Source organism: Fructobacillus evanidus (assembly GCF_963580165.1).
Classification (GTDB): domain Bacteria; phylum Bacillota; class Bacilli; order Lactobacillales; family Lactobacillaceae; genus Fructobacillus; species Fructobacillus evanidus.
In genome coordinates this window covers 115,343-173,013 of record NZ_CAUZLM010000005.1, presented here as the reverse complement: position 1 = coordinate 173,013, position 57,671 = coordinate 115,343, and the positions used below count along the sequence as shown (strand labels likewise).

49 protein-coding genes and 1 pseudogene (2 of these 50 running past the window's edge) are annotated in these 57,671 nt (G+C 44.9%); 35 read left to right on the top strand and 15 right to left on the bottom strand.

The genetic code is table 11. The features are described from left to right. The 3 genes from AABI08_RS05445 to AABI08_RS05435 all read left to right on the top strand — a co-directional run. Positions 1–717: the 3' portion of an energy-coupling factor transporter transmembrane component T family protein gene (locus AABI08_RS05445; protein ID WP_059393910.1), read on the top strand. Its footprint begins 84 nt before the window's first position; the window shows 717 of its 801 coding nt (coding positions 85–801); its start codon lies off the left edge, out of view; its stop codon occupies positions 715–717. Between the two features lie 27 nt (positions 718–744). Further along, entirely contained in the window at positions 745–1,518 is a 774-nt protein-coding gene (gene truA / locus AABI08_RS05440) for a tRNA pseudouridine(38-40) synthase TruA (protein WP_338343918.1), read from the top strand. Positions 1,519–1,602: 84 nt separating this feature from the next. Then, positions 1,603–2,010 (top strand): pyridoxamine 5'-phosphate oxidase family protein, encoded by a 408-nt coding sequence (locus AABI08_RS05435; protein ID WP_338343919.1) that lies wholly within the window; start codon positions 1,603–1,605, stop codon positions 2,008–2,010. Positions 2,011–2,355: 345 nt separating this feature from the next. Here AABI08_RS05435 and AABI08_RS05430 read toward each other — a convergent pair whose 3' ends face one another. Next, positions 2,356–2,589, bottom strand: coding sequence for a hypothetical protein (locus AABI08_RS05430; RefSeq protein WP_338343920.1), 234 nt, complete (start codon positions 2,587–2,589; stop codon positions 2,356–2,358). Between the two features lie 308 nt (positions 2,590–2,897). Between AABI08_RS05430 and rplM the strand changes: the two genes are divergently transcribed. Together rplM and rpsI are read left to right on the top strand one after the other, a co-directional pair. Next, positions 2,898–3,341 (top strand): 50S ribosomal protein L13, encoded by a 444-nt coding sequence (gene rplM, locus AABI08_RS05425; RefSeq protein WP_059393906.1) that lies wholly within the window; start codon positions 2,898–2,900, stop codon positions 3,339–3,341. Positions 3,342–3,359: 18 nt separating this feature from the next. Next, a complete protein-coding gene (gene rpsI, locus AABI08_RS05420) occupies positions 3,360–3,755 on the top strand; it encodes a 30S ribosomal protein S9 (protein ID WP_059393905.1) in 396 nt (131 codons plus the stop codon). A gap of 116 nt (positions 3,756–3,871) precedes the next feature. On the opposite strand, the gene AABI08_RS05415 is transcribed toward rpsI, so the two are convergent. Beyond that, positions 3,872–4,921, bottom strand: a complete 1,050-nt coding sequence (locus tag AABI08_RS05415; protein WP_338343921.1) for a Fic family protein — start codon at positions 4,919–4,921, stop codon at positions 3,872–3,874. Positions 4,922–5,157: 236 nt separating this feature from the next. Continuing rightward, a complete protein-coding gene (locus tag AABI08_RS05410) occupies positions 5,158–7,125 on the bottom strand; it encodes an ABC transporter ATP-binding protein/permease (RefSeq protein ID WP_338344408.1) in 1,968 nt (655 codons plus the stop codon). 110 nt (positions 7,126–7,235) lie between these two features. Here AABI08_RS05410 and AABI08_RS05405 point away from each other — a divergent pair, with 110 nt between their 5' ends. The 8 genes from AABI08_RS05405 to AABI08_RS05370 all read left to right on the top strand — a co-directional run bounded on the left by AABI08_RS05405 (position 7,236) and on the right by AABI08_RS05370 (position 15,566). Beyond that, positions 7,236–7,835, top strand: coding sequence for a TetR/AcrR family transcriptional regulator (locus AABI08_RS05405; RefSeq protein ID WP_338343923.1), 600 nt, complete (start codon positions 7,236–7,238; stop codon positions 7,833–7,835). Between the two features lie 339 nt (positions 7,836–8,174). Further along, complete coding sequence (locus tag AABI08_RS05400; protein WP_338343924.1) at positions 8,175–9,338, top strand: hypothetical protein; 1,164 nt, start codon at positions 8,175–8,177, stop codon at positions 9,336–9,338. A 21-nt stretch (positions 9,339–9,359) separates the two neighbouring features. Beyond that, entirely contained in the window at positions 9,360–11,030 is a 1,671-nt protein-coding gene (locus tag AABI08_RS05395) for a hypothetical protein (protein ID WP_338343925.1), read from the top strand. A 216-nt stretch (positions 11,031–11,246) separates the two neighbouring features. Continuing rightward, positions 11,247–11,558 (top strand): PadR family transcriptional regulator, encoded by a 312-nt coding sequence (locus AABI08_RS05390; RefSeq protein WP_161795116.1) that lies wholly within the window; start codon positions 11,247–11,249, stop codon positions 11,556–11,558. 1 nt (position 11,559) lies between these two features. Next, positions 11,560–12,117: a DUF1700 domain-containing protein gene (locus AABI08_RS05385; RefSeq protein WP_338343926.1), complete on the top strand. Its 558-nt coding sequence runs from the start codon at positions 11,560–11,562 to the stop codon at positions 12,115–12,117. Between the two features lie 4 nt (positions 12,118–12,121). After that, the gene (locus AABI08_RS05380) at positions 12,122–12,820 is read left to right on the top strand and encodes a DUF4097 family beta strand repeat-containing protein (protein ID WP_338343927.1); all 699 of its coding nucleotides are present in this window, start codon (positions 12,122–12,124) and stop codon (positions 12,818–12,820) included. Positions 12,821–12,832: 12 nt separating this feature from the next. After that, the gene (locus tag AABI08_RS05375; RefSeq protein WP_338343928.1) at positions 12,833–13,582 is read left to right on the top strand and encodes an ABC transporter ATP-binding protein; all 750 of its coding nucleotides are present in this window, start codon (positions 12,833–12,835) and stop codon (positions 13,580–13,582) included. A gap of 1 nt (position 13,583) precedes the next feature. Next, positions 13,584–15,566 (top strand): FtsX-like permease family protein, encoded by a 1,983-nt coding sequence (locus tag AABI08_RS05370; protein WP_338343929.1) that lies wholly within the window; start codon positions 13,584–13,586, stop codon positions 15,564–15,566. A gap of 206 nt (positions 15,567–15,772) precedes the next feature. On the opposite strand, the gene folP is transcribed toward AABI08_RS05370, so the two are convergent. After that, positions 15,773–16,870 carry a dihydropteroate synthase gene (gene folP, locus AABI08_RS05365; protein WP_338343930.1) on the bottom strand — a complete coding sequence of 366 codons (1,098 nt, stop codon included), beginning with the start codon at positions 16,868–16,870 and terminating at the stop codon, positions 15,773–15,775. Positions 16,871–17,013: 143 nt separating this feature from the next. Between folP and folB the strand changes: the two genes are divergently transcribed. The 4 genes from folB (at position 17,014) to AABI08_RS05345 (ending at position 20,078) form a co-directional block, all read left to right on the top strand. Beyond that, on the top strand, positions 17,014–17,394 hold the full coding sequence (gene folB, locus AABI08_RS05360; RefSeq protein WP_059393896.1) for a dihydroneopterin aldolase: 381 nt from the start codon (positions 17,014–17,016) through the stop codon (positions 17,392–17,394). Then, positions 17,391–17,882, top strand: a complete 492-nt coding sequence (gene folK, locus AABI08_RS05355) for a 2-amino-4-hydroxy-6-hydroxymethyldihydropteridine diphosphokinase (RefSeq protein ID WP_338343931.1) — start codon at positions 17,391–17,393, stop codon at positions 17,880–17,882. The genes folB and folK overlap by 4 nt, the downstream gene beginning before the upstream one ends. 15 nt (positions 17,883–17,897) lie before the next feature. After that, positions 17,898–18,464: a GTP cyclohydrolase I FolE gene (gene folE, locus AABI08_RS05350; protein ID WP_338343932.1), complete on the top strand. Its 567-nt coding sequence runs from the start codon at positions 17,898–17,900 to the stop codon at positions 18,462–18,464. Between the two features lie 261 nt (positions 18,465–18,725). Beyond that, entirely contained in the window at positions 18,726–20,078 is a 1,353-nt protein-coding gene (locus AABI08_RS05345) for a bifunctional folylpolyglutamate synthase/dihydrofolate synthase (protein ID WP_338343933.1), read from the top strand. 121 nt (positions 20,079–20,199) lie between these two features. On the opposite strand, the gene AABI08_RS05340 is transcribed toward AABI08_RS05345, so the two are convergent. The 7 genes from AABI08_RS05340 to argF form a co-directional block, all read right to left on the bottom strand. Beyond that, a complete protein-coding gene (locus tag AABI08_RS05340) occupies positions 20,200–21,021 on the bottom strand; it encodes an undecaprenyl-diphosphate phosphatase (protein WP_338343934.1) in 822 nt (273 codons plus the stop codon). Between the two features lie 405 nt (positions 21,022–21,426). Further along, positions 21,427–22,812 (bottom strand): amino acid permease, encoded by a 1,386-nt coding sequence (locus AABI08_RS05335; RefSeq protein WP_338343935.1) that lies wholly within the window; start codon positions 22,810–22,812, stop codon positions 21,427–21,429. A gap of 410 nt (positions 22,813–23,222) precedes the next feature. Beyond that, the gene (locus AABI08_RS05330; protein ID WP_338343936.1) at positions 23,223–24,389 is read right to left on the bottom strand and encodes an acetylornithine transaminase; all 1,167 of its coding nucleotides are present in this window, start codon (positions 24,387–24,389) and stop codon (positions 23,223–23,225) included. Between the two features lie 162 nt (positions 24,390–24,551). Further along, on the bottom strand, positions 24,552–25,286 hold the full coding sequence (gene argB / locus AABI08_RS05325; RefSeq protein WP_338343937.1) for an acetylglutamate kinase: 735 nt from the start codon (positions 25,284–25,286) through the stop codon (positions 24,552–24,554). Between the two features lie 4 nt (positions 25,287–25,290). Then, complete coding sequence (gene argJ, locus AABI08_RS05320; protein WP_338344403.1) at positions 25,291–26,487, bottom strand: bifunctional glutamate N-acetyltransferase/amino-acid acetyltransferase ArgJ; 1,197 nt, start codon at positions 26,485–26,487, stop codon at positions 25,291–25,293. A gap of 160 nt (positions 26,488–26,647) precedes the next feature. Further along, entirely contained in the window at positions 26,648–27,679 is a 1,032-nt protein-coding gene (gene argC / locus AABI08_RS05315) for an N-acetyl-gamma-glutamyl-phosphate reductase (protein ID WP_338343939.1), read from the bottom strand. 78 nt (positions 27,680–27,757) lie between these two features. Next, positions 27,758–28,795, bottom strand: a complete 1,038-nt coding sequence (gene argF / locus AABI08_RS05310) for an ornithine carbamoyltransferase (RefSeq protein ID WP_338343940.1) — start codon at positions 28,793–28,795, stop codon at positions 27,758–27,760. 596 nt (positions 28,796–29,391) lie between these two features. Between argF and AABI08_RS05305 the strand changes: the two genes are divergently transcribed. The 5 genes from AABI08_RS05305 (at position 29,392) to AABI08_RS05285 (ending at position 35,369) form a co-directional block, all read left to right on the top strand. Further along, positions 29,392–29,925 carry an SAV1803-related protein gene (locus AABI08_RS05305; protein WP_338343941.1) on the top strand — a complete coding sequence of 178 codons (534 nt, stop codon included), beginning with the start codon at positions 29,392–29,394 and terminating at the stop codon, positions 29,923–29,925. A 386-nt stretch (positions 29,926–30,311) separates the two neighbouring features. Then, entirely contained in the window at positions 30,312–31,484 is a 1,173-nt protein-coding gene (locus AABI08_RS05300) for a hypothetical protein (RefSeq protein ID WP_338343942.1), read from the top strand. A 43-nt stretch (positions 31,485–31,527) separates the two neighbouring features. Next, positions 31,528–32,703, top strand: coding sequence for a metal-dependent hydrolase family protein (locus AABI08_RS05295; RefSeq protein WP_338343943.1), 1,176 nt, complete (start codon positions 31,528–31,530; stop codon positions 32,701–32,703). A 174-nt stretch (positions 32,704–32,877) separates the two neighbouring features. Next, entirely contained in the window at positions 32,878–34,065 is a 1,188-nt protein-coding gene (locus tag AABI08_RS05290; RefSeq protein ID WP_338343944.1) for an aminotransferase class I/II-fold pyridoxal phosphate-dependent enzyme, read from the top strand. Between the two features lie 89 nt (positions 34,066–34,154). Beyond that, positions 34,155–35,369 carry a PucR family transcriptional regulator gene (locus AABI08_RS05285; RefSeq protein ID WP_338343945.1) on the top strand — a complete coding sequence of 405 codons (1,215 nt, stop codon included), beginning with the start codon at positions 34,155–34,157 and terminating at the stop codon, positions 35,367–35,369. Between the two features lie 177 nt (positions 35,370–35,546). On the opposite strand, the gene AABI08_RS05280 is transcribed toward AABI08_RS05285, so the two are convergent. Next, a complete protein-coding gene (locus AABI08_RS05280) occupies positions 35,547–36,887 on the bottom strand; it encodes a M20/M25/M40 family metallo-hydrolase (protein ID WP_338344399.1) in 1,341 nt (446 codons plus the stop codon). Positions 36,888–36,900: 13 nt separating this feature from the next. Continuing rightward, on the bottom strand, positions 36,901–38,076 hold the full coding sequence (locus tag AABI08_RS05275) for a hypothetical protein (protein ID WP_338343947.1): 1,176 nt from the start codon (positions 38,074–38,076) through the stop codon (positions 36,901–36,903). A 504-nt stretch (positions 38,077–38,580) separates the two neighbouring features. On the opposite strand from AABI08_RS05275, the gene AABI08_RS05270 reads away from it, so the two are divergent. The 11 genes and pseudogenes from AABI08_RS05270 to AABI08_RS05220 form a co-directional block, all read left to right on the top strand. Next, positions 38,581–39,762 (top strand): metal-dependent hydrolase family protein, encoded by a 1,182-nt coding sequence (locus AABI08_RS05270; protein WP_338343948.1) that lies wholly within the window; start codon positions 38,581–38,583, stop codon positions 39,760–39,762. Between the two features lie 157 nt (positions 39,763–39,919). Continuing rightward, positions 39,920–40,618 carry an MrcB family domain-containing protein gene (locus tag AABI08_RS05265; RefSeq protein ID WP_338343949.1) on the top strand — a complete coding sequence of 233 codons (699 nt, stop codon included), beginning with the start codon at positions 39,920–39,922 and terminating at the stop codon, positions 40,616–40,618. Beyond that, the gene (locus tag AABI08_RS05260; protein WP_338343950.1) at positions 40,615–41,109 is read left to right on the top strand and encodes a protein NO VEIN domain-containing protein; all 495 of its coding nucleotides are present in this window, start codon (positions 40,615–40,617) and stop codon (positions 41,107–41,109) included. Before AABI08_RS05265 ends, AABI08_RS05260 begins: the two co-directional genes overlap by 4 nt. Before the next feature lie 47 nt (positions 41,110–41,156). Next, a complete protein-coding gene (locus AABI08_RS05255) occupies positions 41,157–41,987 on the top strand; it encodes a hypothetical protein (RefSeq protein WP_338344397.1) in 831 nt (276 codons plus the stop codon). 90 nt (positions 41,988–42,077) lie between these two features. Beyond that, positions 42,078–43,841, top strand: a complete 1,764-nt coding sequence (locus tag AABI08_RS05250; RefSeq protein WP_338343952.1) for a DUF2075 domain-containing protein — start codon at positions 42,078–42,080, stop codon at positions 43,839–43,841. 299 nt (positions 43,842–44,140) lie between these two features. After that, positions 44,141–44,383, top strand: a complete 243-nt coding sequence (locus tag AABI08_RS05245; RefSeq protein ID WP_338343953.1) for a hypothetical protein — start codon at positions 44,141–44,143, stop codon at positions 44,381–44,383. A gap of 292 nt (positions 44,384–44,675) precedes the next feature. Further along, the gene (locus AABI08_RS05240) at positions 44,676–45,134 is read left to right on the top strand and encodes a DUF805 domain-containing protein (RefSeq protein ID WP_338343954.1); all 459 of its coding nucleotides are present in this window, start codon (positions 44,676–44,678) and stop codon (positions 45,132–45,134) included. A gap of 127 nt (positions 45,135–45,261) precedes the next feature. After that, on the top strand, positions 45,262–45,726 hold the full coding sequence (locus AABI08_RS05235; RefSeq protein WP_338344396.1) for a DUF805 domain-containing protein: 465 nt from the start codon (positions 45,262–45,264) through the stop codon (positions 45,724–45,726). A gap of 171 nt (positions 45,727–45,897) precedes the next feature. Further along, the gene (locus tag AABI08_RS05230; RefSeq protein ID WP_338343956.1) at positions 45,898–46,392 is read left to right on the top strand and encodes a DUF805 domain-containing protein; all 495 of its coding nucleotides are present in this window, start codon (positions 45,898–45,900) and stop codon (positions 46,390–46,392) included. 123 nt (positions 46,393–46,515) lie between these two features. Further along, positions 46,516–47,004, top strand: coding sequence for a DUF805 domain-containing protein (locus AABI08_RS05225; protein WP_338343957.1), 489 nt, complete (start codon positions 46,516–46,518; stop codon positions 47,002–47,004). A gap of 141 nt (positions 47,005–47,145) precedes the next feature. Next, positions 47,146–47,295, top strand: a pseudogene (locus AABI08_RS05220) (plasmid mobilization protein); the annotation flags it as partial. Between the two features lie 84 nt (positions 47,296–47,379). Here AABI08_RS05220 and AABI08_RS05215 read toward each other — a convergent pair. Further along, positions 47,380–47,961 (bottom strand): xanthine phosphoribosyltransferase, encoded by a 582-nt coding sequence (locus AABI08_RS05215; protein ID WP_338343958.1) that lies wholly within the window; start codon positions 47,959–47,961, stop codon positions 47,380–47,382. A gap of 141 nt (positions 47,962–48,102) precedes the next feature. Here AABI08_RS05215 and AABI08_RS05210 point away from each other — a divergent pair, with 141 nt between their 5' ends. Continuing rightward, the gene (locus tag AABI08_RS05210; protein ID WP_338344393.1) at positions 48,103–48,855 is read left to right on the top strand and encodes a CPBP family intramembrane glutamic endopeptidase; all 753 of its coding nucleotides are present in this window, start codon (positions 48,103–48,105) and stop codon (positions 48,853–48,855) included. Positions 48,856–49,116: 261 nt separating this feature from the next. Here AABI08_RS05210 and AABI08_RS05205 read toward each other — a convergent pair whose 3' ends face one another. Continuing rightward, positions 49,117–50,421 (bottom strand): nucleobase:cation symporter-2 family protein, encoded by a 1,305-nt coding sequence (locus AABI08_RS05205; protein WP_338343960.1) that lies wholly within the window; start codon positions 50,419–50,421, stop codon positions 49,117–49,119. Positions 50,422–51,056: 635 nt separating this feature from the next. Between AABI08_RS05205 and AABI08_RS05200 the strand changes: the two genes are divergently transcribed. Next, positions 51,057–57,671: the 5' portion of a DUF1542 domain-containing protein gene (locus AABI08_RS05200; protein WP_338344391.1), read on the top strand. Its footprint extends 6,771 nt past the window's final position; the window shows 6,615 of its 13,386 coding nt (coding positions 1–6,615); the start codon lies at positions 51,057–51,059; its stop codon lies beyond the right edge, outside the window.

Below are 57,671 nucleotides of genomic sequence, written 5' to 3'. Positions count from 1 at the left end.
GTAGTCTATGTCTTTCTCTTAATTTTTGCCAATACCTGGCCGGCCTACGCCCTTGCCACCTTGTTTTTGGCCCTAACACTGGTCTTAACGGGTCAAAGCCTTGGGCTTTACTGGCGGGGGATTAAGCCCGTGATGTGGCTCATTATCTTTACTGTCTGCCTCCAGCTCTTCTTTACTGGTGGCACGCCCGTCTTGTTCCATTGGCAGTTTTTAAAAATTACGTTGCCGGGCTTGATTAACGCCCTCTATGTGGTTTTGCGCTTTGTGCTGATTGTCCTGATGTCAACGGCCCTAACGCTGACGACACCGCCAACGGCCATTGCCAGCGCCATCGAGTCGCTTCTAAAGCCCTTGAAGGCGATTAAGGTACCGGTTGCTGAACTGGCCTTGATGCTTTCAATTGCCTTGCGCTTTGTGCCGTTGCTGATGCTGGAAACGGATAAGGTGATGAAGGCACAAAAGTCGCGGGGGATGTCACTGTCCACCGGTTCACTTATCAAGAGGTCAAAGGCCGTTTTGCCTTTGTTGATTCCGCTCTTTATTGGGGCCTTGCAACGAGCGCTGGACTTAGCCAACGCCATGGAAGTTCGCGGTTTTGAATCTGCGGATAACCGGACACGGTACCGGGTCCTATCTTTTAGCAAACAAGACTTAGTGGCGGCTTTGGGGACTGGACTCTTTGTCCTTCTTTTTATCGGATTACTATGGATCAATTAAACAACATTAGCAGGAAGGGAGCCGCCGATGCCGCGTTATCGTGCGATTGTCGCTTACGACGGGTCTGATTTTTTAGGCTTTCAAGTACAAAGTAAAAATGGGGTGGAACGCCACCGTACTGTTCAAGGGGAATTAATCAAGGCCGTCAACCAGATGGGCAAGAATCCCGCTGAACGAATTAAGGTTGTCGGAGCCTCACGGACCGATACTGGCGTTCACGCCAATGGTCAGGTCGTTCATTTCGACCTGCCTTTTAATATTCCGGGCGAGGGCGTCCGTAAAGGTTTGAATACTATCCTGCCCAGAGATATTTTGATTAAGCAGGTGGACCAGGTGTCAAATGACTTCCACGCTCGTTTTGCCTCCCACCAGAAGCGCTACTACTATCGGGTTTCGACGCAAGACTATGTCGATCCCTTTAAGCGCCGTTATACCGGCCACTTTCATTGGCATTTGGACCCGAAACGCATTGAACAAGCTCTGCCTGATTTGATTGGGGAACATGACTTTGCCACCTTTGCTGCCTCTGGGAATCAGACGGCGACGACCGTTCGGACCATCACCAGAGCCGAAATCGCGGTCAAAGAAGATGAACACGAACTTGTCTTTACTTTCGAGGGGAACGCCTTCCTGTACAACCAGATTCGCATTATGGTTGGCGTTTTGCTGGAAATTGGCACGGGCCGTCGGGCCGTGGATTCGATTCCAGCGTTGATTGCTGCCAAGGACCGTGAGCAAGCGGGTTACACGGCGCCCGCAGCCGGTTTATATTTGGACGAAGTAGCGTATAATAGTTTGTGAGTTAGGATAATTTTTCGCTTTAAAAAATCAGCTGGCGCTTTTGCTGGCTGAGGAAGTGATGGTAGTCGACACACGGAGGTTAACATGACATTATTTGAAGAATATATGCAGGCTGCTCGGGGACTGATTTTTGTGGCAACGGCCAAGGATGAACAGCCAAGCCTGCGCATCATGGGCTTTGCGGCTGATCCAGACCATCCCAACGTCTGGTACCTGGTTTCACAGCCAGATACGGCGAAGATTGCTGATTTGGACCAGAATGAAAAGGTTGCCATCATGACACCTTTGAATGAAAACGGGGCTCGAATCGAATCCAACCAGGTGACCATGGTGCGTTCCAAGAAAACTTGGCAGGATGTGCAATCTTACTTTACCAACCCTGTTTTCTTGAAGAACCATCCGCACCCTGAAGAAGAAGTGTTGTTGGAATTAACCTTTAAGTCTGCCCGTTTGGCTGCCTATGCCGGTACCGAAGTAGTGACTTTTGCTTAATTGAGCGGGTCGATAGCCAATGGCGAAAAGCTAGCTGTGTTAGCAGTCAAGCAGACTAGGCGAGTAATCGTAAATTTTTTACCTTTAAATTGAAACATCAAAAAGCCCCAACCAATGAATCATGGTTGGGGCTCCTTTTTATCAGTGCTGCCAGTAAACTGAAAAAGTTTAATGAGGAGAAGTAGGGTCGTGGCTAGGGCGACGGTTTGCTAGTTGGGGGGTGACGGGGAGAAGAGTATGGGACTCCAATTTGTCTTGGTTAGCAAACCGGGCAGCGTTCGGGTAGCCAGTGTTCTCAATGATTGAATCTGAATTTTTTTGAAAGAAGAGCAATGCTTATTCACATTACTCGGCATGGTTATTTTTTACATTTGCCTGTTTTGTAAGAATGTGTTTCGCATTGTTTTTCGTAATTGGTGTGCTTGGTTGAGCGATTTTAGTGGGTGCTTGCTGCTGCTGCTGTAAGGGGTTAGGCCCAGCTGAAGCAATGGCAGTATTACCACCTAGCACAATCAAGGTCATTAAAACGATAAAAATCCAGAAGGGCTTTGTTTTCCATATATCTCTAAGATGTAGCATACGGATTCCTCCTATATGGGTACTATAACACGACTGTGACTTATTTGTCACATTAAATTAAATACTTTGTAACATAACATTGAACATTAGAATTTTTTGGGCTCTTTTCTGAAGAAAAGGGGCTTGAATAGAACTGATTTTTTTGATGGAAAATCAGCAAGAAAATCGGGAAAATAATTGACAGTGCCGGCCTTAATGGATATAATAGTTGTTGGTATTGTTTACCTCACGATAAGCCCCGGAAACTTATTGTAAAAGTTAGGTAAGGAACGACCTAACATGTAAACAACTAATCAAAGGAGCGCGCCATGCGTACAACATTTTTAGCAAAGCCTAGCGAAATCGAAAAGAAGTGGTACATTATTGATGCCAAGGACGTCGTTTTGGGACGTTTGTCAACAGTAGTTGCTTCTATTTTGCGCGGTAAGAACAAGCCAACTTTCACACCTAACGTTGATATGGGTGACAACGTCATCATCATCAATGCTGGTGAAGTAAAGTTGACTGGTAAGAAGGCAACTGACAAGATTTACTACCATCACTCAAACCACCCAGGTGGATTGAAGGAACGTACTGCCGGTAACTACCGTCAATATGATCCAGAAAAGTTGTTGGAATTGTCAATCAAGGGTATGTTGCCTAAGACATCTTTGGGACGTAAGCAAGGTTTGAACTTGCACGTATACGCTGGAGCAGATCACAACCATGCTGCCCAGAAGCCTGAAGTACTTGACATCAACAAGTTGGTCTAAGAAAGGAGTGCCGATAATATGACTGCAGCAGTACAATATGCCGGAACTGGTCGTCGTAAGAACTCAGTTGCTCGGGTCCGTTTGGTTCCTGGTAACGGTGCCATCACTATGAATGGCAAGTCAATCGAAGACTACATTCCTTTCCCTAACTTGCGTGAAGTTGTTTTGCAACCATTCAACGCTACAGATACATTGGGTAACTATGACGTTTTGGTTAACGTTAATGGTGGTGGTTTCTCTGGTCAAGCCGGAGCCACTCGTCACGGTATCGCCCGTGCCTTGCTCGTTGTTGACCCAGACTTCCGTCCTGCATTGAAGCAAGCTGGTCTTTTGACCCGTGATGCTCGTATGAAGGAACGTAAGAAGCCAGGTTTGAAGAAGGCCCGTAAGGCTTCACAATTCTCAAAGCGTTAATCTTTACATTATCGTTTTACGAGAACATGGAAAAGCACCAACCGATTGCGGTTGGTGCTTTTTTGTCGTGAATGCTAAACAATAACTTTTTGTTGATAAAATTTGGGCGATTATTTTTACCCAAGCAGAATATATTTTGTTGAACGTCCGGCACCAGTCATCTGAATTTTATTTCCTTCCCTTAATTCCAGTAAGGCTCTTTCAATCGTCTTTTTACTGTACGTCGGAATAAGTGAAATCAGTTCGGATTTTGACAGGGGCTTTAATTGATTCTGCAATGTTTGTAGAATGAGCTCTTCTGCAGGGGTTTTATCTTGTTCTGAAAGAGTAATTCGCTCGTTTAATTCACGGTATGCTTGCAGTACGACGCTTAAAAAGTAATTGAGAAACGGCGCATAATCGTTAGTATTTTCATGCCAGCCTGTAGAACTATTTTCCAAAGACTCGTAGTAATCATTCTTTGTTTTTTCAATTAGTGCTTCAATACTGATATATTTGCCCACATCAAATTTTGATTGATACAGGGTTAACAGCATTAATAAGCGCGACATGCGTCCATTGCCATCTCTAAAAGGGTGAATCGAAACAAAATCAAAAATAAAGGCACCGCAAAGGAGAATCGTGGGGAATTTATTTAGTTGTTGTGCTTCATTGTAGTCAGTACAGAGCTCTTCAATCAGTGTGGGGGTCATGTGAGCTGCAGGCGGAGTAAACCTGACTTTGGTTGAACCATCAGCGTATTGCGTGATGATTTGATTATTGATGTCTTTGAAATGACCGCCCCAAGTACTTTCTGTAAAACTAAGCAAGCGTTTGTGTAGGGTTAAAATCGTATTCCCAGAAACCGGAATGTAAGGGTAACTTTCATGGATAAGTTCTAAAACATCCCTGTACCCAGAAATTTCAGCCTCGCTTCGGTTATGCGGTGAGGTTTTCTTTTCAACTAATTGCTTCAGCCGGGTATCACTAGTGTAGATGCCTTCGATTCGATTAGAAGAATCTGTACTTTGAATTTTTGCAACTTCGACTAAACGATCTAAAATGGGTGTTTTTATTTTGTTTAAACCAGTGAGTTTACCACGTAATTCAAAAATCTGATTCATTTTGTTAATCATTTCTGGAGAAATAACAAGGTGATTGAGTGTTTGATAATCAAAATTTTTCAATGTCACTTTCTCCTTTCGATGTCATTTTATGCTTTTTGACATCGAAAATCAATTAATGGGTCGAATAGATTCCGTCATTATGATTGGGCTGATTTGTCATTCATATTAAGAAGCATCGACAAAAAATATAAAACTAGTCTAGGGTTGTAGCCTCAAATTTGCCCATAATAAAACCCCAGAATCTTGCTTTAATTCTGAGGTTCATATTATTTATTAATCAATTCAATGATGAAAGCTTAGTCAGCTGACAATGCATCGATTGGGTTCAACTTAGAAGCTCGACGGGCTGGCAACATAGCGGCCAACAATGAAATCAAGATTGCTAAGACGAATGCTGTCGTCACGTTGCCGGCAGTAATTTGAACGAAGGCGTAATCGGCAGTACCCTTCAAGGCAGCGTTGACACCGGCTTCGGCCAAGAAGGCCAAACCAGTAGCAAAGACTGCTGAAATCAGACCAGTGATCAATGATTCAGTGATGAACAACCATTGGATATCACCCTTTGATTCACCGATGGCACGGAGAATTCCGATTTCCTTAGTCCGGGCAGAAACTGACATGTACATCGTTACGATAATCATCAATGCCGAAACAATCAATGAGATACCGGCGATAGTTGCCAAAACGTTAGTTGCCAAGTTGACGTAAGTCTGGGCTTGGTCAATGATGCTCATAACAGAAGAAGTCTTGTAAAGGCGGTTAGAAGAATTGTCCTTGATTTGGTCAATCTTCTTCGTGGTTGCCTTGACGTTGTCCATATCATCAACCTTCAAGTTCAATGAATTTGGGGCAGTTGATAAGCCAGACTTTTCCATAGCAGCTTGCATGGTCTTTGTGCTGGTAAATCCTTGTGGGATACCTTGGCTGTTGGCCTTTGTCACACCAGCAATCTTAGCAGTGAATGTCACTGGAGTAGCTGACTGTCCGTTTTGGACTTGGTAAGTCATCGTGACTTCCTTGCCAATAGCATCCTTGTAGTTGCTGAAACCAAGACGCTTTGTCACAGTTGTTTCGTCTAAGAGCACTTCATTAGTCTTTGGTGCGTTACCGGCCTCGATTGAGTCGGTTGTGTCTTCTGAAGTCCAGTTTGTCAATGATGTAACGGTTGCTGATTTACCATTATAAGTCGTATTGACGTTGGTAGCGCTATAAGAATTTTCAACCTTTGACACGTGAGAAGTGTCTTTGATTTGCTTAATTTGGTCGGCGGTAAAGGTTTGCTTGCTACCACCGCCAAGTAGGGCGGCAGCGTTTGATTCGCCATCTGTCTCCTTGCTATAACGGGAGACGGTTACCGACTGCGGGTTGGCGACCTTGGCAATCTGGTCACCAATATAGCCGGAAATCCCATTGCCAAGACCTGAGAACAAGACCACGGCAAACAAACCAATGGCCGTTCCTAAGATAATCAATGAGTTGTGCTTGATGTTGTACTTAAAATGCTTAGCAGCAGTTCGGATGCTGGCCATCAAAGGCAATGGGCGGGAACCGAGCATTTCTTTATCGGTCGTTTGAAAGGCGGGCTTGAGACGCTCGTCAGATTCGATTTGGCCATCGGCCAAACGAACAATACGAGTTCCGGCATCGGCAACGGCCTGTGAGTGGGTAACGGTAATGACCAAACGACCTTCCTTGGCGATGTCGTTTAACAATTCCAGTACTTCAATTGTGTTTTCGGCATCCAAGGCACCGGTTGGTTCATCGGCGATGATGACCTTCGGGTCAGAAGCCAAAGCACGGGCGATGGCTACTCGTTGCTTCTGTCCACCAGACAGCTGATTTGGATACTTTTTGATTTGCTTTTCCAAGCCAACCTTTTGCAAAAGTTCCTTGGCTCGGTCTTCACGTTCCTTCTTACCTAACGTCGTCATGTCTAATGAAACTAAGACGTTGTCTAAGACGGACAAGTGGGAAACCAGGTTATAGGATTGGTAAATATAGCCAATCGTTTCCCGACGGTAACGATCCAATTCCTTCTCTTGCTTGTGGTCCAGCAACTTGCCCTTGACCAAAACTTCACCAGAGAAGTTACGGTCCAGCCCACCAATGATGTTCATCAGTGTTGACTTACCGCCACCGGATTCACCCAGGATGGAAACAAAGTCGCCAAGGTCGAAGTTCAAATCGATCCCTTTGAGGACTGGAAATTCTTCCTTCCCGAGGAAATAGGATTTCCTAATGTTCTTTAATTCTAAATATGCCATACGTGTCCTTTCACAATAAGCTTTAATATTGTTAAGTTATATTAAACCTTTTATTGCAAATAAAGTCAACCTATAATAAAATAAATTATCGACTAAGGAGACATAACCCTGTGAAAAGAGAAGAATTAAAACAATTAAACCGGCAGAAAATCTTAGCTGCCGCCACTGACTTGATGACACACCAGGGTATTCGGGCTACCAGTATGAAAGACGTTAGCTCAAAAGCAGATATTTCAATCGTCACTATGTATAAGTATTTTCCGACGAAAGAGGAGCTGACCGAGCAAGTCGTCTTGGATTTTTACCATAAACGATTTAAGCCAATCATCGAGATGGCAGACGGTTCAGATACAACCTTTGCCAAAATTATTAATGCTTTTAAAAAGGAGAAGGAAGAGTGTGAGCGGCTTTTGGGTGAGAATATCTTTTTCGAATTCCAACGAGTAATTAAGCATTCCAAGATTGTTTACGATTACTTATACAATACCCAAATGTCCTTGATAGCGACTTTGATTAAAAAGGGCCGAGCAAGTGGGGAAATTAATACACCTGCTAGTGACGATGTCATGCTGATGGTTGCTTCGTGGGTCTTTACTTACCTGGGAAAGATGGAAGAAAATTTGAGTAAGCAAAAAATTGAAGGACTCCAATTATTTTTGCAGTATGGGGCGTTGGGCCGACCAAAGGATTGGAAAAAACCGTTAGGATGATGGGAAAACAGACGTAGACGCTGTTGAATAAATAAGCAGTTTATTATCGACATTTGATCGGTAATGGGCTGCTTATTTTTTTTACATATTTATAGGGGAAATCAGCTGAAAACATTAGAAAAGATAGGGGAGTATTTTCTGTTTCTTTAATCATGTAAAAAACTTTAAGGGTAATGATTGTTTGGCAAATCAGGCTGATTTTAACGTGGTGATTTCGTTTATAAATAAAATTATGGTTAAAATTTCTTTTTTCTATTCTCATTCTGGATAAATACCCCGTTCTTTGTTATCATAAAAACGTTATTAGAGTGAAGTAATTTATGTAATATGGGAGATATTATGACAAGTAGAACAGAGTGGGAAGAGTACTTTGAATTAATCAATGATCGGCGTCCCAATGAAAACGAAATCGTAGAAGCCTTTCAAAAGGGTGAATTCGAAGATGAAGATTTGAAGCGGATGGCCGAGCAGGTGGCGCGTGAGCAAGCACAGCAGGTCCAACAGCAGGCTCCTGTAAATAATCAGGGTCAAAATGCCGGTCATGCCCAAGAACAGGCTTCTGTGAATAATCAAAATCAAAATGCCGGTTATGCCCAAGAGCAAGCTCCTGTAAATAACCAGAACCAAAATGCCGGTTATGCCCAAGAGCAAGCTCCTGTAAATAACCAGAACCAAAATGCCGGTTATGCTCAGCAACAGGCACCAGTTAACAACGAAAGCGATGACTTCAATCAAGTTGTCAATAATGAAGAAAAATCGAACCCTACATTGAATGATTTTAAAAATCAGGCCAATAACTTCTTTGGTTGGTACTGGGAACGTGCCGTTCACCCAACGAACCATTTGAATGATGAAAAGCCAAACACTGCCTTTTTGTGGTTAAGTTTGGCAATCACGTCTTTTTTGTCGGCCGGTGTTTTTTGGAATGTTCTTCGTCGTGCGGTTGATACCTTTTCAGACTATGCAAAAAACCAATTCAATGCAACAATCGCCAACAAGGTAAGTAGTATTGGTGGCCAGTTCTTGCCAACGGCTTTCTTCGATTTCCTGGTAGCCTTTGTGATTATTTTCTTGGCTGCTTTAGGTGGTTTGGCCATCGTGACCCGTACCAAGGTTGATTTTAAGCACTTGCTGAACCAATACTTGGCTTGGTTCCCAACTGCAAGTTTGTTTGCGGCTGCAAGTTTTATCTATTCATTTGTTGCCTCAGTCCCTTCTATTCAGAATATCTCAAATCCGAATACTTTCTTGTCAAATTTGGCAACGACGGTAGGTGTCTTGTTGGGACTCCTATTCTTGGCTATTGTTGTGAACCAGTACTCAGCTTACTATTTTGTGCAAAAGCACCAGGAAGGTAATGAAAAAATTGACTTGATTTGGTGGCAGTTGTTGCAATTCGTTGTAACCGTCGTTATTTTGGTCATTGCTTATGACGTTGTCGTTAGTCCAATGTTCCAGTCACTGTTCTCAACTATTTCTAGCGCCATTAGTAGCGCATATTGATGAGGATGAGAGGCGATAAAAATGGGACAAAGTGAATGGCGCAATGCCTTTAAAGAAAAGAATGGTCGTGAGCCCAGTTTAGATGAGTTTAAGCAGGCGAAGAAAAATGGCTTTGCCTTGCCCAAGACTGATTTGCCAAATGAGGCCGACCTAAAGGCCTGGATTCGTGGTTTTGAAAGCATCAATCACCGCCGGCCAACAGTTGAAGAAGTCAAGCAGCAAAAAAACTTAGCTGAAAATCCGGTGGACGAAACGGCTACTAACCAGGAACAAACACCTGGAAATCAGCCAAGTCAGCCGGTGCAACCCGTCCAAGTGACGCAGCCGGCCGAACCAATTCAACAGGAGGCGGAACAATTTGACCGCCGCCGTCAGCAAAAGCCAGCCCAGCCGGATGATGCTGGCCAAGAAGGTGGTAACAACCATCGAAATGGCAAGAAGAAGTCATCTAAGAAGCGCAAGTGGGTGATTTTCTTGTTGGCAGTGGCAGCTGTTTTGATTGCTTTGGTCAGCTATGGCTACAACTATTATTCATACGCAAACAGCTTGGACCGGGCAGCAACGGCCTTGAAGACGTATGATAAGGATAAGTATCAAAACATCACTGAGTGGTCAGATTCTCATAAGAAGATGACGACGGCTGATTTGACACCGCTTGCCAACTACATGCAAGACCAAAAGATGAGCAAGAGTGACACCGAAGATTGGATTAAAAAATCAGGTAAGGGTGTGCGCTTCGTTCGCGATGGTCAAACATTGCTGATTTTCCCACACTACACGCTGGAGATGGATCCCGTTGATTTGACGGTTAATACCAACCAATCTGGCTTGTCAATTTCCGTTAACGGTAAGGTTTTGACGGACAAAAGTGATTCAGATTATAGCGAAATGTTGAAGCATCAGGCGCCTGGTTTGTATAACTTTACGGCCCAAGGGAACCTGAATGGTCAGAACGTGAATACCCAGTCGAGCGACTACTATGGTGACAACAGTTCTGATACCGTTGACTTGAACATTAAGACGGTCAGCTTCACGGTCGAAAGTAATATAGATGGTGGGGATGTTTATGTGGCCGGCAATAAGGCGGGTACGATTTCTAACGGTAAGGCAGATATCAAGAACGTCGCCGTGACGAAGGGTGCCAAGGTCTACGTCAAGTCAGGTAGTGGTAGCGATGCTATCACGACATCATCTAAGTCGCTTTCAAGTATCGATGATGGTGATACTGTTGATTTGGATTCCGATAGCATTTTGAGTAATTCGGATGCCGAAGACCAGTTGAACGATATGGCTTCTGCTTTGACCTCTTATGCAAGCAGTGATGACACACCTTCTGGATTGGGTGACATCTTCAATGGTGGTTCAAGCAATAAGTCTTATCAGGACTTTAGCCAAATGATTCACCGTAATCGTTATGCCGCTTCGCGGAATGCCAATACCATCAACTTTGGTGATATTTCGGTTGACCAGGTCAGCGCTAAGTCCAAGAAGAATGCTGATGTGACCTTCGAAATCAAGGAAGACTTTAACTATACTTCCGATACTGATCCAGATAAGCATACTTCTGGAACGAAGACACAACGCTTCCAGTTGATTGCTCACATGGTTTATAACAGTTCTAAGGGAAAGTGGTTAGTTGATAGTATTGATCCAAATCAGAAGAAGCTTTCTGATGACGATAATGTTAACTAAAAGTTTTTAAGATTTGCTACCTTGACCGATTGGGGTGTGGACAAATCAGACTGGTAAATACTGCTATTAAGGCAACTTGGTGGCTAACAGATTTTACCGGCGATAAACAAATTGAAAAGCAGGTGCTAATCGAGTTTTGGATTAGCACCTGCTTTTTTTGTTATACCTATTTGACAAACTATATTATATGACATATAGTATTAGATGTTAAGGAGTATGATGATGAAAATAAAGATTCCGAATCTGGTTCTTGAGGCGGTTGTTTTACAGACATTGTCCGAAGAAGAACTTTACGGCTACGTAATCACAAAAAAAATACAGGAAGTCATTCCGATTTCTGATTCAACAACCTATCCCATCTTACGACGGCTTGAACAAAAAGGCTTTGTCACCACCCGGTCGGCAATCTTTGATGAACGAACCCGCAAATACTATCAGTTAACGAAAGAGGGAGAGGCGCAACTGGCTGACGCTAAGAAAGAGTGGCAGACCTTTGTTGAGCAGGTGAACGGCATTTTGGGAGAGTAACATGAACTATTTAGAAAAATTAGCAGCAGCACTTAAAGGATTACCAACAAAAGAAAAAGACGATATCTTAGAGTATTATCGTGAATACCTTGAGGATGGTGGATTGTCCGATGCAGAGGCAATCGAAAGTCTGGGCACACCGGAAGAGTTAGCAACAAAAATTAAAACGGACTATTATACCGAAAACGGCGAACAGGTGCCGCCCTATGGGCCACAACACACGACGGCGTATCGGGTTCTGATTTTAGCTTTGATCATCATCTCGCTACCATTAACCTTGCCATTCTTTGGTGGCATCTTCTTTTCACTCTTTATGCTCATCTTCGTCTTCTCGATTTTGATGCTATTGGCCACGGCCGCTGGAGTCGCCTTCTTTATTTACGGCCTCTTTGCGTTGTTCCACACTTTCTGGTCGGGACTGTTCTTTACTGGCTTGGGGATCATCTTTATCGGTCTGATGTTCTTGGTGATTCCGGGCATTATCTTCATCACGAAAAAGGTGATTCAGGGCATTGTTGCCTTGAGTCGCTGGCTTGTACAACTTTGGGAAAGGATTTAAGACAATGAAAAAAACGTTAAAATTAGGCGTCTTTCTGATGGGCGTTGGGGTAGTGATATCAAGTGTTTCCTTTGTCTTAGCCAAGCCCGGAGAAATTGATTTTAATCGAGTGCTGACACGTGATTTGTCTCACATCAAAACGGAAACGCACGATATCACTCCAGATAAAAGTCAGCTAACAAATGACAATATCCAAGGTGTACAAGTTGACACCAATAGCTTTGACATCGTGGTCAAGAGCGGTGACCAGTACAGTGTCCAGGAAATTGACTCCGCTGATCACGCAGTATTTGAGACTAAGGTTGAAAATCAGCAGTTGATTATCAGCAAAAAGTCCAAAAAGGGCAATAATTACCAATCTGGGGAACCACGATTGGAAATCACCATTCCACGAAATACCAAACTGCAAAAGATGACCATTCAAAGCGAGAATGGCGATATTAAGTTAAAAGACATCAGCACGAACCAAGTTCAATTAACCAACACAAATGGCGATATTGAATTGAAGCAAGTCACTATCGACGGTGGTGGCAATGTTACCAACAAAAATGGTGATATCGAAGTCGAACAAAGTCAGTTACCAATTGTTGAGGCTGAGACGAAATCTGGTTCGCTTTCAATGAAGCGAGCCTACCATGTCAGTTATGGCGATGGCGCTAATTTGCATTTGATGAATCAGTCCGGCGATGTTGATTTGGACTAAAGGAGAAAAACCATGGCATTACTCGAACTAACCCACGTACAGAAGTCCTATCCGGACAGCCAAAACAAGCAGGTCTTGCAGGATATTTCACTGACCATCAATGAGGGGGATTATGTCGCGATTATGGGCGAGTCCGGTGCTGGTAAGACCACGCTGTTAAATATTATGGCGACCCTCGATAACCCAAGTGACGGGTCCATTAAGTTGAATGGGGTGGAGACCACTGATTTGTCAGACGGCAAGAAGGCGGTTTTCCGACGAGAAAACCTCGGCTTTATCTTCCAGTCCTTTGATCTTTTGGACATTTTTAATAACCGCGACAACATTAATTTGCCATTGGTTTTGACCAAGGCTCCTAAGTCTGAAATGGACAGCCGCTTGAATGAATTGGCCCCACGCCTGGGTATCCAAGAACTTTTGGATAAGTATCCTAGCCAGATTTCTGGTGGACAACGGCAAAGAGTGACCGCTGCTCGTGCTTTGATTACGCGGCCAGCACTGATTTTGGCCGATGAACCAACCGGGGCATTGGATTCCAAGACCGCTCAAGAAATGTTGTCGATTTTTCAGGACGTGAATGCGGCGGGACAGACCATCGTGATGGTCACTCACTCATCGTTGTCCGCCTCTTATGCTAAGAAGACCCTCTTTATCAAGGACGGACGAATTCAAACTGCCTTAGACCGGGGCGAAATGGGTCAGGAAGAATACCTGTCAGCCATCTCCAACCAGCTAACGGAGTTGACGAAAGTAGGTGCATAAGATGTTGAGTCTTCGTTTTGCACTGCAAACACTCAAAAAGGATTTTCGCCACTACGCCCTCTTTATTTTTGCCAACGCTTTCTTGTTGATGGTTAACGCGATGTTCTTCGCCATTCGCAATAACCACAGCATCGCTACTTCCGAATATGGCAAGATTATCAAGGCCGTGATGGTCTTGGGCTTGGTCTTATCACTTTTGGTCGGCGCAGTCTTTATTTTCTACGCCAATTCCTTCGTGTCCGGTCGGCGGCAACGGCAAATCGGGACGCTCTCGATGTTGGGGATGTCGCGCTTTCAGGGCTTTATGGTGGTGGCCTGGCAGTCACTTGGCCTGTGGTTCATCACGACGGTCATCGGGCTGGCGGCTTCATTTGGTGCCTTGTTCATTGCCTTTCCCGTGTTAAATCAGTTGGCAGGTGGCCAGGATTACCGGGTTGCCTTTGACTGGAATACGGTGGTCACGGTGGGGCTGATTTACGCAGCGTTGTTTTTCCTGATGACCCTGATCGAAGGATTTAAAATCGGGCGGACAAGCTTGATTGATTTGACCAAGTCCGACCAAAAGGTTGCCAAAGAACCAAAGGCGAAGGCCTTCCTGGGCATTACGGGCTTTGTGATTCTAATCGCTGGTTACTGGTTGGCTTTGACAACGAAGCCAAGCTTGAACGCCTTGTTCTCCTTTATCTGGGCGGTCGGCCTGGTGATTGTCGGCACTTATCTAGTGATGATTGTTGGTATTGGTTGGCTCTTAAAGCGCTTGCGCAAGAACCAAAAGTATTACTATCAGGACAAGCATTTTGTCCCCGTTTCGGGACTCTTGTTCCGAGTGAAGAACAATGGGGCCGGCTTGGCCACCGTTGCCTTGCTGTTCACGACCATCGTTGTGGCCTTGACGGCAGCGATTTCGATGCAGCAAGTAACTAGCAAGTTTGGCCAGTACCTGCCTTACGATACAACGATTACGAGTACTCAGGCGTTGTCACAAGACCAGTTAAATCAGGTTCAGCAAAGCGCCCAAGAGCACAACTTAACTTTGAGCGCTAGTCATGAACTCGAAGCAACTAACGCCATTTTGGCCAAGGTCAGCGACGAGGGTAAAATCAGCCGCTTTACTGGCACTGGCGACGTCATGTCAACACCGCTTTTCCGGGCCATGACGGCCACGAGTTTGAAGCAGTGGCAGGGACAATCCGTTTCGTTGGCCAGTGATGAGGTCGGTATTTACGCAACCCATCAGAAGCAGGTGCCAACAAAACTGCAAATTGGTGGTAAGACCTACAAGGTGAAGACCATCAGCCAATTTACTTCACCGGATTCAACCGCACCATCCGGCCCAAGTTATTATTACTTGGTCGTGAACCAGCAAAGCCAGCTGGATGCCTTCTTGAAGGATGTTCAGGCACCGGCAAGCAATGATGGTGGTGTTCAGGTGGAAATCTCGGACATGCCGGATGCGGTGACCCACCTCTATGCTTATGATGTGAAGGGGACGAAGAAAAATGAAATTGCCTTTAGCAAGGACTTGAGCAAGATTTTCCAACAGACGGGTGGCCAGGTCACAGACCGAGCCGACGCCGTGCAAAGCATCGAAACTGTCTTTGGTAGCTTGGTCTTCGTCGGTGTCTTGACGGCTGTTGTGTTGACCTTTACCACAGTCTTGATTGTTTACTACAAGCAAGTCGCCGAGGGCTTGGTTGACCGGCAAAACTTCAAGAAGATGCAACGAATTGGCCTGAGCCTGGCGGAAACCAAGCAAATGATTAACCGCCAAATTCGTCTGCTCTTCGGTTTGCCACTCTTGTTGTTGGTTTTGAACGCCTTCTTTGCCTTCCCAATCTTGAAGACGGTCTTCAAAACTTTGGGGATGTTTGACCCAACGATTTTCATCCCAGTTATGGTCACAATGACGGTGATTGTCATCCTGATTTACCTGGTGATTTACTGGCTAACATCCAAGCGTTATCAACAAATTGTTAACCAATAAAAGAATGGTCTGGACTCTGAAAAATCAGCTTCCATGACTTTAGACTAAAAGACGAACTCTACTGCTAATGCGGTCGGGTTCGTCTTTTTCTGTACATAAAAAATAGACAGCCACGTTAGTGACTGTCTATTGGCTTTGGCTTACAAGATTCTGTGACCGCATTGACGCGAATGCTGCCACATCGGTGACTGTCGTTTTGCCCTGGCTTACAAAGCCAAAGTATTGAAAATATTCATGAGCAAGCGCGTCTCTTCGATGTTGTGGACACGAATCAACCGGCCACCGTTCATGACCATGTTGTATTCAACCAACAAAGATGAAATCAGGCGGTCATCGATCTCGCGGTCGAAGAGTGTGCCCATAAAGCTCTTGTTGGAAACACCGGCCAAGATTGGCAGACGGCGGTCAGCCATAGCCCGGATGGCCTTGATCTTAGTAACGTCTTCGGCAGCGATTTCTTCCTTGGTGATGCCCTCGTAGCGAGAAGTAAAGCCAACTCCTGGATCCAAGATGATGTTTTCGTCCTTCAGGCCACGGGCCTTTAGTTCGCTGACCTGGTCGTCGAGGTAGTCAAGCAAGGATTGGTGGACATTGTCGGTTGGCTTGTCACGATTGTTGTAGGTCGTGATTACTGGTGCCTGGTAGCGTTCGACCAAGCCGAGCATTTCTGGCGTGTCAAAGCCGGAAATACTATTGATCACTTGAACGCCGTGGTCCAAGGCCCGTTCGATGGTAATTGGATTGTTGGAATCAACTGACAGGATAATGTCTGGGAAGGCCTTTCTGATTTCCTTCAAGTAGGGTTCCATTCGGCTGAATTCCTCATCGGCACTCATGTCACCGGCCTTGGGATTAGTGGACTTACCGCCGATATCAAAGAAGGAAATGCCCATAGCGATTTGCTCTTCGATACGGCCAAGGTATTCCTTTAAGTTGTGGTCCTTGCCATCGTAAAAGGACTCGGGTGACAAGTTCATGATGGAATGAATCATGGGCTTATCGGTGATATCAAAGGACCGGTTACCGGCCGCAAAAAAGATTTGGCTGTCTTTGTAGATGGCCTCGAGTTCGTCCGTAGGGATGATTGAGTTTTGCTTGAAGTCGGCAATCACAGTTTCCAGGTCGCGGTGGGTGATTTGGAGTAGGTCCTGATTTCCCTGAGTGGTAAAGCGGTGGTTGTGCTGGGCAAAATAGTTGGCCAGGCCGTTTTTTTGGTCTGCGGGTAAATCAGTAAAGGCAATCGTCATTTGACTGCCGGCAATTAAGGGATTGAAAGTTGCTTGATCAATGTGCTTGATGGACATTGCTAGTCTCCTCGTTCTTTCGGTCATTAAGGGGCACTTTTAAGGTATAATGGTAAGTAATTCGTTAAAACCCTATCGATTAATCATATCATCATTTTTATGATAAGAAATAGGGTTTTCTGTTTACATTATGAGGTCGTGTCATGTTGACAATTAAGTTAAATAATATGAAGTTCCATTCCTATATCGGAGTTTACGCCGAGGAAAAGAAAATCGGACAAAACATCGAAATTGATTTGGCCTGTCAAATGCAGTCAGACCAGTCGCGTTACACGGATGACCTGACGGATACTGTTAGCTATGGGGCCATTTATCGGATTATCGAAAAGACTGTTGCCGATAGCCGGGTTGACCTCGTCGAACGCTTGGGCCAGCAAATCTTTGATGATATTCGAGCCGTCTATGATGCCGAAATCGTGGCCATGTCGCTGAATATTCGCAAATTAGCTGTACCGGTTAATGGGATTTTCGATAGCGTTGAAATTACGTTGACGGATACCGGCAAGCGGGGTGCTGACCAATGATCACCTATCTGAGTATTGGCAGTAACCTGAACGACCGGTTGGCGGCCATCAATGCCGCCTTGCAGGCGTTAGCTGGCGATGACCAAATCACGGTGGACCGGGTGTCACGGATTTACGAGACAAGCCCAGTTGGCGGTGTCAAGCAAGACGACTTTTACAATATTGCCGCCAAGGTGGAAACGACCTATTCGGCCCACGACCTCTTAGATAAGATTCATCAAATTGAGGCTGATTTGCACCGCGTTCGTGAGATTCACTGGGGTCCGCGAACCATTGACTTAGACATTCTCTTCTATGGGAATGAACAAATCGACGATGAGGTGCTACAAGTCCCACATCCGGAACTTTACCGGCGGAAGTTTGTCCTAGTGCCGCTGTTAGATCTCTTTGATGCTGATGACCCAGCTTACCAAAAGTTTCAGGAAGCCAGTCAGGCTTTGCCGGCCGACCAGGCGGTCCGAGTTGTTGCTGAAAAATTAGAATATTAATTAATGGAAAAGACCATGGATAGTAAAAACCAAAAAATTATTGAAGATGCAGTGCGGGCCATTTTGACGGCGGTCGGCGAAGATGTGAACCGGGAAGGCCTGTTGGAAACCCCAGAGCGGGTGGCCAAGATGTATGCCGAAGTCTTTGGCGCGGTCAATACTGATTTTACCAACTTTACCGTCTTTGACTCAACGGAAGACGACGTTGACCAAGAAATCATCACGGTTAAGAAGATTCCTTTTTACTCAATGTGTGAGCACCATCTCTTGCCATTCTTCGGCGAGGTTTCGTTGGCCTATATCCCCAGCGACGGGAAGATTGTCGGCTTAAGTAAGGTGCCCCGGCTGATTGGCCACGTTGCCAAGAAGCCCAATGTCCAGGAACGCTTGACCTCTGAAGTGGCTCAGAAGTTAGACGAATTAATCCACCCCAAGGGGATTGCCATCGTTGTTCGTGCCCGCCACATGTGCATGGAAATGCGTGGGGTGCGCAGTGTCGGTAATATCACGGAAACGACCTACTATATGGGCGAATTCAAGGGTGATTTGGCCAAGCAAAGTCTCTTTTTGCAACAGGCATAAGTGTTGCTGAAAAAATCAGAATCGGACTGTCGGCCGTGGCTGCAGTCCAGCTAGATAAGTTGACGGCTGGGCTGGGCCGGCTGACCAGCAGCATGATCAGTTTGTAGTTCGTCTAGCCAGTTGAGTAGCAGTGCAAGCGGTTTGCAGTTCGTCCAGTTAGTTGAGTAGCAGTGCAAGCGGTTTGTAGTTCGTCCAGTCAGTTGAGCAGCAACGCAAGCGGTTTGCAGTTCGTCTAGCCAGTGAAAGTACAAGGAGGTCACGGTGAAAAATGTAGATAACGACCAAACTTATCAACAGGCGTTGGCCATTCTGGAGAGCATTCCGGCTGGTATGAAGTACAAGGAAGAGATTGACCGAGTGGCCTTCTTGCGCCAAATTATTGGTTGGCTCGGTTTTGACCGCCTTTCAAGTAAGGTCATCCGTCTGGCCGGCACGAACGGGAAGGGTTCGACCGGAAAGATGGTGACAAACTTCTTGGTGGCTAGTGGGCTGACCGTCGCCGGCTTTAACAGCCCGCATTTGTTTGAAGTTCGGGAAGAGATTACCTGGAACGGGGATGCAATTGCGGAGGCTGATTTTGCCCAGGCCTTCTTTGACATGCTGGTCGTCTTGGACGACCACGGGGTGGACTTGCTGACTGAAATTTCCAGTTTTGAGGCGTCCTTCTTAACGGCCATGGCCTTTTATATTCGCCAAAACCCAGACAACCTGGTTTTGGAGGCCGGCCTGGGTGGCGAATTGGATGCAACCAATGCGATTCCCCGGTCAGACTACACGATTTTGACCCGGATTGGCATGGATCATATGCGGATTTTGGGCGATAATTTAACCGCCATCGCGCAAACGAAAGTGCGGATGGTCCGCGAGGGTGAAACCATTATTTCCTATGCCCCACAACGGCCGGAGGTCGATGAGGTAGTGGCAAAAATTGCACAAGAGCGAGGCAACCGCGTCTTTTCAGCCGCCATGGTCGAAATTGACCAGGTGGCAGAAAGCGGTACGAAGCGAACGGTCACCGTCACAGTTGGTGACCAGGAAATCAAGGATATCCAGCTGGGGCTGCAGGGGTCTTATCAATTGGGCAACTTGCAGACAGCCATCGCCACCTGGCAGGTCCTGTCCCAAATCGATGGTGTCAGCAAAATTTCATTGGCTGCCTTAAAATCAGGGATTGCCACGGCCCACATGCCAGGGCGTTTTGAGTACTTGCAGGAGGAACCCCGACCGGTGATTGTCGATGGGGCTCATAATGTTGATGGCATCAATGCCCTGATTGAAACCGTGCAGGGTTCCTTTGCCAACCGACGTAAGGTATTGATTGTTGGCTTTTTGGCTGATAAGGATACACTGACTTGCGTTCAAGACCTGTGTGCCTTGGAGGAGACAACTTTTATCGTGACCACGCCAGATAACCAGGACCGGCAGTTGGCCGCCGAGGACCTCTACCAAGAATTCTTGAAGTTTACCGATGCAAAGCGGGTGCTGACGATTGCTAATCCGGCTCAGGCGACCCAATATGCGCTGGAACACTTTGACCAGGAGAACGATGTTGTCTTGGCCACGGGCTCCTTTTACCTCGTTAAAGAGGTCATCAAGGCTGTTCGTAACCAATAAATTAGTAAAAAAACCAGCAATTGCTGGTTTTTTTTGTTGCTTGAAAAGCCGGTGGCTAAGTTGATTTTTTATAGATTTTAGTCATAAAAAAAGTCCCCAAGCGGGGACTTTTAAAATGAAATTACATAAACATCACGGCGAAGACGATTAAACCAACGACGATTCGATACCAACCGAAGGCCTTGAAGTCGTGTGTTTGCACGAACTTCAACAACCACTTGATAGCAACAACGGCAACGATAAAGGAAACGAAAGTTCCGGTTGCCAAGACGGCCCATTGTTCGCCCGTGAAGGTGTTGCCCTTCAAGAGGTAAGAACCAACCTTGAGGATGGTGACCCCAACCATGGTTGGGATGGCTAAGAAGAAACTAAATTCAGTGGCTACATAACGGCTGGCACCCAAGATAATGGCACCCAAGATGGTTGCCCCTGAACGACTTGTACCAGGCACGATTGACAAAGCTTGGAACAAACCAATAAAGAAGGCTGTGCTGTAACCAATGTTTGCTAAGCTACTAATCTTAGGGGCTTTGTTCTTGTAGATGTTTTCAATCACAATGAACAAGATACCATAAACAATCAAAGCAGTCGCAACAACGGCTGGCTTGTGCAAGTGCTCATCCATAAAATCATTCAATGGCAAACCAATAATGATTGATGGCAGGCAGGCGATAATCACCTTGAACCAGAGGACCCAAGTATCCTGGCGTTCCCGCACAGTCTTCTTGGCGCTAAATGGGTTCAGCTTGCTGAAGTACAAAATCACGACAGCCATGATGGCACCGAATTGAATCACGTATTCAAACATGTTTTCAAAATCTTTACCCTGGCTGATTTGGACGAATTGGCTCACCAAATCAATGTGGCCAGTTGAACTGACCGGCAAGAACTCTGTTAATCCTTCGACAATACCAATAATAATGGCTTTAAAAATGTCAAGCATAATCTCTCCTAGTATTTCTGGAATGCAAAACGCAACCGAATACCCATAGGCATTCGGTTACGGTTTGTAATAACAAACAAGAGCCGCCCGTTTCTTGAAAAAGAAGGGCCAGGCGACATCTGGCGGTGCTTTAGCCTTAATAGGTTAGAATTCATCGTCAAAATCAGTTTACCACAAAGCCTCGTGTTCAAACCTGAGTTTTGGATAAACTTAAACAGTTTTTATTAAATTAGTGGATTGGCAGGCTTGGCGGGTAGAATCAGTTTGAATTAACGGCAAGGGAAGGGAATTGGCATGGGATTTTGGCAAGTGAAAGGACCCTATATAATAGAAGGAAGCTGATTTAAACGAACAAAAAAAGCGCCCGTGTGAACACGGACACTTTGATTAACTAAACACAGTCAATTAAATTGTTGCCACTTCTTGGTTACGGAAGCGTAAGTAGCAGTAGCCGCCGAAGACGATTACCCAAATGATGGCCCCAGTAGCGGGAATAACATCGTTTGGATTAGCGAAGAGTGACAAGAAGACGAGGACGAAGGATACGATGGTAATTGGACTCGTGTAACGGTATCCAGGCATCTTGAAGCCATCCGGCATGAATTCTGGTGAAACACGGAAACGTCGGTGAGCGACCATCGTCATCAAGTAGACTACCAAGTAGAGGTCACTGGCACCACCAGTAACGAACTGGAAGGCATCGCTGATAGATGGGATGGAAGCAATCACGGGTGCGAAGAGCAACAGTGCGCCGGAGAAGAGGATGGCAGGGGTTGGAATACCAGCCTTAGCAATCTTAGCCAATGGCTTCCAGTCTAACTCGCGAGAAAGCTGGTAGAGGTGTCGACCACTTGAGAAGAGGACACTGTTCAAAGCTGAGGAAGCAGAAGTCAAAACCACGAAGTTAATCACAGCTGCGGCTGCTGGCATACCAGCCAACTTGAAGACTTGCACGAATGGACTGTTGCCGGCAGTGATGCTTGTCCATGGCATGATGGACATGATGATGATTAAGGCGCCGATGTAGAACAACAAAACACGGTAAACGGTTTCGTTAATGGCCTTCTTCAAAACCTTGCGAGGGTTCTTGGTTTCACCAATGGTGATGCCGACGAATTCCATCCCGGCCATCGCGAAGAAGACCATTGGGATGGAGCCAAGGAAGGCTTGGAAGCCGTTAGGGAAGAGACTAAAGTTATGGAAAATGTTTCCAAAACTGGCCGTTGCCCCACCAGGGCTCTTAAAGCCGGTCATGACCATGAAGATTCCGGTCACAATCAACGAAATGATGGCGATGATTTTGATCATCGCGAACCAGAATTCTGTTTCACCAAAGGCCCTGGCTGCCAAAATGTTGAGCAAAACCAAGACGGCGAGGAAAGAAATTTCAATCACGGCCGTGTTCCAGGTTGGGAACCAGAACTTGACATAAGTTGCAATGGCCGTCAATTCAGACATTCCGGCAAAAATCAGTGCCAACCAGTAGGTCAAGCCAGCAAAGACCCCGGGGCCTTTGCCCAAATACTTAGAGATAAAACCAACGAAGGTGTGTTGGTCGGGTTGTGAGTAAAGCATTTCACCGATGGCGCGCATCATGAAGAAAAAGAGCGTGCCCAATACGGCGTAGAGAATTAAAATTGTGGGGCCTGATTTTGAAATCGTTGAGCCCGCACCCAGGAAAAGTCCGGTTCCAATGGTACCGCCGATGGCAATCATTTGCACGTGACGGTTGCTTAGAGAGCGCTTGGTTCCGTCTTGATTAACCTCGGTCTCTTGAATAGGTTGTGCCATAAGCATCCTCCTTCTACTTTGAATCTTAGATTCAAACGAACAATTATCATAAATTCCTAATATAAGTCTGTGTTTCGTTGCGATTTCGTCTATCATAGAATGAAAAGATTATGCGAAAAGGATTTTTGTTAGGAAATATGACATTTACCCTTGGGTTAGCAAAGAGTAAGTGTTAAGTAAAAAGGCGAAAATTTGGCGTTTTGGAGATTTTTATGAAAGAAAAAATGATTCTAAAAAAAATTGATTAAAAAGTCAAAAAAGAGAGGAAATTTATCTTGTTTAAAAAGTAACTTGACGTTTTTGGGGCAAAAAATTCGAGCTCAGATGAACTAATGAAATCTTAGTGGGCCAGAATTTTAACCGTTAAATCAATCGGAAAATTCCCAAAAAATAAAAAATGACCATTAAGGTCATTTAGCAGCAACGGCTTGGTCAGTAGCACTAAGTTGTTGAATGGTTTGGCTGATTTTGTCGATAGCCTGGGCCAAATCGTCTTGATTCACAATCAATGGTGGCAAAAGACGCAGCGTGTTGCCACGGGCAGAGAGGGTCAGGATGCCTTCTTTTTGGAGGGCCTGAATGACCTGACCAACAGGCAGAGAATCAGCCAAGTGAATCCCAACCATCAAACCGGCACCACTGATGCCAGTGACGGCTGCTAGCGGACTGAGTTTTTGTTCCAGCTGGTCAAAGAGCCAGTCACCCTTGGCCTGGACTGTGGCCAAGAATTCGGGGTTCAGTTGCTTCAAGACTTCCTTAGCGGCGGACATCACGACCTTGTTGCCACCAAAGGTCGTGCCATGGTCACCTGGCTGGAAGTGCTTGGCAACACTTTCCTTGGCGAGGAGGGCCCCAACAGGCAGGCCATTCGCCAATCCCTTGGCCACCGTAATCATGTCTGGTTCCAAACCGTAGTGTTCAAAGGCAAAACGGTGACCAGTCCGGCCCATGCCGCTTTGGACTTCGTCAATAATCAACAGGGTACCGGTTGCATGACACTTGTCTTGCACTTGGTGCAACCATTCTGCCTGCCCAACATTAATGCCACCTTCACCCTGGATGACTTCGAGAATCACGGCAGCGGTGTCCTCGGTAATCGCATCGAGGGCAGCTGGATCGTTAAATGGCACCATCTTGACTGCCGGCATCAAAGGAGCGAAGCCTTCTTGAATGTGGGGATAGCCTGTCACAGATAGCGAACCGGTGGTCCGGCCATGGAAACCATAGTCAAAGGCAACGAGCTCGTGCTTGCCAGTCGCCTTGTGGGCTAATTTAATCGCGGCTTCATTGGCTTCGGTCCCAGAGTTACAGAAAAAGGCCTGGTAACCATCTGGGCAGAGGTCTGCTGCGACTTCTTCGGCGAGCTGGTTTTGGTATAAGTTGGTAATATGCCAGACCTTTTCCACCTGGTCGGCCACGGCCTGCTTAATTTGCTGGTTGCTGTAGCCAAAGTTGCAGACACCAATACCGGCAGTCAGGTCGAGGTATTCCTTACCCTGGTCGTCGATGAGATAAGCATCGTGTCCATCCACGATGTCAAAGGGGAATTGGTCGTAAGTATGCATAGTCGTTGTCATGGTAAAGCCTCCTATTGGTTCTACTGGTCTGTTTTAGGATGGCGAAAATCAGGGACTTGTTCGCCGTTTTCCACTACTAAGCGGTCAAGAAGGCGCACTTAAAAAAGCCTGGGCTTACAGTCCCCAAAAAAGCGAGATAAAATTGTCGATTTTTTGTCCGTATCATAGTTCTAACTTTGTTCCTTGGCCAAGGTGATTGGTAATGGTAATCTTGTGGACACCATGGTGCAGAGCGGAAAACGCGGCCTGGAGCTTGGGCACCATGCCAGCGGTAATCAATTCCTGGTCAATCAATTGGTTGGCTTTGAGCGGGTTAAGGGCTGTAACGACTTCTTCGTTGACGAGGACTCCCGGGACATCGGTTAAGAGGACCAGCTGGTCGGCTGATGCCATGGTAGCCAGTGCCTGAGCAGCTGAGTCGGCGTTCACGTTGAGGGTGCCATTTGGGCCGCTGGCGAGTGAGTTGACCAATAACACGGGGTTTTGCTCGTTGCTCTCTTGGTTAACCTGTGCCAGCACCGCTTCATCGATGCCCGTGACCTCGCCGACCTCGCCATACGTGTCCTGATCAAGGTAGTCGGCGGTGAAGAGGGGACCGGCTTCTTGGTTCACGGCGAGGGCTGGGATACCTTCCTGGGCCAGCTGATTTTGAAAATGAGGCTGGATGACGTTGGTCAACAGGTGGCTGGTGAGGGCCAGAACGCTTGGTGGCGTGACGCGAATTCCGTCAATCTTTTCGGTTGGTAGGTCAAAGAAGGCACAGGTGGAGGAAATCAGTTGCCCACCACCGTGCAGGATGACCACTTGCTGGCCTTCCTTGGTCCATTCCTTGACTTGGTGGAAGAAATCGTCTTTTAATTGGCTGATGGCATTGCCACCGATTTTAATGACAATCATGGTCTTAACCCTCGTAGGCAGCGTTGATTTCAACATACTTGTAGGTCAAGTCACAGCCCCAGGCTTGGCCAGTTGCTTCGCCAACGTGCAAGTCAATGGTCAAGTCGATTTCATCTTGGGCAAGGATGGCTGCTACTTGGTCTTGGTCAGCCAAGACTTTTTGGATGTCCTTGACGAGCGGCACATCGGCCAAGAAAATATCGAGGTGGTTGGGGCTGATTTGCGCTTGGGTTTGGCCAATGGCTTGGACGATTCGACCCCAATTGTTTTCTTCGCCAAAGAGCATGGCCTTGATCAGGTTGGAACCGACAATCGCCCGGGCAACCTGGTTGGCTTCAACTACTGAAGCAGCGTTGACAACGGTTGCTTGGACAAACTTGTTGGATCCTTCGCCATCCTGAGCGACCATCTTGGCCAATGCGACCAAAACCGCCTTTAGTCCGGCTTTGAAATCAGCCAAGGCGTCGGCTTGTGCTGCACTTTGGTCAAGCAGTGCGTTTTCCGCTTGGCCGTTAGCAAGGACGAGGACCATATCGTTGGTGGACATGCAGCCATCGACCGTGATTTGATTGAAGGAAGATTGAATCAAGTCGGATAGAAGACCCTGGAGGGCTTCACCCGTGATGTTGGCATCCGTGGTAATAAAGCCTAAGGTAGTGCCCATGTTTGGGTGAATCATACCAGAACCCTTGGCAATCCCCGTAATGGTAACGGCTTGGCCAGCAACCATGACGGAAACCGTGGTCTTCTTTTCGCAGGAGTCCGTTGTCAAAATGGCGTGGGCAATGTCGGATTCGGGGGTCAAACCTAATTGGTCCAGGCCGTTTTCAATTTTGTCCATTTCCAGTTGCTTACCAATGACACCGGTCGAGGCAACGGCCACGAGGTCGGGGTCGATGGCTAATTTAGTGGCAGCCAGTTGGTGGGTTTCAGCTGCGTGCTCCAAGCCTTCTTGGCCGGTGAAAGAGTTCGCATTACCAGAATTAATCACGATGGCTTGGAGCTCGTGGTTCTGGTTAATCAGATTTTTGGTGAACTGCACCGGAGCGGCTTGGAATTGGTTTTTGGTATAAACGCCAGCGGCTACGGCTGGAACATCTGAAACAATCCAGGCCATATCGAGTTGTTGGTCTTCTTTAAAGCCCGCATGGGCCGTGCCCGTTTGGAAACCTTTGGGCCAGGTAAAGTCAATTTCTTGCATAAGAAGTTCTCCTTTTCTTCTATATAAAGGGGGTTAAATGTTTGTTTATTTTGGTCTAGGTGTTGGTAGGATTGGTGGGGCGATGCAAAGGTTTAAGCGACCTCGTTATGACCGGTCCCGCCAAAAATCTTATCAGGCCACATCTTATACTCAGCCCTCCTTAAAAGGCTAAGGCTGTTAATTCCAATCCAGCAGTTACTGGGTAGTTCAGCAACTGGTTCATGTTTTGGATGGCTTGTCCGGCTGCGCCCTTAAGCATGTTGTCAATGACGGAGTCAATGGTCAGGTAACCAGTAACGGGATTGAAGGTCAGGCCAATCTTGCAGTTGTTGGTTCCGATGACGGACTTGATGTCGGGCAGGTAATCGTCGCAAATTTGGACGAATGGATCCTCATCATAGAGGTCATGGTAGTAGTTAAGAATCGCCATTTCGTCAATGCCGGGCTTAACCTTGGCATAAATCGTGGCCATAATGCCGCGGTCGATAGGGACCAGGGTGGTCATGAATTGCAGGTGTTGAACCTTTGGGTTCCACTTGCTGAGCTCGGCCAAGATTTCTGGAATATGCTTGTGCTGGTTCGCCTTGTAAATCTGTAGGTTTTCGTTTGATCGGCTAAAGTGCGATGACGAGCTCAGTGACTTGCCGGCACCGGACAATCCTGATTTGGCATCGACGACAATCGAATCGGGATCGATCAAATCACCCATGACAGCGGGGGCTAATCCCAAGAGGGTGGCCGTTGCGTAGCAGCCGGGGTTGGCGATGTATGAGGCACCCGGATTTTCGTAGATGTCGGCCAAGCCGTAGTAGGCGTTTTGCAAATCAGCTTCCTTAGCTGGGCTGAGGTGGTACCACTTCTCGTATTCGGCTGGGTCCTTCAGGCGGAAGTCACCGGAAAGGTCAATCACGGGGAAGTGAGCCTTCAAGAAGGGTTCGGCCAAATTGATGGCAACCCCGGCCGGCGTTGCTAGGAAAATCAGGTCGTTGTTGGCCATGATTTCTTGGCTATCGTAAGGATAGGCGAGCTGGGGATGTGGCAAGTTCAAACGGGGGTTGAGGTCGACAAGGGGGATAGCATCGTCTAAATCGTGTTGGTAGACGTTAATCGTCTCGACTTCGGGGTGTTCTTGTAAGAGGGCGTAAAGTTGCATGCCGGCATAACCGGTAACGCCTGTAATCGCGGCATTCATAGCAAGCTTCCTTTCTGTGTTACTAATATGGGAATTCTGGCCGCGAAGATCAATCTCTTGCTTGGCCAATCAATGGTTTTAAATTTTTGGAATAAATTGGGTGCCGAGTGTGGTGGCCATCATGGCCTTGATCCCGTGCTTTCGGTTTTCGGCTTCATCGAATTGGCGACCGTATTGGCTTTGGAAGACCTCGTCGGTGATTTCCATTTCCTTGAGGCCATACTTGACGTAAACTTCCTTACCAACTTCGGTCCGAAGGTCGTGGAAGGCAGGCAAGCAGTGGAGGACAATCAATTGACCGTCATCGAGGTGGCCAGTCATAGCCAAGGCGCTCATGTTGACCTGGTAAGGAAGGAGTAAGTCGATGCGTTCCTTCCAGTTATCCTCGCCCATGGAAACCCAAACATCGGTGGTGACAACGTTGGCGTCCTTTAAGCCGGTGGCCAAGTCAGAAGTGATGGTGATTTCAGCACCGGTTTCCTTGGCATAACCCTGGGCAATTTCTAAGACTTCAGCAGCCGGTTGCAATGATTCCGGACTAACAATGGCAACGTTGACGCCGGCCATCGCACAACCAACTAGTAAGGAGTGGGCCACGTTGTTGCGGCCATCACCGAGGTAGGCAACCTTTAAGCCGGCTAAGTGGCCGAAGTTTTCCTTGATAGTCATCAAGTCGGGGATGGTTTGCGTTGGGTGCCAGTCATCCGTTAGGCCGTTCCAAACGGGAACGCCGGAGTATTTAGCCAAGGCTTCGACACTTGATTGGCGGAAGCCACGGAATTCAATGGCGTCGTACATGGAACCCAAAACCTTAGCGGTATCTTCAATCGATTCCTTGTGGAACAAGTGGATTTCGTCCTTGCCCAAGAAAACGGGATGGGCGCCAAGTTCGTTGGCCGCCGTAGTAAAGGCGGACATGGTTCGCGTTGAGTTCTTTTCAAAAATCAAGGCGATGTTCTTGTCGGCCAACAGCTTGGTATGAATGTTTTGCTTGGCCAGTCCCTTTAAGTGCAAGCCGTAATCAACCAAGTAGTTTAGTTCGTTGACTGATAAATCAGTCTCCTTCAAAATGCTCTTACCGTAAAATTGGTTTTGAAAAAATGTTGTTGTTGTCATAATCTGTTCTCCTCTAGCCGATAAATCAAATAAAAAAACGCCCTCTGACAGACGATTATTCTGTCAGAGGGCGTTTTTGCGCGGTACCACCTCAGTTCCTAGAAGGTTTGCACACTCCCAGCTCAGCAAGTCAAAAAAGACTTTGGCGGTAACGGGCCATTGACCGATTCTTTCTACTCATTTCGAAAGATAACTCACGGGCACGATTTAGTTGGTTTGTTTGGCCGGTTCTCACGAATTAACATCCAGCTTTTCTGTGAAAACAAAGTCAACTAAAATTTCCGATCATCGTTTTTTGATTAACATTGGCTTTTCGCCAACTTGTTGACAACAGCATAATGAATATTTTTTCGCCTGTCAAGCATTAATTAGAGAAAAGTGAGAAAAATGTGAGCTCTTTCTTGGTTAAAATTCATCTGAAAAATCAGTCTGGGCGCTACTTTGACGGATTCTTTGGTGCTGATAAAAAAATATTTAGAATTAGGCTGATTTTTCAGTGGAAAATTTTGGTAAAACAGGTGATTGACCAGAAATTTTATGGTTGTTGCGGTAAGATGGGGGAAGAAAGTTTATCAACAGCTAAAAGGAGACATGCCATGACAGAACAACTCGACCAATATATGCAATTGCTGAAATTATCCTATTCGGATGCCGTGGCGGAACTTTTACAAAAGTACGGTCCGGCCAAGGATAATTACTTTGCTGAAGATAACTACCAGGCCTTTTTGGCTGGCGAAACGTATTCTTTGCCAAAAAATCCAGCGATTGATCGGACGGCAGAGGGCCTTTACTGCCATCATATCGATGAAAGTCGGTACCTTAACTTGGCCGATCCGGCCATGATTAAAGTGGAACAGTATCCTTATGCTAGTCAACAAAAGACTCGCTTGGTCTACTGTAACTTAATCGAGCACGCCATCCTGCACGCCTTGATTGCCATTGAAAGCAAGCAAGAGTTTGGCTATGCCGAATTGGAAAAGGAATTGAAGCCACAAATTGAAAAGTGGTATATCGAGGGTGAACAGCCAACGAGTCCGGCGGAGGTAGTGGCATGCTACAAGACGGCCTATCTTTCAGCCGATGAAACCTTTAAGCTGATGATCTTTATCAAGGAATTGGTCAAAAAATAGCCTAGGGGTGTCTGAGTGGCTTTACGACCAGGGATGTGCCGACCGTCCGCCAGAAAAAACCACCAAAACAACAAATAATCGAGTAAGCGCTCTTCCTCATCAACCAAAAGTTGATGAGGAGGGGCGTTTTTTTACGTCTGTGTAACGAAAAAAAACGGTGGAAAAGGTCAAAGAGAAAGGGCTTTCAATTCCCAATTTAGCAATTGTTTGGAATGAATTTTCAACAGGGGGCTGATTTTAGCCGAAGATTACGTGTTGATTTCTTTTGGCTATTTTTCACGAGGGCGCATGAATTTTTTGTTTATTTGTTCAAATTATTATTTTGGGGAAGTCTCTATACTGGGGACCAAGCAATACAAATCCACGCAAGAAATGAGGTGATTCATATGCAGACTGTCATTGCTCTTAGCGTCATCATGCTCTTCCTCTTTGTCGGGGAGTGGGTGTCAACGCTAAGTAAGGCCTACATCCCGTCGGTCTTTGTCACAGCCGTGCTGTTTTTAATTGGTTACTGGACGATTGTTCCAAAAAACGTGACCACCACCGCGACCTTTACGCCAGCCTTTACCACCATGATTCAGGCAGCGCTCTTGGTTCACATGGGCACGTTGATGGACTTTAAAACGCTGCTCCACCAATGGCGAGCTGTCGTGATTGCCCTGTGTGGCGTTGCCGGTACAGCCCTATTGGCCATGGGTGGTGGCTTGTTACTTTTCAACTGGAAGACGGTCATCGCCAGTGTGCCACCGTTGACCGGTGGTATTGTTGCCGCCTTTCTGATGAGTAATGGGCTAAAGGCGGCGCACATCACGGCCCTGGTTTCCTTCCCGGTTTCGATGTTCGTTGTTCACAGCATCATTGGTTACCCACTAACGGCCTTTCTTTTGAAGAAAGAGGGCAAGCGCCTGCTAACGAATTACCATCGTGGTGAATTCGAGGAGGTTGCAGAACCCGAACAACCGGAGGAAAGTAAGCCAAAGTTCGTTGATCGACTACCTAAGATTTATCAAACCTCGGCCTTTCAGATTTTCACGGTCATGGCCCTGGCGGGCTTGGCTCTTGGTGCCGCAGCACTGATGAAGAATGCAATTAATCCTTACATCATTTGCTTGGTCTTTGGGGTTATCGGTCACCAGGTCGGTTTGCTTCCCAGCCATGTGTTGGAAAAGGCTGGTGTCTTTAACTGGTTGATGTACGGTCTGCTTTCCTACATCTTCTCGTTTTTGGCAACCGTCACGCCACAGAACTTGGTCAACATTTTGATTCCAATCGTGACGATGATTCTTCTTGGAATCTTGGGCATGTTTATCGTTTCCTTCCTGCTGGCTAAGCCATTAGGTTTCTCACGAGAAATGGCCTTTGCCAGTGCACTAACCGCACTCTTTGGTTTCCCAGCTGACTACATTGTGACGCATGAGTCGGCCAAGAACTTGGCTCAAACGCCGGAGGAGGAAAACTACATTTTGGCGAACACATTGCCAAAGATGCTGGTCGGTGGATTTGCCACAGTTTCCGTTGCTTCCGTGATTATCGCTTCGATTTTCTTGAAGTTGTTGTAATGATTTGAGTTGTTGTTTTGAACAAAAGAAAGGATTAATTCTTATGAGTACGGTATTTACAAATGCAAACATTTTCGATGGCATCAAGGATGAAATCACCAAGGACGCCTGGTTCTTGGTCGATGATGACGGCAAAATCAGTGAAACGGGCACTGGTACAGCACCAACAGCCAGCGAAACAGTTGATTTGAACGGCCAATACGTGATGCCCGGCTTGATTAATGCCCATACCCACGTTTCCTTGGATCCCAATACCCATGATGGGGATGGGTTCGCCGATATCGTGACCGTCACGGTTCGCTCGGTCGAGCACTTGCGCCAATTGTTGAAATCAGGCGTAACCTATGTCCGCGGTTGCGGTAGTAGCTACGGGGTTGACCGAACGTTGGCTAAATTGCAACGAGAAGGCAAGTTGGAAAAGGTACCACAAATCATGCCTTCCGGCGCACCAATGACCATGTCCGGTGGCCACGGCATTTTGTTCCACGGTGGCAACGTCACGGACTCACCCGATGAAATGCGGAAACAAGTTCGCGAAAACTTTGCCGATGGGGCCCAGTGTACCAAGGTCATGGCGACCGGTGGTGTTATGTCGATTAACGACAACATGGTCCAGCCACAATTGAAGATTCCTGAAATTGCGGTCGCTGTTGAAGAAACTCACAGCAAGGGCAGTATCGTGGCCGCCCACGCTGAAGCGAACCCAGGAATCATGAATGCCTTGAAGGCTAAGGTTGATTCAATTGAGCACGGGGACTATCTGACGGATGAAGAAATTCAGATGATGGTCGACCAGGGGACCTACCTGACGCCAACGTTGTTGGTTGTCCAAAGCATGGTCGACCACAGCGATGAACTCCCCGATTGGGAAGCTCAAAAGAACGCGGAGGTCAAAGAAGCTGGCTTCCGCAATTTCCGCAAGGCTTACAAGGCGGGCGTCAAGCTTACCTTGGGAACTGACGCTGGCTGCCCATTTACTAATTTTGATGAAACGCCAAAGGAATTTGAAATCATGGTCGACCAGCTCGGCATGACGAATTTTGACGCTTTGTCGAGTTCCCATCACTCAGCTACCTTGATGAAGCTCGGGGAATATGGTGAATTGGCTGCCGGTAAGTACGCTGATTTCTTAGTTTTGAAGGACAACCCATTGGCAGACGTCAAGGCCGTTCAGCAAGCAGACAAGCAGGTTTATCAAGCTGGTCAGCGCCAATTTTAATTAGATAATCGACTTCGTTGGCTACTTTTCAACTGTTAGGGGCGTTGTGTTTCGTTGCGATTGATGAAAAAGAACTTATCCTAACAGGCGGAAGCAGACAACGAATTGGATTGATGTCATTAAAAAAGAGTGTTGGCTGGTTATGAACTGAATGAAAAGAATCGAGGTGTGAAAATGAACCAAAACAGTATTATTCGCGATGCTATTTTGTCGATGCCACCAGAGGGCATTTCAACCTTTAGTAAGCAAATTGAAGACATTCCGGGCATCATTAAGTTGACCGTCGGGGAACCGGATTTCGATACCCCCGACCATATTAAATCAGCTGGGATTTGGGCGATTCAAGAAAACGACACCCACTATACGGATCCGCTAGGAACCTTGGCGGTTCGTCAAGCGGCAGCCGACTTCGTAGCGAAAAAGTATGGAATTTTCTACGACGCCAAAACGGAAGTCGTCACGACGATTGGCGTGAGTGAGGCCATCCTGGATGTCTTCTTGGCATTGCTCGAACCAGGCGATGAGGTCTTCCTGCCTTCACCGGTTTTCCCAGTTTACCAAGGAGCGATTAGTATCGCCGGTGGGAAGGTCGACTATATCAACCTGGCCAACGATGACTTCAAGCTGACTCCTGAGCGTCTCCGCCAGGAGGCTCAGGAAAACCCAAAGGCAAAGACGATTTTATTGACGACGCCCAGCAATCCAACTGGTGTCAGTTATGAAGACGATGAGTTGGAGGCCTTGGCGGCCGTTGCCCGCGAGTTTGATTTGACGGTTATTAGCGACGAAATTTATGCGGAAATTACTTATGACAAGGTGCATAGTTCAATTGCGAAGTTTATTCCGGAACGGACGATTGTCTTTAATGGCTTGTCCAAGTCGCATGCGATGACCGGTTGGCGTTTTGGGGTGATTTTCGCCCCCGCATCCTTGATGGAAGGGATTGCCAAGGTTCACGTCTTTAATAGCTACGATGTGTCTTCAATTGTTCAAAAAGCAGCGATTGAGGCCTTCACGGTGGGAATTAATGACATCGAGCCGATGAAAAAAGTGTATAAAGAACGACGGGACTTGGTGCTGGCCGCTCTTGAAAAAGCCGGCATTGAGGCAGTCACCCCTGAGGGAGCTTTCTATATCTTTGCCAAAATTCCAGCGAACTACGAAAGTAGCTTAGAATTCTGTACTGATTTGGCGGAGCAGGCCCGGGTCGGCGTTGTGCCTGGGGATGCTTTTGGCCCCGGTGGCGAAGGTTATTTCCGGATTAGTTATGCAACAAGTACGGCTAATTTGGAAATGGCCATGGATCGTTTGACTGATTTTTTAGCAGATGATGACCTTGCATTAAAATCACAAGAGGCTTAAGATATGTGAAACAAATCGAAGGGGAGAGGGTCGAAAAAGATGTTGGGATAAGTAAGTGAAGATTCTTTTGAGTGGACCCGAGAATCACTATGCTGCATAAAGTTGAAATGCCCATTTTGGCGGAAGAAAACGAGCAACTATCGGCGATTATGGATCAAAATCTGGCCATTTCTAAGTACATTTTGGCCAAACAGCCGGATGATCAAATTCTAAATCAGATTACGGCGATGCTCGGCGTCGATGCCTACATCATCGACTCTTTTGGTCGGCTGAAAGCCAAGAATAGTACGGCCGATATTGATGAAGAACTCCTGGCTTACACCAGCAAAGATCTTGATTTAATCAACATGGAAGAGCCTCAAACTATTTTTGAGCGCTATACCATTTACCCTCTCAAAACGATCGATAAGCTGACGCGTCGGTTCGTCATTTTTGCGGCAATTCCCGCTAAAAAATCAGCAGAGGACTTGCTGATTTCAAACATGGTCAACCTGCTTAGTCTTGAAAGTCTGCAGGTCCACATCAACGTCAAAAACGAGCGCCAACGCAAGAGTGAGGTCTTTGAAACTTTTATTGCCCAACCGATTGCTAAGGAGCCGTTTGTCGGAATTCTTAAGTTGAATGGCTTGGATATTGATGACCAATATCAGGCATTTGCGGTCGACGAGGCCAGGTCAAAAAATACTGGTAACCATCAATTTGTGATGCATCGGGTGGCGGACTATATCTATTGGTATTTCAATAAAATCAAGCAACCGATTGTCTTGCTAAATTGGAATTTCAAAATTTTTGCCTTAGTCAAGGAAACCCCTGATTTGCCGGATATCTTACCGGATTTGGAAAAATTCCTGCTCGCCCATTTCCCCAATGAGCGCAACCTAATCGGCTATACGATGTATCAAAAATCGTTGGTCAACTTCCAACAATTGCTCGACGAGGCCGACAAGGCCCTTGATACGGCCAAAAATCGCCAGTTGCAAAGGCCGCACCAGTACAACCCCCAACAGGTGACGGATGTCTTGCGACTGGTGCCCAAAAAAGAAGCCACCATCTTCGTCGATGCGGTCCTCCAACCGCTCTTCGAGCTCAAGGTGGCTGACCAAGAACAGTATCTTTCCCTTTTAATGACTTTCTTTTCTTCCAACGAATCAATCGCCAAAGCGGCTGAAGCGCTCTTCATCCACCGCAACACGGCCTTTTACCGCTTGCAAAAAATTGAAAAAATCCTCGATATGGATCTCAGCAATGCAGATGACAATGAAAAGATGCGTCTAGCGGTTCAGCTGTATGAAATTTGGTATTAGGGCGGATATTACTTGCTAAGGTGCACATGAAAATTGTTGAAATAGGTGAAAGTTTCCGCGATCGCTCAAAGCCAGTTCATTTTATTTATGAGTTAAAAAGCTCCTCAGACTTGAAAGACTGAGGAGCTTTTATTAATTATTTAAAGAATATAACCCTTATAAGCAATGATATCTGATTTATTTTTCAGTTCCGTAAGCAGTTAAGAGTTTGGCCATATAAGCTGATCCATCGATAAAGTCTTGCACTCGAATATTTTCATTTGGTGCATGAGGACCACTACCTGCGTAGTGGATACCAACCATCACGATTGGGTCGTTTAATACGTCATAAAATGGATAGGCAGGACCGCCCCCAGCCATGTTTGGTATGAGAGCGACTTTACCTTGGTAAACCTCCTCGGCTACTGACTTTGTTAACTGGATGAATGGATCAGTTAGGTTTGTTCGGAATGGCTTAACACTGGCTGTTTTTGTGATTTTTATATCTGTAAATCCATTTTGGCCTAAATGCTGTCGGATTAGTTCAAAAATCTCATCTGGATCCTGGTCAGGAACCAACCGACAGTCAATTTTTGCAGCAGCTGACTTTGGAATAATGGTTTTAACGCCGGCACCCTGGTATCCAGAAGACAGGCCATTTATCGTCATAGTAGTGCCGTTGACAAGGTCGTACTCATGATTATTTGATACTAATTTATCAGTCAAAATTCCTGCATTCTGGATAGCCTGACGAGTATTGAATGAGGTGCCATCAACAACCGCCTGAGTTTCGGGCGTTAGTTCTTGGACTTTGTCATAAAAGCCAGCTACTTCAATTTTTCCCGATATTGATTTCATCGAGTTTAGTGCTTGAACAAGCCGCCAAGCTGCATTTGGGGCATAGGTTGCTAGCGATGAGTGAATATCACGAGTGGCCGTTTTGACCTCTAGGTCAAGAGCAATCACGCCTTTTAAACCACAAGTAATTTGAAAATCTTCATTTTCATCTTTGCTGCCACCTTCCCAAATACAGACATCTGATGCCAGTTCTTTTTGATGGGCTGAAACGTATTCATCAACTTTTGGACTACCAATTTCTTCGGAACCTTCAACAAAAAATTTCATATTGACTGGTAGACCACCGTTTTCCATAAAGTACTTAATAATCGTCAGTCGTGAAATTAATTCGCCTTTGTCATCACAAATGCCACGAGCAAAGATTTTTCCTTCTCGGACGGTCGGGATGAATGGATCGCTCTTCCATTCGGAGAGTGGTTCGGGTGGTTGAACGTCATAATGGTTGTAAAACAATACTGTTTTGTCACTGTTTCCCTTAAAAGAAGCATAAACAATTGGATTGGCTCCTTGGTCATGCCAAGTTTCAGCAACTTCCGCACCTAATTCTTTAAACTGTTGTACGAGCCATTTCGTAGTCTCTGGAATCCCCTTGTTTTGAGTTGAGATACTTTGAAATGTTAGGTAATCGAAAAAATCAGTGATGTGATTTTGAACATATTCGGTAATTTTGTTATTAACCATTTTTATTCTCCAATCATAACAGTTTCATAAAAATTGAAGCGATGATAACCGAGGCGACTGAAACGGTGGCAAAACCACCGACGAGCATCTTTGGCATCATGTTATTTAGAAGATAATTTTTTTCTTCTTCATTTTGCGCAACGTTATTGGCAACTTCATTTGTCATAATGTAGTCTGCTGGAAAACCAAATAAGGCGGTCAAAGCACAGGCAAATGCCATTTGCCAAGACATACCAAATGGTTTTGATAATGCCCAGGATGCCAAGAACATGCCAAGCATTCCTAACAAGATTAAGACGATGATCTCACCAATGATGGACAGCATACCATTTGGCGTGACAACGCTTAGTTGTGAAAAGACGAAGGCAATCAATCCATACATGAGCCAGTTGGAAACCCCAGCTTTCTCTAGAACTTTGTCTTCCAAGAATCCAAGCTGATGAGCTAAGACACCAAAAATAAGGTAGACGACGTTAACATTAAGGAAGTTATGAGTTAACATGCCAAATAATTGAGCTAATAGAGCGACAGCTGCTACTTTGGTGATCATGTATGCTGACGTGCTATAGCCCTCCGGTACTACTGACTTTTTGGTTACTTGATTTTCGTCTTCAACTTTGGTTACAAGGTCTGGATTTTCAGCCTTTGCCTGTGAAAAGTTGGATAATAACCGCTTACTTTCCGATTTGAGAAGAGCAGCTGTTAGTGGGTAACCAAAGATTGAATGCGTAACAAACATAGTAACAGGTAGTGCAATAAAGGCGGTCAATCCTTGAGCCTTTAAACCAGTTACCATAAGTGTTGCTGAGACGAGGCCTCCAGTTAAAGGCGGAATAGCAGCAATGACCGATTTCCAGTTAAAGAAGAAGTGGCCGACGATTAGTGTTAAAGCGATAGTGCCACAAACGCCCAGTAAGGAAATACAGACCGCTTTCCACTGCTTCAGCAGTTGCTTCAGGCTCATCAATGTTCCAAGATGAACGAGAAGTAGGGCGATACAAATTTGGGCGAATTGTGGACCAAAAGAAGCAGAAGCAACGAATGTTTTGGGCATGAAAGTCCAATAACTGATCACAAATAAGATGGCAGTAATGAAAACTGATGGGATGTATGCATGGCTGGCCTTCGATACCCATTCACCAATTAAGATGAAGAGCATGACCATAAAAATTGAAAATACAAAAGACATTCGATATACCTCTTCTCATTTTTTTATTTTCCAAATGACAAAAGAAAAATCCGTACAGACAATTATTGTTTGCACGGATCTCGAGAAAAAATATTTCCGTACAGTTTATGGTTGCCTGTGCGGATTTACAAAAAAGCTAATGTCGAAAAAACTAGCTGATTATTCGCACAGGCTGCAAAATGATAATTGACAAAATGACAGTAATCAAAATGGCAGGCAAGGCGATAATAGCTAGGGATTTAATTAGGCTTAATTGGTTCCCAGAGTTAAAAGTCATTAGCTTTTTCCTTTTGTTATTTTTTAAATTATGATTATGATAGAACTATTATAAAATAATTGCAAGTCTTTAATTTTATTAATGTAATGATAAAATTAATTTAGAAATCTTTATACATTAAACGCTTATAAATGTTGTTTAAATAACAAAAATACTCTATTTACAAATTATTAATTAAGAATTATCATGATAAAAAGATTAGTTAAAAATTAGAAAGAGGAATAGCGATGGCAGAAGTTAGTTTTAAAAATTTTAATTTATTTGACGGAAAACATGATCATATTGAAGAAAACAGCTGGTTTGCTGTTGACCAAGAAACAGGTAAAATTACGAAAATGGGGACGGGGGACGGTCCTGAGGAAGCAGTTGACTTGCATGGTAAGTATGTTATTCCTGGGCTTATGAACTGTCATACACATATTGTTGCTGATCCTAGTCGTGGTGATGGTGGTTCAAACACTAACGAAACTGAAATTGCAGTTCGATCGGTCGATAGTCTACGTACTCTTTTAAAATCAGGTGTGACTTATATCCGGGAATGTGGCAGTGCATATGATGTCGACATTACTTTCAACCGCATGAGTAAAGAAGGTAAATTGAAGAAAGTCCCTCACATTTTGCCTTCCGGTGGCGCTTTTTCGATGACGGGTGGTCATGGGGATATGCCGAATATGGGTAACCTTGTTGATTCTCCTGATGCGATGCGTCATGCTGTTCGTGTTGGATTGAAAAAAGGGGTCAAAGCAGTTAAATTGATTGCCACCGGTGGTGTTATGACCGCCGGAGATGACATGTCGAGTACACAATTAAGTGTTGAAGAAATGCGCACAGCAGTTGTCGAGGCTCATCACCAAGGAGTACCAGTTGGTGCTCACGCTGAAGGTAATCCAGGAATTATGAATGCACTTGAAGCGGGAGTGGATTCAATTGAACACGGTTTTTATGTCAACGATGAAGAAGCTGATATGATGGCCAAGAATGGCACTTATTTGACACCAACATTGATCGCTGCGTGGGGTGTAGCTGAACTTGCTAAGGGAAAGATCCCGGAGTGGGAAAGCAAGAAAATGCAAGTAGCTTTGGATGACGGTTTTGAAAATATCAAAAAAGCGTGGAAAAAGGGAGTTAAGGTGACTCTTGGTACAGATGCTGGAACGCCATTTAATGGCTTCGATATGACGCCTGTTGAATTGGAATTGATGGTTAAGAATGAAGATGCAACACCATTTGAGGCCTTGTACACATCATGGAACGCTGCCGAATTGATGAAGGTCTCTGATGAATATGGTTCATTGGAAAAGGGAAAGTATGCTGACTTTTTGGTTTTGGACGAAAATCCATTAGTAGATGTTAAGGCCGTTCAACAAGAAGATAAAGAGGTTTACTTGTCTGGTGAACGTCAATTTTAACTAGTATTAACAATAATATTTGTATATTAAAAAGCTCCGCTATCCTGATAAACAGGAAGTGGAGTTTTTGTGTTGAAACGAAAAAAAGTATACAAAAAACTGAACTTTGTCTCTTTGTGCTATACAATAAATACAAAAATGTATAGGAGAGAATGGTATGACTATAAGAAGTATTATCAGCACAGTCCTCAGTGATTATACACGTGAAAAAGAAAGGGCATTTGCAAAAAATCCTTTAGCTAAACTTTTACGAGATGGATTTCAAGAGAATGTAGAAGACGATGTGTTAGGTGATGGTATTGTCACATCTGGTTCACCTGGTCAAGGACAATGGGCAACTGTTCCTTGGATTGGAGTTTTTGATGAAGAAATATCAACATCAGCTACTCGTGACTTTTATATCGTTTATCTCTTTTCCTCTGACATGAAAAGTGTATATGTTTCATTAAATCAAGGTTGGACATTTTTTAAAGATACTTACGGTCACAATGCCAAAAAACAAGCAAAATATGTGGTTAAACATTTTCAAAATATACTGACAACTAAAAATAATCGTATGACAACGGAACCAATTCACTTGCTCCAACCAACAGAGTCAAATGATCTGGTCGCTGGTTATGAGCGTTGTAATATATTTAGCATCAAATATGAAACCAATCATTTACCAACTAATGAGCAGATGGAAAATGATTTGATCAATATGATAGCATGTTTGAAAGATGTTAAGAAAGTTTTAGTTAATAGTCATAATGTTGCGGAAAGTATTGAATACATTCTGTCTGTTAATGAAAGATCAGATTCTTTGTCCAGCGATAGTGCAGAAAAATTGCCCAAAAACTACCAGTTGCTCAATTGATTGAAACAGCTGCCCCATCAACTTCTAAAGAAAAACCTGTGAACAGTAGTAATACGATTAAGAAAGGTCGAAAGGTTAAGTATGATGAAGTGCAAAAAAGTAATAGTGAGGTTGGTTTCTTCGGTGAAAAAGCTGTCTTAAATTTTGAAAAAGAAAAGTTAAAAAGATATCCAGATTTGGCAGAAAAGGTGGAACATGTTTCTGTTAAACAAGGTGATGGTTTGGGATACGATATTTTATCGTTCGATGAAGAGGGTCGTGAAGTTTTTATTGAAGTAAAGACGACGACCCAAGGAAAAGATGCACCTTTTTATATTAGTGATAATGAAGTTGATTTTGCCTTGAAACATTCAGATAATTATGTTCTTTATCGTATCTATAATGTTCAGAACATACTAGAAAGCAAAGATAAAATTGAGTTCTTCAAAGTAAATGGCGATCGTTTTCAGGGCATCAGCTTGAGTCCAGTCAAATATAGGGCTTTGATATAAGTTATACCTTTTGTTATTAATTTAAAATTTAGAAAGTGGGTGAAATTTTGAAAGGGAAACCAGGAAAATGTGCAGTTTGTGGAAAATTTTTTGAGCATTTGAGTTTTGAACATATACAACCTCATGCAACGGGTAATAGCGGTAAAGCATTAACGCTTGATTTAGAAAGAATATTATCCGATGACTATGATTTTGATCATAATGGGATGAGGGGTAAGCAGAGTCAAGGAGGAGCCGGGGAATATAGTTTGTGTAGAGAACATAATAGTTTTTTTGGGAAAAAGTATGTTCCCCACTACCTTGATTTTGTAAACTCGGTTTCAAATCTTATTAGAAAAACTGATAAAGATGATGATTATTCTAAAAAGGTATATAGTTTTGAGACATTAATTAATCCTCTATTGGTTTCTAAACAAATAGTTGCAATGTTTTTAAGTTTGAACTATAAAAATGGTGGTCGATCTGGTTCTGATTTTCAGAAAATGAACCGAGAATACTTGTTAGATGTTGATAGTCATGAATTTCCTACTGACAGATTTGAAATTAGAATGAATTTATATTTACCTAGTGATTACAATGGTGGGATTCGTTCATATCAAAAAAAATTCTTAACTAATTTGGATTTGACTGATAATTATGAAAATCCGCTGAAAAGAGCAATTGTTTATTCTGAAATACAAGATTTTCCAGTTGGATTTACTCTAATTGATAAAAGATATAGTACAACGATTCCTAAAGGTGGCTTGAGTTTGAATGAATTATTAACTTCTCCGAATCAGGAACAAAAAATCGTTATGTTCAATGTTCCAATTATAAGAGGTATCGAACAAACAGCGTTACCATTAGCACCATCCTTATTTTCTTCCAGAGAGGTTTGATAAAAAGAGACAAAAAAGTCTAAAATATATCTTATTTTCCAATATAATATACGTTAAGTAGGAATAAGTATTTTATATTGGGAGTGAATAATGGCAAAATTCGGTGTAGTTTCATTGAGTGTTGATAAAGAACATCAGTTAAATTTCGATAATTTGCGGGAGCCAGAATTGAGAGTGCTTTCAAATTCTAATATTATCTATATTTATCGTGGTAGTAAGTCTAAAAAGATTTATATCGGTCAATCTGTTAACTTTTTGTCCCGACACAGTCAGCATTACAGTGGTGCAGAGGAAAAGTTTAATGTTGCTGATTTTGACCAAGTGATTGTGTTGTATTCAACGTACTTTAACGGATCTGCGTTGGATGATGTGGAAAGTCAATTAATCACTTATTTTACGGCTGATAATCCGAAAGCTAAGCATCAAGCAGTTTATGCTGATGACTATAACGATATTATTAATCAAACGGCAGGAAACTCAGTTAACGAGTACACAGAACGTGAGAAGGTAGCAACAGAAGTGGTTCTTCCATTTTGGGAAGATGTTCTTGGTAAAAGAGGTTGGGTTAATACACCTAATTTGGACTTATTGAGAACCAAGGCGCTGGTTAAGTACTCACCAATTAAACAATTAACTAGACAGCAGCATGGAATTATCGATGAAATTTTGGATAAGCCCGATAAGAGTTTTGTTATCAACGGTGATGCTGGTACAGGTAAAACGGTCTTGTTAACTCATTTAGTGGCTGAATTAAGTCAGAAGAAGCCGGATGCTAAAATTGCGATTGTCGTTCAGCCTAATTGGGTAAAAACTGCTGAAGAAATTTTCAAAGTTTACGGTTTAAATAGTGCAAACGTTGTCGTGGGCACTTCAATTAAGCTGGTGAATTACAACAAAGATAATCATATTCATTACGACACAATTATCGTGGATGAGTCTCATAAACTGTCACGACGTGGTAATAAGCAACATCCTAGTTTTAATAAGGTTTATGAAGGCAAGTTTGCTGATGAAGAAAATCATCTTGAGATTTTAAAAAAGCTTGGGGACCAAGTTGTTTTAATGTACGATGTTTTGCAGGCAATTCGACCAGCCAATATTTCACGAGCTAGCTTTAAATCAGCAACACAGGGTTTTGAACGTCGCTATCTAACTACTCAGTTTCGAATTCAAGCACCAGTTGGAAAAGACTACAACTCGGACGACTATATCAACGGAATCAAATATTTGTTGTACAAAGATACAGGTCTGCTAGCAGAAACTAATTTCAATCCTGATTTCAACCGTGATGTTTTTCGTGACGGTGGGCCGGATGCTTATTTTGGATATTTTAAGACCGAGCCATTGCGAAATTTGTTTGATTGGATTGAAGAAGACCGTAATTTTAATCCAGAAAACGTTGACAGAGTACTGGCCGGCTTAGCAGAGGATTGGAAACAGTCTGATGGAAAGAATCCAGCTATTAAACATTGGTTTGAAGGCTCACTTGCTAAAAGATGGAATTCTACTCAAGAAAATTGGGTGAATTCCAAGGAAGATGATGCCGAAGACCAAGTTGGATCGGTTTTTGCTGTTCAAGGAATCGATTTGAATCGAGTCGGTGTGTTAATTGGTGATGATATTCAGGTCAATGATAAGGGCGTTCTTGCTGCCAATAAAGAGAACTTCAGGAATGTTAATGGAAAATTCACTGAAGAGGATATGCAACTAACAGAAAATCAGGAAGAGTTTACATTATTTGTCCTGAATATTTATTACATCCTGTTGACCCGAGGTATTGATGGTATCCGATTAGGATTCTGGCGTAATGATGCGTTTATGGAATATATGGAAAGAACGTTGGAAATTAAATAAGTTTTGGATAAAGAACGATTTTCTGACAAGAATAGCATTCAAAAAATCGTAACAACCAAAATTAACAAAGAGGGCAAACTGTACGCCAACGGCTTGCTCTTTTTTACTGATTTTTTAGTGAAATTCGGCTGGTAGAGCATGCCATTTATGCCAATTGATTGGACTTTTAGAACCAATTGGTTCAACTTGGTTTAAATTATGACGATTAATTAGCTACATATTCAAAAAATGAAAATTAATGGTAGCCAATTGTTGACTTTTCCTTTATAAATGAGGTATCAAATGAAAGGAGGTAGAACATGAGTGGCTTGATTCGGCTGGTGGTCATTTGCATCAAGTATAGTTTCAAGCACTTAACCGATTCTTTTTTTGGGCGGCACACGGATAACTTTCGAGTGCAGCTCCATGTCACTAACCTAGTACAAAAGGAGGTTAACTGCAATGAACAATGGCAATGCGGCAACATCACAATCAATCAAAATGCAACAGCGCCAAAACAAGGGCGCTCGAATGGTTCAAATAGGCGTAATAAATCAGTTTAACTACTATTATGTTAATGAAACTCAGACCCGTTTGAATCAGGTTTACTATGTCAAATTAATCGCACCCCCGAGAACGAACCATCGGCATTTTAGGTGTCGCCGGCGGCGCCTTGAACAGATGCAGCTCCTCAGCCCATTCATGACTTTCGGAAAGGAAATCACGTATGTCACGGTTTATGCCTATATCAGCATTCCTCTTTTAGGACCGCACCCAGGCCGTTGGTCACCGTATCAAGTCTTATGCTAAAATAGTCGGAGCGGTTGTCACTTAAACAATGCACAAGGAGAAAAAATGTTTAAAGCGTACAAAAAGTTCTGGCAGAACTACGTTAACTTTAGCGGTCGAACAACGCGAGCCGATTATTGGTGGTTTACTTTGGCCAATACCATTATTTGGCTCATTTGGATAGCGGTCTTTGCCGGTGTTTCTGTTGGGCCAATTATGAAGTATGTCGATCATGGTCGTTTCACGCAAGCCGATACGCCCATGTTGGGCCTACTAATCGTTTTGCTTTTATTGGCTCTCTTTTATGCACTGGCAACCTTCATTCCCAGATTATCTTTGCAGTATCGGCGAATCGTGGATACAGGTCTTAGTCCATGGTGGTTCCTCTTAGTTGTGATTGGCAAGTTCTTGTCAGTTAGTGCTGCGGCACAAAACAACGCCATCACAGCTGCTGTTTTCTTCTTAAACTTGGCTGTTTTTGTTATCAGCGTGTCTAAGACGGATGCCTTCAAGAAAGAAAAATAAGTTTATTGTACAAAAGTTAGTTTCAGGAAAGGATCCACAATAGTGGGTCCTTTTTTGGTTGGTGCTAAACATTCGGGGATGCTGGTGCTACAATGAGCAATAGAGAGCTCGAAAGGTCGAATTGCAAATGATTATGGTGCAAGCGTATAAAAATTATTGGCGTAAGTATTTGGATTTCTCTGGCCGAGCTTGCCTCGCTGATTTTTGGTTAGTAGTCTTTGACAACATTCTTTTGACCGTCTTGGTTCTTTTGCTAACGGGAGGGTCGATTTGGGAGTTGGCGCAACAACTGCTACAGAATGATTTTTCCGGCATTGGCCTGGGCGTCGTTGGAATCGCGGCAATAGCGCTAGTTGTTTCGCTATTTTACGGTTTAGCAACGATTATTCCTAACTTGTCGCTGCAGTACCGCCGAATTTTGGATACCGGGCTGAGCGCCCGTTGGTTTGCCTTGCCCATTGTGGCCTGGGTGCTAGTGGTTGCATACGCTATTTTTCCAAACACTTTCTTGCTTCTAGCTTTGGCCGTGGTTGAGTTAGTCCTCTTAGTTATCAATTTGGCGGGTACAAACCGTTTCTCACATAAACGTTAATTTTTTGAAGCTTGGTCATATTGGCCAAGTTTTTTATATGACAACAATTTCTTTAAGACAAGTTGACTTATTGTAAAAAACCTTTAAAAATCAGTGATTTTTTAGTAGTTCTCATTTAAAAAGCGTGGTAAGATAAGAACGATTGAGAGAAAAGTAAAATAGGAGAGATAAATGTTATCTGCATATAAAGATTATTGGAAGAAATATTTCCGTTTTTCTGGTCGCTCAACCCGGTCTGATTTTTGGTGGGTGGTTTTAACTAATATTTTAATTGGCATTGCGGCAGTTGCGATTACAGGTGGTTCACTATTTTCTTCACTAAGTTCTGCCGTTAGTGGTGGAGATCAGGCAGCGCAGAGTTCGGCTGGCATCTCTGGTTTTGGTGCTGTCTTCATTATTTTGTATCAATTAGCCGTCATTATTCCCAACTTGTCTTTGCAATGCCGTCGGATTATTGACACGGGTTTGAGTGGCTGGTGGTGTACCTTGGTTGCTTTGGCATATCTCTTGCCAGCTGCTTCTTTAGTGGCCTTGCTTTTTGATGCCTATAATGCTGGTAATACATCGAATTCTTTTTGGTTAATGATCCTTTGGTTCATTGTTCAAATTACCATATTGGTGATTAACTTAACACCAACTGATGCTTTTGGTCGGCACCGTTCTTGATTCGTGTGCAAAGCAGCCCAACGGGGCTGTTTTTTAGTGCTAAAGAGGCTAAAGTACTTTTTTAGAATGCTTCTTGATGTTATAATGTTTGAGGCTAATTTATACGGAGAGGAGGTGAGAAGGATGATACAAGTATATAAAAAATATTGGGAAGATTATTTCCACTTTAAAGGTCAGACTTCTCGCTCGGAGTATTGGTTAGTGTTTTTGATTAATACCGTGATTAGCCTCTTAGGTTATTGGCTAATCCTATACTTGTTGGGTAATTTGGTGAGAACCGTTGTTTCCGTTGCGGATAACTCGAAGGCCTATTGGGTTGTATTAGTGACATTGATTTTGGTAACTTTTTTGCTAACAGTCTTTTTGATGCTTAATGTCATTCCGTTTCTATCGATTTCTTATCGCCGTTACCGGGATACGGGCCTGACGCCTTGGGCTTTCATTATCGAACCGGTAGCAATTTGCCTATCCCTGGCTGTTTACTACTACGAAACAAAGGTCTATGAGAGCAATATCAACATGCCTTTATGGCTAATTCCAGTCTTACTGGTCTTAGTATTGGCGGATTTTTTGATTAAAATTTTGCCGACGGGTACTTTTAATAAAATCTAAAAAGCCATTGGCCAGATTGATCGGTCAATGGTTTTATTTGTTCAATAGATAATTTATCCTTCTGTAGTAAAGTTTTCTATGGTGAAGGGTTTTCATTATAATAAATTATGTAATACGTTCGTAAACAAAGGAGAAGTGTCAATGAGTCATGCAACTATTAAAAATAAAACAGTTTCGACCCGTGTGACCCCGGAAATTAGTGAACGAGCTAAAGAAAATCTGGCTAAACATGGTCTAACAGTTTCTGAATATATTCGGCTTGCACTAGTAAAGGCAGCTAATAATGAAGTTCTGACAAAATAGATAAAAGTAAAGCCCCTGATTTCCATTCGAAATCAGGGGCCTTTTTTGAATTGTATAGAAACGAGGTAGTGCTTAGTCCGCCTCGTCAAAAACGACTTGGCCATCTTCAAAGGCGGCGATTTTTGCCAAAGAGTGGATATTCGTTAAGCCGGCTTCGATGGCTGCCTGGCGACCAGGTTGGAAGGACTTTTCAATCACAATGCCGGCCCCAACGATGGTAGCACCCGCATCATCGGCTAGGGCCTTCATACCGAGCAAAGCTTGGCCGTTGGCGAGGAAGTCGTCAATCAACAAGACGTTGTCATCGGCTGATAAGAAGCGCTTATCAATCCTGATTTGGTTGGTGCTTTGCTTTGTGTATGAATAAACGTCTGCGGTGTAGGCATCGTCTGAGAGGATGCGGGACTTGGACTTGCGCGCAAAGACGACAGGCACGTCAAGGTTCAAACCGGCCATCACGGCCGGGGCGATACCAGAGGCTTCGACCGTGATCACCTTGGTGATACCCTGGTCTTTGAAGAGGCGAGCAAATTCAGCACCCATGGCCTGCATTAGCTTGGGATCAATTTGATGGTTTAAAAAAGAATCAACCTTCAAAATATCAGCGCCTAAGACGCGGGCGTCTTCTTTAATTCGTGCTTCTAATTCCTTCATGAGGACTCCTTTATCAAGACCGCTTAAAAGCGGCAATCTAATTAATATTTTACCAAGGGGAAAAGCTTGCTACAAGGGCAAAAGTTGGCATTCGGCAAGAGATATGGTACATTAAAAACTAATGAAATGAGGAATACGTGGATGCCAAATCAGCAAGACAAACTCATCAAGTGGATGAGGCTTACTAAAACCTTTCTATTAAACCTGGCGGCCTTTTTGGGCTTTTTCGCCCTTGAATATGCGGCGATGGTCTTTATCCAAGGTTCGGTCTATTTTTCCGGTCAGCACCGCTATGGGTTGCTAATAATTGGTCTTGGTTTGGCTTATTGCTTTGTGCGTTTTGGCCTGCAAGCTATTAAAGATAATAAGACTAAGCTGTCCTTTTCTTTGAAGAAGATTGCTTGGCCGACCAAGTCAGAATTTGGAACAATCATTGCAGCCTACCTGTTAGGTTGGTCGGGGATGGTGATTTGGAACGAAATTGAAATTTTGTTCTTTTATAAGTTGACCCACGGGACAACGGAAAATCAGTCGGCCATTGATAACATCATGCAAACCGGCGGCCACTATTCATTGGTCATGTTTTCGCTGATTATTGTCTTCTTAGGACCGGTGATGGAAGAAATCCTGTTCCGTGGACTCCTCTTCCGTTATTTCAAATCGGTGAAATTCCCTTGGCTGGTTGTCGTGTTGTCGGCTTTGTCCTTTGGCATTTATCACCTGAGCTCTTACACTTGGGTATCGCTCTTGGACCTACCACCGTACGCAATTATCGGGTTCTCGCTGGCCTACGTTTACAAGAAAACGGACAAGTTGTCATCCTCGATTATCATGCACGTTTTCCACAATGGTTGGATTCAAGTCATCTCGATTATCACCTTGCTCCAACACTAATTTTACCTTCTATCAAATCAGGCCTGCTTAACAGCAGGCCTTTTTTAGTGGACTAAAGAGCGGGTGGAGCGACGGTTAAGCATAAGAGGCAGTTGGACGGCCGGTTAAAGAGCAGGTGGACCGGCAGTTAAACAAGTGGTTGGACCGCCAACCAAATCCGTGTGGAAAAAGAAAAAAATCTGTTGTTCTTGTACCCAGGTCAATCATCAGCGAGACTGATTTTGCAGCTGGGGGAACAGCAGATTTTTTAGCTGGACGAATTTAAGCGTTAACATCCTGGTCAGCCTTAGGCCAACCGTTCAAAAGTAAGTTCAAAATCACGGCAACAACGGTCGTCATGACAACACCGTTGGTCATCACCATTTGCAATTGTTCAGGCAAGTGGGCCAAGAGAGTCGGCACTGAGCTAATGCCCAAACCAGCGCCAATTGACAAGCCGGCAGTCAAGAGGTTGCCTTCCTTGTTCAGGTCAACCTTACCAAGAATTTGCAAACCTTGAATGGCGATGGTTGAGAACATGACCATCATGGCCCCACCCAAGACGGCTGAAGGGATGATAGTGGCCAAGGCACCAAACTTTGGCAACAGTCCCAAAACCAAGAGCAAGCAAGCGGCGTAGTAAATTGGTTGCTTGGTCTTCACACCTGAAAGGCGAACAACGGCCACGTTTTGTGAGAAGGTTGAGTAGGGGAAGGTGTTGAAAATGCCAGAAAGGACAACGGCCAAACCTTCGGCACGGTAACCACGGGCCAAGTCCTTTTGTTCTAATTTCTTACCAGTCAAATCAGCCAAGGCAAAGTAAACGCCAGTGGCTTCGACCATGGCAGTCAAGACGATGATAATCATCGTTAATGAGGCAGACCATGAGAAAGTTGGTGTTCCCAAGAAGAATGGTTGGGGAAGGTGGAACCAAGCGGCGTCAGCAACCGGCTTCAATGACACGCGGCCAAGGGCAGCTGCAAATAGAGTGCCTAAGATAATCCCCATTAAAACGGCGATGGCCTTCAAGAAGCCCTTGGCAAACTTCATTAATAGCAATGTCAAAACGATGGTCACAAAACCAATCAGAAGGTTTTGCCATTCACCGAATGACTTGGCTGTTAAGCTACCGCCACCCCAGTTTTGCAGGGCAATCGGAATTAAGCTTAAGCCAATAACGGTAATCAATGAACCGGTAACAACTGGTGGGAAGAAGGCGCGCAAGCGAGCGAAGGTCCCGGCAATCAAAATGACGAAGAGACCGGCGACGATTGTAGCACCGTACATTGCCCCCCAGCCGAGGCTTGAGCCAATGTTAATCAAGGGTGAAACTGCTTGGATGGATGAACCCAAAACAACGGGCAAAGCAATACCGGTGATAGGGGTTTGCTTCAATTGAAAAAGCGTTGCCAAACCAGTACAGAAAATATCAACTGAAATTAAGTAGGCCAGTTGCGTACTACTAAAGTGCAAGGCCGTTCCAATCAGCAATGGTACCAGAATGGAACCAGCATACATGGCCAGCACGTGTTGTAACCCTAAGAGTAGGGCCTGAAACTTTGGAAGGGGGTGGTTGGGTGTTTCCATGAGATCTCCTGTGCTTGACCAGCCATCCTTGGTTGGTCAAAAGTTATGATTAAAAACAAAAATATTGGAGCAGTCCCATCCGCAGACAACAAAAAAAGCACGCAGTACCCAAGCGTGCTCAAAAAAACCCTTGGTGATAGTCGCCCTTTTTGCTGGGCGGTAGAGACTCGGCTAGCGTTAAAAGCCGGATATAACTCCAATACGGTACTAATATTATAGCAGGTATGAACTTTAAAAGATACAAATTAGGCTGGAATGGTCGGAAAATCAGAAAATCGCATGAAATCAGCTGAGTCTTCGACTTGGCTGATTTTTTAAATACGGTCGTTTGAATAAATGACGTTTTTGTTACATTTTAAAAACCGCTGGTATAAAGGCGAATGCCTTTAATGGTGTTTAGAATAAGGTTGGTGTTTTTAGAAATAAAGGGAAATGGATTTTCTTCTTTATTAATATAACAAAATGATATACAATGTGTCGGTTTTAATATAAAAATAATCGCAAAAGTAATATAATGTCTTTAGAACGACTATATATTAAGAGAATAGCAATTTTAGCTATCTTTTTGATACGGTCGCCTTTTGATATATAAAAGGCAAGATAAATAAGTGGGCTATAACCCCGAGGGGGCACAGATGAATCGTAATCAAGACTTAAACACAACGATTAAAGAGCACTTCAAGATGTATAAAGCGGGGAAGGTATGGTTGGTTGCCGGTCTGACCTTGAGCTTCTTATCACTGGGGTCAAGCAGCCTTTCTGCTCATGCGGATAGCATTGCGCAGTCTGGTGAAAGTAGCCAAACGGATGGCGGCAGTCAGTCAACTGCGATGAATTCAGTTGGTACCAGCACAGCCAGTGTCACCAGCCAGAAAACTGTTCAGGTCAGCCAAACGGCGTTCATTGCTACCAGCTTGTCGGTGAGCCAGTCGCAGTCTATTTCGACGAGCCAATCAAAATCGGATTCAACCAGCGTTTCGACGAGCCAGTCGCAATCAAATTCAGACAGCGTCTCAACAAGTCAATCACAATCAACTTCGACTAGCGTCTCAACAAGTCAATCACAGTTAGGTGTGGCTGGATCAACGACTAACCAGTCACAATCGGTTTCGGCTAGTGTCTCGGCCAGTCAGTCGCTTGCGCTTGTACAGGGTGGACAAGGTCAGGCCAATAGCGGACTTATCACCAGCCAATCAACACAAATGACGGCACAGGCCGGCACAACAGAGGAAAACGTTAGTGCCCTGAGCCTAGGGGCAACGGCGGTAACACCCGATGCCTTGGCGCAGTCTAATTTGGCAGAACAAGGCACTGTCCTTGGGGATAGTAGCACGACCAGTCAGTCGTCTAGCGGTAGTCAAACCAGCACGAGCCCAGCACCAACGGCGGTGCAGTCGATGGCCGACGACCAGACGGCTCGGTCACAGTTTAATAGCACCGTTGCTAGCAATACGGCCAGCCAGTCAAATCAGGTCAACCCCTCAAGCATTACCATTAGTCAATCTGATCAGCTGACCAATATTGATCAATACAAAGCGCAGGACCAAGCCAATAATTCTTATGCGGTGGTCACCGACTGGGCTTCTTTTCAGGCTGCTTATTTAAATGATAATATTCGCTTTATCGATATTCAAAATGATATTACGAACCCAAATGCGGGCAATTACAACGACCTTTCCGAACGTACTCAGAACATTATTATTCAAGGAAATGGTCACCAATTGAACCTGGGGCAGGCGGCGATGTGGACCGGGGTTTCACCCAATGCCGCTAGCAACGGGACCGGTGGATCAACCTTTACGATTACCAATACCAATTTGGTTCAGTATGATGCCTGGAATTCAACTAGTGAATCTGGAGTCGCTTGGAAGGGCAGTTATCCAAATGCTGCCATTGCTAGTTATAACCAAAACAACTCCGATGGGGGTTGGATTTATAATATTGATAATGTCAGCTTGAATGGTCCCCAGGGAATTACGGGGCCGGCTAATCAGCAACCAGAACACTTACTGGATGCCGAGGGTTCGTACGCCATTTTCTCTGGCAATGTCACCGTTAACTCGACCCAGGAAATGGCTCGGATTAGTAAGGTTGATATCGTCAACGGTGCCAATGTGAACTTCCAGTTGGCCAATGGTGCTAACGTTACCAGTAACACGGGCGATGGATCGCCAATGTTTAACTTCTCGAGCCTGGCAACCGCCCAATCACAGGGTTCGGCTATTACTGGGGCCGACCACATGTTCCGCGTGGGGGATGGTGCCTCGGTTAGCGGAGGATTTTATCACTCAGGTGCAGCAGCACCTGGCTTGTTTAACTATGGCCTCGTTTATGGTAGTTATCAGGGGATGGAAATCGGTGATAACGTTACCTGGACTTTGGATGGGTATCGTCACTTATTAGACCAATTGAACTACAATGGCTCTAATCCAAATAATCGCCAGTATATTTTTGGTCGGAACTTTACGGTTAATACTCTTAATAACCAGGATAATTTGTCGGGTGTGACTGCATTTGACGGTCGTGACTTTATTACAACAAGCGACAATACGAACGCTAATATCTACTTTTATCCAGGCTTGACGCTGTCCTTTAAGCAATTTAATACTCAAAGAGGCGCTCAATCAATTAAGTTGGGTGCTGGGACGACGCTGGAGATTGACGAGCCCCGTCTTTTTCATGTTGGACTCTTTGATTCCAATAATAATGGTTATGACTATGCCGGTGGTGTTGATAATATCGGTGGTTTTAATGGCCAGATATTCACCATGAGCAATGGTGCTCAGTTTATTATCAAGGGTGTTAAGACCAGCATCTGGACCACGGGTACCTCGAGCGGATCAAATCCAACGGCATCGGATCAGACCGATGGCGGGACCCTAGTGATTACGAATCAAAATGCTGTTTTAACTCCTCGAGATGGCGACCAAAATTCCACTATCACAGTTAAGACAGATGATACACGCGAAATTTGGGCCGATAATACCGGTGGCAATGGAGCCGTGAACGTTGACTATGTTGATGAAACCGGCAAGGTCGTCAAGGAGGTTCAGGTCGATGTTTCTGATTTGAAGAAGTATTATCCAGGCGAAGTTGTTTCCCTGGTTAATTCCAACATCGTCAATGACCAAATGCCAACGGGCTACCGTTGGGCCTTGGGTTCTGAGATTCCAAGCACTGCAGCGGGTGATCATCAAAGTGGCGGGGACTCAACGACATCGGCCGATGACGGGACCGCAGATGGACAAGCCAATAACTTGATTGTGCCCGTCAACGATATGTCCTTTACCTATAAGGTTTATGTTTATGGTCTGCCGGAAACCGTTCAATACCAGTATGTTGATGAAAATACTGGCAAGGTCTTGCCGGGTCAGTTGTCTGGCGGAACCGGGTCGGAATTAACATCTGGTTTGATGACCGCTAATTACGGCAATACCATTGATTGGACCAATCAGTATTACACAACCACAAATGTTCCAACCGGCTACCACTACGACGCCAGCAATACTAACCAGACCAAGTCCACTGTTGTGAGCGATAACAATGGCTTAGTGACGATTTACGTGGCTGGAAACGCGCAAAATATTCAGCCGGTTTACGAAAATCAGCATGGCAATACGCTTCGATCTGTGCCAAGTCTGACGATTCAGGGCATTACAGGTCAGACACTAGCTTCTTTGCCACAACCAGAGGTTGATGGTTTTTCAATTTATCAAACGCAGGTTAATGGTCAAGTTGTTGACCCAACCAAGCCTTATACCTTTGGTCCTAGTGACCAGATTACTTTCCTTTATGAAACGAATGCCGACCGAATTACGGATTTGAGTGCCCTGATTTATGCTGAGGAAACCAAGGAAAACGGCATTATTAATAATGATTCAACCTTAAATCGGGCAGTCAAGGCTAGCCAAGTTAGTCAGGTCGGGGATGCCCGGCAAGCGGCCTTAACGAAATTAAGTGCTGGATCCGGTAACGCCTTGAACGATATTTTTGCTCAGGGAATTGCGGCCATCGATGCGGTCTATCACACCGGTTTGCCAATCGAGACGCAGCGAGCGGACTGCTTGACGAACTTGCAGGCGGTGGCAACGAAGACCGAGACGACCATCAAAAATGATACAACGCTGACCACAGCCCAAGTGGCGAGTGAGACGGCAGCGGTTGAGGCCGATTTACAGGCAGGCCAAACGGCTATCAAATCAGCCACGGATATCGATGGCATTTATGACCCTTTCAACAATTACAGTACTAAGATTCAGGCCGATTACAAAACTGGTGAGGCCATCTCTGGCCAAAAGTCAGATGCTAATAATGCCATTAATGGTGCGGGCAATCAAACCCACCAGGATATTAACAATGACCCCACCATTGATACAGCAACCAAAACGGCTGAAAACAATGCTGTTACTAAGGCAAATTCGAATGCCTTAATTAATATTCAAAATGCTCAAACAGCCCAACAGGTTGCGGATGCCTTGGCTAATGGACTGGCAGCGATTAAGGCGGCCCACGTTTCTGGGACACCACTGACGCAACAGCAAAGTGCTGAAGAACAGGCGGTTCAGCAGGCAGCTCATACCGCAACCGGAATCATTAGTGGCGATCAAACATTAACGAAGAGTGATCAGGATGCGCAAAATCAAAAGGTTTATAACTTTGCGAGTGCTGCTATTACGGCTATTTCGAATGCTCAGGATGCGCAAAGCATTGAAACTTTAGCGAATACGGCCATTCAAAACATCAATGCGGTGCACCAGTCTGGACCTGCGGTCGGTGACCAATTGGCCGCTGCCATTGCCAAACTGAACGCCGAGGCCTTGAAGGTTACTAATGCTATCAATACCGATCCGACCTTAACGACTGCCAAGCAACAGCAGGAAAGTGCCGGTGTGACGGCTGCGCAAAACACGGCGTTAAATCTCTTGAATAGCCAAACAACGGCCCAGGGCATCCAGCAGCAGTTATCAGATGGTGTGCTGACGATTGATAACCAACATCAGTCTGGTGACGATTTAACACAGCAAAAAAATGATGCCAATAATGCTTTGGCATCCCAGGCAAGTGCGACAACAACGACGATCAATCAAGATGTCACGCTGACAGCGGCGCAAAAGCAGCAACAAAAGCTGAATGTGCAAAGTGCACTGACGGCTGACCAAGCACTCGTCACGAACGCTACAAATGCTCAGGGTGTTTTGGATAAAAAAACTGCCGGCTTAGCTGATATTGCTGGCCAGTATCAGGCTGGGGAAGCAATTAGCCAGCAACAAAATGATGCCATTAACGCCCTAGACCAACAGCGGACAACGGTTGAGAGCGCTATTAATATCGATCCAACTTTAACGACTTCTACACGACAGGCGCAAGATGCCTTGGTAGAGGCTGATTTTAGTAATGCCAAAAATGCGGTTAATAATGCTACGGATGCTGACGATATTAACGCTGCCAGGGATCAGTGGAAGCAAAAGCTTGCTAGTGAACACGTCTCTGGTGAAGCATTGGCGAACCAACAGGCTGATAAAAGTAATGCTTTGTCAGTGTTAGCAGGACAAGTCAAGCAACAAATAGAGGCCGATACGGGCTTGACGGGGGCGCAGCAGCAAGCCCAGTCCAATAATGTTGACCAGGACTTGCAGAAAGCTGAATCCGCTTTGACTGCCACCACAGATGCGGATGGCGTCAACAGCACCAATGCCCAGTGGACACAGAAAATCAACAGTGATTATCAGAAGGCCACTCAAACTCTTGCTGAGCAGCAAAGCACCATCAATTCTAATTTGGCGGCATTGGCTGTGCAGGTGAAGACTGAAATCAAGGCCGATGCCGGACTGACCAGTAGCCAGCAGACCGACCAGGCGGGCAATGTTGATAGTGATTTGACTAGGGCTCAGGCTGCAGTTAGTGCTACGACGAATGCCGATGGTGCTAATAGTGCCAATTCGACCTGGACACAAAAAATTAACGCCGACTATCAAGCGGGCGTTCCTTTGGCGACCCAACAAACGAGTGCTAGCACCAACTTGGCGACATTGCATGACCAACTTGTTACTGCGGTCAAGGCTGATACCGGTTTGACGAGTGCTGCCCAGACAAGTGACATTCAAAACCTCGATGCACACTTAATCCAGGCGCAAACTGCCGTGAAGACGGCAACGAATGCCGACGGCGTTAACAGCGCAGTTGCTATTTGGCAGCAAACCTTAAATGCTGACTACAAGAAGGGTGAAAGCCTGAGCGATGAACAGATCGACGCAAAAAATCAGTTAACGCAGTTAGCAGGACAAGTTAAGCAGCAAATTGAAAATGATACCGGTTTGACGGGTGTCACCCAGCAGCAACAAACTAGCAATGTTACGGCTGATTTGGCGAGTGCTTTGAATGCGGTTTTGAATGCCAAGGACGATGACGATGTCAATGCCGCTGTCTCGACTTGGACAACAAAGTTAAATGGCGACTACACGGCCGGCATTCCTTTGGCGAACCAACAAGAGACCGCCATTGCTAGTCTGAAAGCAACCGCCAGTCAGGCGAATGCAAAGATTACTGGTGATACGGGTCTGACGGGTGCTGACCAACAATCGCAATCCGGTCAGGTTAACACGGATGAAGGCAAGGCAATTGCAGCTATTAATGCGGCCACGAATGCCGATGGGGTCAATAGCGCCGAGGCTAGCTGGACGCAGACAATTAATAATATTTACAAGGCTGGAACGCCTTTGTCACAGCAGCAAGAGACTGCCAACCAAAACTTCTCAACTTTGGCGGGACAGCTTAAGGGCCAGATTGATGGGGATGCCAGCCTGACGACCGCTCAGAAGCAAAGCGATGATAGCAACTTGCAGGCTGATTTGACCAAGGCCCAAGTGGCGGTTTCTGCTGCCACGAATGCTGATGGGGTTAATACCGCTGTTTCAACTTGGACACCACTTCTGAAGGCGGACTATCAGACATACGGTACTTTGGCCGAACAACAAAGCGCGGCCAATGATCAATTAACAAAAGTCGCTGGTCAGGTGAAGGCTGAGATTACGGGCGATACCGGCTTAACGACCGCGGACCAAAATTCACAGTCAGCCAAGGTTGATAACGATTTGGCCAGTGCCTTTGCGTCCTTAGTTAACCTTGCTGGTCAAATCAAAAACCGGATTAAGGCTGATACCGGTTTGACTAGTGCTGCACAAGGCAGCCAGTCGAATAGGGTCGACTCCGATTTGAGTCAGGCACAAACGGCCATCAATGCCACGAAGAAC

Coding starts and splice junctions, on each gene's coding strand:
- AABI08_RS05390 (WP_161795116.1), top strand. CDS start 11,247: ATGATGATGAAAATAAAGATTCCGAATCTGGTTCTTGAGGCGGTTGTT.
- argC (WP_338343939.1), bottom strand. CDS start 27,679: ATGAATGCCGCGATTACAGGCGTTACCGGTTATGCCGGCATGCAACTT.
- AABI08_RS05400 (WP_338343924.1), top strand. CDS start 8,175: ATGACAAGTAGAACAGAGTGGGAAGAGTACTTTGAATTAATCAATGAT.
- AABI08_RS05265 (WP_338343949.1), top strand. CDS start 39,920: ATGACTATAAGAAGTATTATCAGCACAGTCCTCAGTGATTATACACGT.
- AABI08_RS05285 (WP_338343945.1), top strand. CDS start 34,155: ATGCTGCATAAAGTTGAAATGCCCATTTTGGCGGAAGAAAACGAGCAA.
- folB (WP_059393896.1), top strand. CDS start 17,014: ATGTTGACAATTAAGTTAAATAATATGAAGTTCCATTCCTATATCGGA.
- argB (WP_338343937.1), bottom strand. CDS start 25,286: ATGATTGTCATTAAAATCGGTGGCAATGCCATCAGCCAATTAAAAGAC.
- AABI08_RS05270 (WP_338343948.1), top strand. CDS start 38,581: ATGGCAGAAGTTAGTTTTAAAAATTTTAATTTATTTGACGGAAAACAT.
- AABI08_RS05230 (WP_338343956.1), top strand. CDS start 45,898: ATGTTATCTGCATATAAAGATTATTGGAAGAAATATTTCCGTTTTTCT.
- AABI08_RS05380 (WP_338343927.1), top strand. CDS start 12,122: ATGAAAAAAACGTTAAAATTAGGCGTCTTTCTGATGGGCGTTGGGGTA.
- AABI08_RS05245 (WP_338343953.1), top strand. CDS start 44,141: ATGAGTGGCTTGATTCGGCTGGTGGTCATTTGCATCAAGTATAGTTTC.
- AABI08_RS05430 (WP_338343920.1), bottom strand. CDS start 2,589: ATGCTACATCTTAGAGATATATGGAAAACAAAGCCCTTCTGGATTTTT.
- AABI08_RS05305 (WP_338343941.1), top strand. CDS start 29,392: ATGACAGAACAACTCGACCAATATATGCAATTGCTGAAATTATCCTAT.
- AABI08_RS05250 (WP_338343952.1), top strand. CDS start 42,078: ATGGCAAAATTCGGTGTAGTTTCATTGAGTGTTGATAAAGAACATCAG.
- folP (WP_338343930.1), bottom strand. CDS start 16,870: ATGTCCATCAAGCACATTGATCAAGCAACTTTCAATCCCTTAATTGCC.
- AABI08_RS05335 (WP_338343935.1), bottom strand. CDS start 22,812: ATGGCACAACCTATTCAAGAGACCGAGGTTAATCAAGACGGAACCAAG.
- AABI08_RS05280 (WP_338344399.1), bottom strand. CDS start 36,887: ATGGTTAATAACAAAATTACCGAATATGTTCAAAATCACATCACTGAT.
- truA (WP_338343918.1), top strand. CDS start 745: ATGCCGCGTTATCGTGCGATTGTCGCTTACGACGGGTCTGATTTTTTA.
- AABI08_RS05290 (WP_338343944.1), top strand. CDS start 32,878: ATGAACCAAAACAGTATTATTCGCGATGCTATTTTGTCGATGCCACCA.
- folE (WP_338343932.1), top strand. CDS start 17,898: ATGGATAGTAAAAACCAAAAAATTATTGAAGATGCAGTGCGGGCCATT.
- AABI08_RS05205 (WP_338343960.1), bottom strand. CDS start 50,421: ATGGAAACACCCAACCACCCCCTTCCAAAGTTTCAGGCCCTACTCTTA.
- argF (WP_338343940.1), bottom strand. CDS start 28,795: ATGACAACAACAACATTTTTTCAAAACCAATTTTACGGTAAGAGCATT.
- AABI08_RS05435 (WP_338343919.1), top strand. CDS start 1,603: ATGACATTATTTGAAGAATATATGCAGGCTGCTCGGGGACTGATTTTT.
- AABI08_RS05330 (WP_338343936.1), bottom strand. CDS start 24,389: ATGACAACGACTATGCATACTTACGACCAATTCCCCTTTGACATCGTG.
- AABI08_RS05240 (WP_338343954.1), top strand. CDS start 44,676: ATGTTTAAAGCGTACAAAAAGTTCTGGCAGAACTACGTTAACTTTAGC.
- AABI08_RS05340 (WP_338343934.1), bottom strand. CDS start 21,021: ATGCTTGACATTTTTAAAGCCATTATTATTGGTATTGTCGAAGGATTA.
- folK (WP_338343931.1), top strand. CDS start 17,391: ATGATCACCTATCTGAGTATTGGCAGTAACCTGAACGACCGGTTGGCG.
- AABI08_RS05370 (WP_338343929.1), top strand. CDS start 13,584: ATGTTGAGTCTTCGTTTTGCACTGCAAACACTCAAAAAGGATTTTCGC.
- AABI08_RS05225 (WP_338343957.1), top strand. CDS start 46,516: ATGATACAAGTATATAAAAAATATTGGGAAGATTATTTCCACTTTAAA.
- AABI08_RS05385 (WP_338343926.1), top strand. CDS start 11,560: ATGAACTATTTAGAAAAATTAGCAGCAGCACTTAAAGGATTACCAACA.
- argJ (WP_338344403.1), bottom strand. CDS start 26,487: ATGCAAGAAATTGACTTTACCTGGCCCAAAGGTTTCCAAACGGGCACG.
- AABI08_RS05210 (WP_338344393.1), top strand. CDS start 48,103: ATGCCAAATCAGCAAGACAAACTCATCAAGTGGATGAGGCTTACTAAA.
- AABI08_RS05215 (WP_338343958.1), bottom strand. CDS start 47,961: ATGAAGGAATTAGAAGCACGAATTAAAGAAGACGCCCGCGTCTTAGGC.
- AABI08_RS05375 (WP_338343928.1), top strand. CDS start 12,833: ATGGCATTACTCGAACTAACCCACGTACAGAAGTCCTATCCGGACAGC.
- AABI08_RS05410 (WP_338344408.1), bottom strand. CDS start 7,125: ATGGCATATTTAGAATTAAAGAACATTAGGAAATCCTATTTCCTCGGG.
- AABI08_RS05295 (WP_338343943.1), top strand. CDS start 31,528: ATGAGTACGGTATTTACAAATGCAAACATTTTCGATGGCATCAAGGAT.
- AABI08_RS05300 (WP_338343942.1), top strand. CDS start 30,312: ATGCAGACTGTCATTGCTCTTAGCGTCATCATGCTCTTCCTCTTTGTC.
- rpsI (WP_059393905.1), top strand. CDS start 3,360: ATGACTGCAGCAGTACAATATGCCGGAACTGGTCGTCGTAAGAACTCA.
- AABI08_RS05235 (WP_338344396.1), top strand. CDS start 45,262: ATGATTATGGTGCAAGCGTATAAAAATTATTGGCGTAAGTATTTGGAT.
- AABI08_RS05275 (WP_338343947.1), bottom strand. CDS start 38,076: ATGTCTTTTGTATTTTCAATTTTTATGGTCATGCTCTTCATCTTAATT.
- AABI08_RS05395 (WP_338343925.1), top strand. CDS start 9,360: ATGGGACAAAGTGAATGGCGCAATGCCTTTAAAGAAAAGAATGGTCGT.
- rplM (WP_059393906.1), top strand. CDS start 2,898: ATGCGTACAACATTTTTAGCAAAGCCTAGCGAAATCGAAAAGAAGTGG.